This is a genomic window from Sphingomonas chungangi (assembly GCF_013778325.1).
GTDB lineage: Bacteria > Pseudomonadota > Alphaproteobacteria > Sphingomonadales > Sphingomonadaceae > Solisphingomonas > Solisphingomonas chungangi.
In genome coordinates this window covers 446,224-501,051 of sequence record NZ_JACEIB010000001.1, presented here as the reverse complement: position 1 = coordinate 501,051, position 54,828 = coordinate 446,224, and the positions used below count along the sequence as shown (strand labels likewise).

60 protein-coding genes (1 of these 60 only partly in view) are annotated in these 54,828 nt (G+C 67.2%); 24 read left to right on the top strand and 36 right to left on the bottom strand.

Annotation, left to right across the window (positions count from 1 at the left end; genetic code table 11):
- Positions 1-1,225 carry the 5' portion of a flagellar filament capping protein FliD gene (fliD, locus tag HZF05_RS02515; protein ID WP_343046819.1) on the bottom strand. The gene continues 332 nt to the left of window position 1, outside the view, so 1,225 of the gene's 1,557 nt are visible here — the first part of the coding sequence; the start codon lies at positions 1,223-1,225; its stop codon lies off the left edge, out of view.
- On the opposite strand from fliD, the gene HZF05_RS22250 reads away from it, so the two are divergent.
- Positions 1,158-1,466: a hypothetical protein gene (locus HZF05_RS22250; protein WP_343046820.1), complete on the top strand. Its 309-nt coding sequence runs from the start codon at positions 1,158-1,160 to the stop codon at positions 1,464-1,466. The two genes, fliD and HZF05_RS22250, sit on opposite strands and share 68 nt — an antisense overlap.
- Positions 1,467-1,618: 152 nt before the next feature.
- Here the strand turns inward: HZF05_RS22250 and HZF05_RS02510 are convergent, their stop codons facing one another.
- The 17 genes from HZF05_RS02510 to HZF05_RS02430 form a co-directional block, all read right to left on the bottom strand.
- Complete coding sequence (locus tag HZF05_RS02510) at positions 1,619-2,011, bottom strand: hypothetical protein (protein WP_160365031.1); 393 nt, start codon at positions 2,009-2,011, stop codon at positions 1,619-1,621.
- 68 nt (positions 2,012-2,079) lie between these two features.
- The gene (locus HZF05_RS02505; RefSeq protein ID WP_160365030.1) at positions 2,080-3,216 is read right to left on the bottom strand and encodes an EscU/YscU/HrcU family type III secretion system export apparatus switch protein; all 1,137 of its coding nucleotides are present in this window, start codon (positions 3,214-3,216) and stop codon (positions 2,080-2,082) included.
- Between the two features lies 1 nt (position 3,217).
- Entirely contained in the window at positions 3,218-4,006 is a 789-nt protein-coding gene (fliR, locus tag HZF05_RS02500) for a flagellar biosynthetic protein FliR (RefSeq protein WP_160365029.1), read from the bottom strand.
- A gap of 4 nt (positions 4,007-4,010) precedes the next feature.
- Positions 4,011-4,292 (bottom strand): flagellar biosynthesis protein FliQ, encoded by a 282-nt coding sequence (fliQ, locus tag HZF05_RS02495; RefSeq protein ID WP_160365028.1) that lies wholly within the window; start codon positions 4,290-4,292, stop codon positions 4,011-4,013.
- Positions 4,293-4,298: 6 nt separating this feature from the next.
- The gene (gene fliP, locus HZF05_RS02490; RefSeq protein ID WP_160365246.1) at positions 4,299-5,096 is read right to left on the bottom strand and encodes a flagellar type III secretion system pore protein FliP; all 798 of its coding nucleotides are present in this window, start codon (positions 5,094-5,096) and stop codon (positions 4,299-4,301) included.
- A gap of 33 nt (positions 5,097-5,129) precedes the next feature.
- Positions 5,130-5,426, bottom strand: coding sequence for a FliO/MopB family protein (locus HZF05_RS02485; protein WP_160365027.1), 297 nt, complete (start codon positions 5,424-5,426; stop codon positions 5,130-5,132).
- The gene (gene fliN / locus HZF05_RS02480) at positions 5,423-5,749 is read right to left on the bottom strand and encodes a flagellar motor switch protein FliN (RefSeq protein WP_160365026.1); all 327 of its coding nucleotides are present in this window, start codon (positions 5,747-5,749) and stop codon (positions 5,423-5,425) included. Before fliN ends, HZF05_RS02485 begins: the two co-directional genes overlap by 4 nt.
- A complete protein-coding gene (locus HZF05_RS02475) occupies positions 5,733-6,704 on the bottom strand; it encodes a FliM/FliN family flagellar motor switch protein (RefSeq protein ID WP_160365025.1) in 972 nt (323 codons plus the stop codon). The genes fliN and HZF05_RS02475 overlap by 17 nt, the downstream gene beginning before the upstream one ends.
- A gap of 29 nt (positions 6,705-6,733) precedes the next feature.
- The gene (locus HZF05_RS02470; protein WP_160365024.1) at positions 6,734-7,306 is read right to left on the bottom strand and encodes a flagellar basal body-associated FliL family protein; all 573 of its coding nucleotides are present in this window, start codon (positions 7,304-7,306) and stop codon (positions 6,734-6,736) included.
- A gap of 15 nt (positions 7,307-7,321) precedes the next feature.
- On the bottom strand, positions 7,322-8,635 hold the full coding sequence (locus tag HZF05_RS02465; RefSeq protein ID WP_160365023.1) for a flagellar hook-length control protein FliK: 1,314 nt from the start codon (positions 8,633-8,635) through the stop codon (positions 7,322-7,324).
- Between the two features lie 2 nt (positions 8,636-8,637).
- The gene (locus HZF05_RS02460; RefSeq protein WP_160365022.1) at positions 8,638-9,060 is read right to left on the bottom strand and encodes a hypothetical protein; all 423 of its coding nucleotides are present in this window, start codon (positions 9,058-9,060) and stop codon (positions 8,638-8,640) included.
- Positions 9,057-10,385 (bottom strand): FliI/YscN family ATPase, encoded by a 1,329-nt coding sequence (locus tag HZF05_RS02455; protein ID WP_181638773.1) that lies wholly within the window; start codon positions 10,383-10,385, stop codon positions 9,057-9,059. Before HZF05_RS02455 ends, HZF05_RS02460 begins: the two co-directional genes overlap by 4 nt.
- On the bottom strand, positions 10,382-11,047 hold the full coding sequence (locus tag HZF05_RS02450; protein WP_160365021.1) for a FliH/SctL family protein: 666 nt from the start codon (positions 11,045-11,047) through the stop codon (positions 10,382-10,384). Before HZF05_RS02450 ends, HZF05_RS02455 begins: the two co-directional genes overlap by 4 nt.
- Positions 11,040-12,071 (bottom strand): flagellar motor switch protein FliG, encoded by a 1,032-nt coding sequence (gene fliG, locus HZF05_RS02445; RefSeq protein ID WP_160365020.1) that lies wholly within the window; start codon positions 12,069-12,071, stop codon positions 11,040-11,042. Before fliG ends, HZF05_RS02450 begins: the two co-directional genes overlap by 8 nt.
- Positions 12,064-13,848, bottom strand: a complete 1,785-nt coding sequence (gene fliF / locus HZF05_RS02440) for a flagellar basal-body MS-ring/collar protein FliF (RefSeq protein WP_160365019.1) — start codon at positions 13,846-13,848, stop codon at positions 12,064-12,066. The genes fliG and fliF overlap by 8 nt, the downstream gene beginning before the upstream one ends.
- A gap of 1 nt (position 13,849) precedes the next feature.
- Complete coding sequence (gene fliE, locus HZF05_RS02435; RefSeq protein ID WP_160365018.1) at positions 13,850-14,221, bottom strand: flagellar hook-basal body complex protein FliE; 372 nt, start codon at positions 14,219-14,221, stop codon at positions 13,850-13,852.
- 10 nt (positions 14,222-14,231) lie between these two features.
- The gene (locus tag HZF05_RS02430) at positions 14,232-15,494 is read right to left on the bottom strand and encodes a sigma-54 interaction domain-containing protein (protein WP_160365017.1); all 1,263 of its coding nucleotides are present in this window, start codon (positions 15,492-15,494) and stop codon (positions 14,232-14,234) included.
- A 298-nt stretch (positions 15,495-15,792) separates the two neighbouring features.
- Between HZF05_RS02430 and HZF05_RS02425 the strand changes: the two genes are divergently transcribed.
- From HZF05_RS02425 to HZF05_RS02415, 3 genes are all read left to right on the top strand, one after another.
- Positions 15,793-16,617: a flagellin N-terminal helical domain-containing protein gene (locus HZF05_RS02425; protein WP_160365016.1), complete on the top strand. Its 825-nt coding sequence runs from the start codon at positions 15,793-15,795 to the stop codon at positions 16,615-16,617.
- A 210-nt stretch (positions 16,618-16,827) separates the two neighbouring features.
- Entirely contained in the window at positions 16,828-17,685 is an 858-nt protein-coding gene (locus HZF05_RS02420; protein WP_160365015.1) for a flagellin N-terminal helical domain-containing protein, read from the top strand.
- Positions 17,686-17,792: 107 nt separating this feature from the next.
- Complete coding sequence (locus HZF05_RS02415; RefSeq protein WP_160365014.1) at positions 17,793-18,581, top strand: hypothetical protein; 789 nt, start codon at positions 17,793-17,795, stop codon at positions 18,579-18,581.
- Here the strand turns inward: HZF05_RS02415 and HZF05_RS02410 are convergent.
- The 9 genes from HZF05_RS02410 to HZF05_RS02370 all read right to left on the bottom strand — a co-directional run bounded on the left by HZF05_RS02410 (position 18,560) and on the right by HZF05_RS02370 (position 25,330).
- Entirely contained in the window at positions 18,560-19,066 is a 507-nt protein-coding gene (locus tag HZF05_RS02410) for an Mpo1 family 2-hydroxy fatty acid dioxygenase (RefSeq protein WP_160365013.1), read from the bottom strand. The two genes, HZF05_RS02415 and HZF05_RS02410, sit on opposite strands and share 22 nt — an antisense overlap.
- Before the next feature lie 83 nt (positions 19,067-19,149).
- Entirely contained in the window at positions 19,150-19,851 is a 702-nt protein-coding gene (locus tag HZF05_RS02405; RefSeq protein WP_160365244.1) for a sigma-70 family RNA polymerase sigma factor, read from the bottom strand.
- A gap of 5 nt (positions 19,852-19,856) precedes the next feature.
- Positions 19,857-21,980 carry a flagellar biosynthesis protein FlhA gene (flhA, locus tag HZF05_RS02400; RefSeq protein ID WP_160365012.1) on the bottom strand — a complete coding sequence of 708 codons (2,124 nt, stop codon included), beginning with the start codon at positions 21,978-21,980 and terminating at the stop codon, positions 19,857-19,859.
- A gap of 6 nt (positions 21,981-21,986) precedes the next feature.
- Complete coding sequence (locus HZF05_RS02395; protein ID WP_160365011.1) at positions 21,987-22,880, bottom strand: transglycosylase SLT domain-containing protein; 894 nt, start codon at positions 22,878-22,880, stop codon at positions 21,987-21,989.
- Positions 22,881-22,891: 11 nt separating this feature from the next.
- Entirely contained in the window at positions 22,892-23,215 is a 324-nt protein-coding gene (locus HZF05_RS02390) for a hypothetical protein (protein ID WP_160365010.1), read from the bottom strand.
- On the bottom strand, positions 23,212-23,493 hold the full coding sequence (flgM, locus tag HZF05_RS02385; protein WP_160365009.1) for a flagellar biosynthesis anti-sigma factor FlgM: 282 nt from the start codon (positions 23,491-23,493) through the stop codon (positions 23,212-23,214). The genes HZF05_RS02390 and flgM overlap by 4 nt, the downstream gene beginning before the upstream one ends.
- Positions 23,494-23,505: 12 nt before the next feature.
- Positions 23,506-24,066 (bottom strand): flagellar basal body P-ring formation chaperone FlgA, encoded by a 561-nt coding sequence (gene flgA, locus HZF05_RS02380; RefSeq protein ID WP_160365008.1) that lies wholly within the window; start codon positions 24,064-24,066, stop codon positions 23,506-23,508.
- 83 nt (positions 24,067-24,149) lie between these two features.
- Positions 24,150-24,647 carry an OmpA family protein gene (locus tag HZF05_RS02375; RefSeq protein ID WP_160365007.1) on the bottom strand — a complete coding sequence of 166 codons (498 nt, stop codon included), beginning with the start codon at positions 24,645-24,647 and terminating at the stop codon, positions 24,150-24,152.
- Positions 24,647-25,330 carry a motility protein A gene (locus HZF05_RS02370; RefSeq protein ID WP_343046814.1) on the bottom strand — a complete coding sequence of 228 codons (684 nt, stop codon included), beginning with the start codon at positions 25,328-25,330 and terminating at the stop codon, positions 24,647-24,649. The genes HZF05_RS02375 and HZF05_RS02370 overlap by 1 nt, the downstream gene beginning before the upstream one ends.
- 235 nt (positions 25,331-25,565) lie before the next feature.
- Between HZF05_RS02370 and flgB the strand changes: the two genes are divergently transcribed.
- The 16 genes from flgB to HZF05_RS02290 all read left to right on the top strand — a co-directional run bounded on the left by flgB (position 25,566) and on the right by HZF05_RS02290 (position 39,720).
- Positions 25,566-25,928 (top strand): flagellar basal body rod protein FlgB, encoded by a 363-nt coding sequence (gene flgB, locus HZF05_RS02365; RefSeq protein ID WP_160365005.1) that lies wholly within the window; start codon positions 25,566-25,568, stop codon positions 25,926-25,928.
- Positions 25,928-26,332: a flagellar basal body rod protein FlgC gene (flgC, locus tag HZF05_RS02360; RefSeq protein WP_281367371.1), complete on the top strand. Its 405-nt coding sequence runs from the start codon at positions 25,928-25,930 to the stop codon at positions 26,330-26,332. Before flgB ends, flgC begins: the two co-directional genes overlap by 1 nt.
- Complete coding sequence (locus tag HZF05_RS02355; protein ID WP_160365004.1) at positions 26,329-27,018, top strand: flagellar hook assembly protein FlgD; 690 nt, start codon at positions 26,329-26,331, stop codon at positions 27,016-27,018. The genes flgC and HZF05_RS02355 overlap by 4 nt, the downstream gene beginning before the upstream one ends.
- Positions 27,019-27,044: 26 nt before the next feature.
- Complete coding sequence (locus HZF05_RS02350; RefSeq protein ID WP_160365003.1) at positions 27,045-28,331, top strand: flagellar hook protein FlgE; 1,287 nt, start codon at positions 27,045-27,047, stop codon at positions 28,329-28,331.
- Positions 28,332-28,359: 28 nt separating this feature from the next.
- Positions 28,360-29,109 (top strand): flagellar basal body rod protein FlgF, encoded by a 750-nt coding sequence (locus HZF05_RS02345; RefSeq protein ID WP_160365002.1) that lies wholly within the window; start codon positions 28,360-28,362, stop codon positions 29,107-29,109.
- Positions 29,110-29,168: 59 nt separating this feature from the next.
- A complete protein-coding gene (gene flgG, locus HZF05_RS02340; protein ID WP_160365001.1) occupies positions 29,169-29,957 on the top strand; it encodes a flagellar basal-body rod protein FlgG in 789 nt (262 codons plus the stop codon).
- A 20-nt stretch (positions 29,958-29,977) separates the two neighbouring features.
- Positions 29,978-30,661 carry a flagellar basal body L-ring protein FlgH gene (locus tag HZF05_RS02335; protein ID WP_160365000.1) on the top strand — a complete coding sequence of 228 codons (684 nt, stop codon included), beginning with the start codon at positions 29,978-29,980 and terminating at the stop codon, positions 30,659-30,661.
- A 12-nt stretch (positions 30,662-30,673) separates the two neighbouring features.
- Positions 30,674-31,768 carry a flagellar basal body P-ring protein FlgI gene (locus HZF05_RS02330; RefSeq protein WP_160364999.1) on the top strand — a complete coding sequence of 365 codons (1,095 nt, stop codon included), beginning with the start codon at positions 30,674-30,676 and terminating at the stop codon, positions 31,766-31,768.
- Positions 31,765-32,145 (top strand): rod-binding protein, encoded by a 381-nt coding sequence (locus HZF05_RS02325; RefSeq protein ID WP_160364998.1) that lies wholly within the window; start codon positions 31,765-31,767, stop codon positions 32,143-32,145. Before HZF05_RS02330 ends, HZF05_RS02325 begins: the two co-directional genes overlap by 4 nt.
- A complete protein-coding gene (gene flgK, locus HZF05_RS02320) occupies positions 32,142-33,485 on the top strand; it encodes a flagellar hook-associated protein FlgK (protein ID WP_160364997.1) in 1,344 nt (447 codons plus the stop codon). Before HZF05_RS02325 ends, flgK begins: the two co-directional genes overlap by 4 nt.
- Before the next feature lie 12 nt (positions 33,486-33,497).
- Positions 33,498-34,358, top strand: a complete 861-nt coding sequence (locus HZF05_RS02315) for a flagellin (protein WP_160364996.1) — start codon at positions 33,498-33,500, stop codon at positions 34,356-34,358.
- A 188-nt stretch (positions 34,359-34,546) separates the two neighbouring features.
- Positions 34,547-35,410, top strand: a complete 864-nt coding sequence (gene motA / locus HZF05_RS02310; protein ID WP_160364995.1) for a flagellar motor stator protein MotA — start codon at positions 34,547-34,549, stop codon at positions 35,408-35,410.
- Between the two features lie 3 nt (positions 35,411-35,413).
- The gene (locus HZF05_RS02305; protein WP_160364994.1) at positions 35,414-36,409 is read left to right on the top strand and encodes a flagellar motor protein MotB; all 996 of its coding nucleotides are present in this window, start codon (positions 35,414-35,416) and stop codon (positions 36,407-36,409) included.
- 80 nt (positions 36,410-36,489) lie between these two features.
- Complete coding sequence (locus HZF05_RS02300) at positions 36,490-37,053, top strand: hemerythrin domain-containing protein (RefSeq protein ID WP_160364993.1); 564 nt, start codon at positions 36,490-36,492, stop codon at positions 37,051-37,053.
- Between the two features lie 41 nt (positions 37,054-37,094).
- On the top strand, positions 37,095-37,943 hold the full coding sequence (locus tag HZF05_RS02295) for a D-amino-acid transaminase (RefSeq protein WP_160364992.1): 849 nt from the start codon (positions 37,095-37,097) through the stop codon (positions 37,941-37,943).
- Between the two features lie 61 nt (positions 37,944-38,004).
- Positions 38,005-39,720, top strand: coding sequence for a thiamine pyrophosphate-dependent enzyme (locus HZF05_RS02290; RefSeq protein ID WP_160364991.1), 1,716 nt, complete (start codon positions 38,005-38,007; stop codon positions 39,718-39,720).
- A 44-nt stretch (positions 39,721-39,764) separates the two neighbouring features.
- Here HZF05_RS02290 and HZF05_RS02285 read toward each other — a convergent pair whose 3' ends face one another.
- Positions 39,765-40,502 (bottom strand): dienelactone hydrolase family protein, encoded by a 738-nt coding sequence (locus tag HZF05_RS02285; protein ID WP_160364990.1) that lies wholly within the window; start codon positions 40,500-40,502, stop codon positions 39,765-39,767.
- Between the two features lie 58 nt (positions 40,503-40,560).
- The gene (locus HZF05_RS02280) at positions 40,561-42,201 is read right to left on the bottom strand and encodes an FMN-binding glutamate synthase family protein (protein WP_160364989.1); all 1,641 of its coding nucleotides are present in this window, start codon (positions 42,199-42,201) and stop codon (positions 40,561-40,563) included.
- 87 nt (positions 42,202-42,288) lie between these two features.
- Between HZF05_RS02280 and HZF05_RS02275 the strand changes: the two genes are divergently transcribed.
- The gene (locus tag HZF05_RS02275; protein WP_220129654.1) at positions 42,289-43,074 is read left to right on the top strand and encodes a DODA-type extradiol aromatic ring-opening family dioxygenase; all 786 of its coding nucleotides are present in this window, start codon (positions 42,289-42,291) and stop codon (positions 43,072-43,074) included.
- A 21-nt stretch (positions 43,075-43,095) separates the two neighbouring features.
- Positions 43,096-45,429 (top strand): GH92 family glycosyl hydrolase, encoded by a 2,334-nt coding sequence (locus tag HZF05_RS02270; RefSeq protein ID WP_160364987.1) that lies wholly within the window; start codon positions 43,096-43,098, stop codon positions 45,427-45,429.
- Positions 45,430-45,434: 5 nt separating this feature from the next.
- On the opposite strand, the gene HZF05_RS02265 is transcribed toward HZF05_RS02270, so the two are convergent.
- On the bottom strand, positions 45,435-46,010 hold the full coding sequence (locus HZF05_RS02265; protein ID WP_160364986.1) for a hypothetical protein: 576 nt from the start codon (positions 46,008-46,010) through the stop codon (positions 45,435-45,437).
- Positions 46,011-46,189: 179 nt separating this feature from the next.
- Between HZF05_RS02265 and HZF05_RS02260 the strand changes: the two genes are divergently transcribed.
- Positions 46,190-46,972 (top strand): SDR family NAD(P)-dependent oxidoreductase, encoded by a 783-nt coding sequence (locus HZF05_RS02260; RefSeq protein WP_160364985.1) that lies wholly within the window; start codon positions 46,190-46,192, stop codon positions 46,970-46,972.
- A 9-nt stretch (positions 46,973-46,981) separates the two neighbouring features.
- Here the strand turns inward: HZF05_RS02260 and HZF05_RS02255 are convergent, their stop codons facing one another.
- From HZF05_RS02255 to HZF05_RS21690, 3 genes are all read right to left on the bottom strand, one after another.
- On the bottom strand, positions 46,982-47,860 hold the full coding sequence (locus HZF05_RS02255; protein ID WP_160364984.1) for an RNA polymerase sigma factor SigJ: 879 nt from the start codon (positions 47,858-47,860) through the stop codon (positions 46,982-46,984).
- On the bottom strand, positions 47,847-48,311 hold the full coding sequence (locus tag HZF05_RS02250) for a carboxymuconolactone decarboxylase family protein (protein WP_160364983.1): 465 nt from the start codon (positions 48,309-48,311) through the stop codon (positions 47,847-47,849). Before HZF05_RS02250 ends, HZF05_RS02255 begins: the two co-directional genes overlap by 14 nt.
- A gap of 130 nt (positions 48,312-48,441) precedes the next feature.
- The gene (locus HZF05_RS21690; RefSeq protein ID WP_246331458.1) at positions 48,442-48,615 is read right to left on the bottom strand and encodes a hypothetical protein; all 174 of its coding nucleotides are present in this window, start codon (positions 48,613-48,615) and stop codon (positions 48,442-48,444) included.
- Between the two features lies 1 nt (position 48,616).
- On the opposite strand from HZF05_RS21690, the gene HZF05_RS02245 reads away from it, so the two are divergent.
- Entirely contained in the window at positions 48,617-49,114 is a 498-nt protein-coding gene (locus HZF05_RS02245; protein ID WP_343046813.1) for a cell wall hydrolase, read from the top strand.
- Between the two features lie 215 nt (positions 49,115-49,329).
- On the opposite strand, the gene HZF05_RS02240 is transcribed toward HZF05_RS02245, so the two are convergent.
- The 3 genes from HZF05_RS02240 to HZF05_RS02230 form a co-directional block, all read right to left on the bottom strand.
- Positions 49,330-51,348 (bottom strand): PAS domain-containing hybrid sensor histidine kinase/response regulator, encoded by a 2,019-nt coding sequence (locus tag HZF05_RS02240; protein ID WP_160364981.1) that lies wholly within the window; start codon positions 51,346-51,348, stop codon positions 49,330-49,332.
- Complete coding sequence (locus tag HZF05_RS02235) at positions 51,345-52,847, bottom strand: ATPase domain-containing protein (protein ID WP_160364980.1); 1,503 nt, start codon at positions 52,845-52,847, stop codon at positions 51,345-51,347. Before HZF05_RS02235 ends, HZF05_RS02240 begins: the two co-directional genes overlap by 4 nt.
- A gap of 147 nt (positions 52,848-52,994) precedes the next feature.
- Positions 52,995-54,794 carry an ATP-binding protein gene (locus HZF05_RS02230; RefSeq protein WP_160364979.1) on the bottom strand — a complete coding sequence of 600 codons (1,800 nt, stop codon included), beginning with the start codon at positions 54,792-54,794 and terminating at the stop codon, positions 52,995-52,997.
- Positions 54,795-54,828: the final 34 nt, after the last annotated feature.

Below are 54,828 nucleotides of genomic sequence, written 5' to 3'. Positions count from 1 at the left end.
GCCCGTCGGCGCCCTGGCCGGTGGCCGCGGTCAGGTTCCAGCTGGAGGCGGACATGGGGATGCCGTTGATCGAACCGGTCGCGTTGCCGCCGCCGGTGGCGGGGGTGAGGCCGGTAACCTGGAACACGCCCGACGCCGACGAGCCCGCCGCACTGGTGATCACCACCTTGCCGCTGCTGCTCGACTGCGAGGTGACGAACATCGCCTCGACGTCGTCGGGATATTTGGTCAGCATCGAAGACAGGGTCGAGCTGTCCACCGAGAGCGTACCGTCCTGCGCCGTCTTGACCCCGAGTTCGGCCAGCGTGCGGATCGAGCCCGATGCGTTGAGCGGCGTCGTGCTCAGCTGCGAAAGCTGGGTCTTGAGCTGGCGCAGCGCTGCGTTGCCGCGCAGCGGGCCGGCGGAGGCGGTGCCGCTGGATGCCGCCGTGTCCGTATTGATCTCGGAAAGCAGCTGGTTGTAGGCGGTGACGAAATCGTTGACCGCCTCGGTGATCGCGTCGTTCGGGCGCGTCGAACTCAGGTTGACGGTGCCGACCTTGCTCAGCGTCATCGAAACGCCGGGGATCACGTCGTTGAAGGTGTTGGAGCTGCGTGTGACGGTCACGCCGTCGACGGTGACGCTGGCATCCTGCGCGGCCTGCGTCCGGGTGAGGCCGCTGGACGCGGTGCCGTCGTAGGACAGAGCGGAGAGCGACTGGCCGCCGGTCGGCTGGGTTGCGGTCGAATCGTCGGCGGCAGCCAGCGTGAAGCTGTTGGCAGCGCCGCTCGTGCCCTTGAGCACCATCGTGGCGGTGCCGTCCGATCCGGTGATGATGCTGGCGGTGACGCCGGCGCCCGCCGAATTGATCGCCTGCGCAACACCGGAAAGCGTGTTGTTCGTGCTGTCGATATTGATCGCGACCGGCGAGCCCGTGCCCACGGTCAGCGTGAGGGTGCCGGTGTTGAACGCCTGCGTGGTGCTGTAGGTCGCCGACTTCACGGTCTGCGCCTGTGCCAGCGCGTTCACCGTCACCGATTGGTTGAGCGCGCCGACCGGCGTGCCCGCCACCGCCGACACCGTCATCACGCTGGTGTCGGACGAGACCGGCTGCGTCTGCAGCGTGCCGCCCTGGATCAGCGTGTTGAGCGACGACGAGAAGGTGTTGAGATCACTGGTGAGCGTTGCCACCGCGCTGATCTGCGCGGTGTTGGTCGCCTGCTTCGCGGTGATCGGATCTTCCAGCGAGGATTTCTGTGCCGCCGTCAGCTGGGTGACCAGCGAGCCCGTGTCGATGCTGGCACCGTTCGCGTTCAGGCTCGACAGGATCGTCGAGCCGATCGACGAATTGCTGCTGGACGACGAGGAGCTGCTGCTCGTCGTCGATGTCGTGGCGGCGGTGCTGGTGCTGCCCGTGGTCGAGCTCGTCGTCGTCATGGTCGTGTCCTCGGCTTCAAGGACGACCGTACCGGCCAAATCTTTATAGGCCGTTCACACCCGTTTACCATTTTTGTCGGATTGCGGTACCGGCCCGCTCCCCCACCCGGCCTCCCGATCTAGTATCATCCTGTCGGGAGGCTGGGTGGGGGAGCGGGCCGGTACCGCGAGAATGCGCTCTTCCACACACTCTCAAAAGATTCAGCCCAAAATCTGCCGGATGGCAGCCGCGTGAAGGTGCGCTTGCGCCGCCAGCGCAGCGCCACCGCCGGCACGGATCAGATCGGCGATGGCGACGGCGGAGACGGGCGCTTCGGGCGCTTCGACCAATGTCTCGTCGGCCTCGCCCTCGAAGCCGTGAAGCTCCTCGATCGTTTCCAGCGCAGCGCGGATGCGGACGCGGCCTTCTTCGAGAATTTCGTCATCGCGCGCCTCGTCGTCGAGCGGCAGCGGCTCGCCATTGGCGGCGCGGAGCGCATCGAGCCAGCGCAGGCGCCGGGTGCGGCCTTCGATCGTGCGACGGGCGTTGGCGCCGGCCGCGACGGCAACCGCCACCGCATCCGCCCTCGCCACCGCCGTCACCGCCTCGATCATGCGCTGCTCCCGGAGACGGAAAGCCTCCAAGCGCTAGAACGGCAGGATTTCGCTAACCTTAAATCGGCTCAGGCTTCGGGCCGGCCATTCTCGTCGAAGCGCGCCTCGCCCGGCACGTCGATATCGGGCTGGGTGCGCCCTTCCGCCATGGCGCGATCGATATTGAACACGAAGGCCAGCACCGTCGCCACCGCGACGTAGAGATCCTCGCGGATCAGCTGGCCGGATCGCGTGGTGAAGTAGATGGCGCGCGCCAGCTGCGGATAGCGCAGCATCGGCACGTCGAACTCCTCGGCCAGCGCGCGGATCGCGTCCGCCGTGGCGCCGCGCCCGCGTGCGACGACGATCGGTGCCGGATCCTGCCCCGGCCGGTAGCGCAAGGCGACGGCGAAATGGGTCGGATTGGTGAGCACCACGCTCGCCTCGGCCACCTGCGCGCGGGCCGAGCGGCGCGCCGTCTCCATCTGGCGGCGGCGGACGGCACCCTTCAATTCGGGCGAGCCCTCGGTCTGCTTGTGCTCTTCCTTCACCTCCTGCTTGGTCATGCGCAGGCGGGCGGTCCGGCGGATGATCTGCACCGGCACATCGACGCCGGCGATCAGCACCAGCCCCATCGCCATCACGATTACCGCATAGACGAAGGTGTGGCCGACATCGGCCATGTTGGAGACGATGTCGTTGCGCCCCATCGTGGTGATCATCGGCAGGCGCGATCGCAGCAGCCACCAGCCGATCGCCCCCATCACCGCGATCTTGGCGAGCGCCTTGACCAGCTCGACCAGCCCCTGCATCCCGAAGATGCGGGTGATGCCGGAGAACGGGTTGATGCGATCCGCCCGGAAGCCGATCGCGCCCCAGCGGAAGCCGAAGCTGCCGAGCATCGCCGGCGCACCGATCGCCGCCGCGATGGTGGCGAGGAACAGCAGCCCGATGGGCAGCGCAAGATGGGTCAGCTGCCCGAAGATCGACGGCGCAGGATCGAAATTCTCGACCTGATCGCGCCCGAAGCTCAGTGATCCGCGCAGCAGTTCGGCCAGCGCCTGCACCAGCAGCGGCCCGCCCAGCGCCAGCCAGCCGGCGCCGACGATCATCACCAGCGCACCGCCCAGTTCCTTGGACTGGAGGACATCGCCCTTCTCCGCGGATTCGCGCAGGCGCTTGGCCGATGGGGCTTCTGTCTTCTCGCCGCTGTCGCCTTCGGCCATCCTAGCCTCCTTTCGCGGAGGCGAGAGAACGCGCGAGGTCCAGCCCGCGTTCGATCGAGGTGGCGATGCCGTCGCCGATCGCAGGCGCCGCGATCGCCAACAGCACCACACCGGCGAGGATCGTGGCCGGCATGCCGACCGAGAACAGGTTCATGGCCGGCGCCGACCGCGCCAGCATCGCCATCACCACCTGCACGAGGATCAGCGCGAAGCCGACCGGCAGCGCGATGGCCATGCCCGCCGCGATCATGTCGCCGCCGAACATCACGACGTCGCGCATCTGCCCCTGCCCCAGCCACGCCTGCCCGGGCGGCAGCGAATGGTAGCTGTCGACGATGATCGTCGCGAGCATCAGGTGCCCGTTCATCGCCAGGAACAGGAAGGTGCCGAGGATCGAGAGGAACTGGCCGAGCGCGGTGGAGGAGGCGCCGGATTGCGGATCGACCATGTTGGCGAAGCCGATGCCCATGGCGTTGCCGATCACCTCGCCCGCCATCATCGCTGAGGCATAACCGAGCTGCACCGCGAAGCCGATCGCGAGCCCCGCGATGATCTCCCCCGCCACCAGCATGAAGCCCATCACGGTGACGAGGCCGGCGGCCGGAAGATCGAACGGCACCTGCTGGATCGCCGGGATGCCGACGGCGAGGCTGATGATCAGCCGCACCTGCACCGGAATATTTTGCGCCCCGAACACCGGCGCCGCGAGGAAGGCCGCGCCCGGCCGAATCATCGCGACGAGGAAGACCCAGAGCTGCGCTTCCAATCCGGCAAGTCCGGTCGGCAGCATCGCGCTATCTCAGTAGGTCTGGGATGCGGTGGAACATGTCCCGCGTGAAATCGGCGAGCAGGGTCAGGATCGCGCCGCCGAACAGAGCGAGGCAGATCGCGACGATGATCAGCTTGGGCACGAAGGCCAAAGTCTGTTCGTTGATCGATGTCGCCGCCTGGATCATGCCGAGCACGAGGCCCGCAACCAGCGCCGGGATCAGGATCGGCGCGCAGGCGAGCGCCAGCACCCACAGCGTCTGCTGCGCGACGCCGATGAAATAGTCGGTGCCGACGAGGGGTTCCATCCGCCGCTACCCGAAACTCTGGGCGAGGCTGCCCATCGTCAGCGCCCAGCCGTCGACCAGCACGAACAGCAGCAGCTTGAAAGGCATCGATATGATCGTCGGTGACAGCATCATCATGCCGAGCGACATCAGGGTGGTCGCCACAACCAGATCGATGATGAGAAACGGCAGGAAGATCAGGAAGCCGATCTGGAACGCCGTCTTGAGCTCCGAGGTCACATAGGCCGGCAGCAGGATGGTGAAGGGGATATCCTCCGCCTTGTCGAACTTGGGCGCGTGCGCGATGTCCGAGAAGAGCTGGAGGTCGGTCTTGCGGACCTGCCGGACCATGAAGACGTGGAGCGCGTCGCCCGATCGCTTGATCCCCTCCTCCAGCGGAATCTGGCCCTGCCCGTAGGGCGTGATCGCGGTCTGGTTCACCTGGTCGATCACCGGGCGCATGATGAAGAGCGTCAGGAACAGCGACAGGCCGACGAGCACCTGGTTGGGCGGCGTCTGCTGGAGGCCGAGCGCCTGGCGCAGGATCGACAGCACTATGATGATGCGGGTGAAGCTCGTCATCATGAGCAGCAGCGACGGCAGCACCGTCAGCAGGCTCATCAGCACGAGGATCTGGAGCGAGAGCGACAGCGGCTTGCCGTCGCCCGACACCTGGCCGAGCGCCTTGTTCAGCGCGGAGGCCTGCACCGCGCCGGGGCCGGGCGGGTTGACCGGGCCGGTGCCGGGCGCGGCGGCCTGCGCGAAGGCCGGGTGCGCCATCAGCAGGGCGATCAGCAATCCAGCGACCAGCAGCAGCGCCGGCATCACCCAGCCGCGCCGGATCGTCACGCCCGCCACCTAGGCATCCCCGTCATCGAGATATTGGGCGAAGCCATCGATCGGCGCCTCGCCCAGCACGTCCATCCGCCCGCGCGAGACGCCGACGAGGATGCGCTTGCCCTCGAATTCCACCACCGCGATGCGCCCGCCCGTCATGCCGACCGGCACGGCGTCGACAATGCGGACGAGGCGATCCTTCTGCCCGAGCGTCGACATGCCCGGCTGCAGCTTCCGCAGCAGCCAGAGCGTCCCTACCGCCATGCCGGCGACCAGCGCCAGCATCACGACGACGTTGAGCAGGTAGGTCCAGGTCATGCCCGACGTTCAAGGCCCGCGAGACGCGCCTCGGTGGCGATCACGTCGACCACGCGGATGCCGAAGCGGCCGTTGACCGTCACCACCTCGCCCTTCGCCACCAGCGTGCCGTTGACGAGGATGTCGAGCAGCTCGTTGGCCTGCCGGTCCAGCTCCACCACCGATCCCTCGTTGAGATCGAGCAGTTCGGACAACTTCAGCGAGGTGGAGCCCACCTCCACCGACAGACGCAGCGGGATATCCGCCAGCAGCCGGAAATTGCGGCCGGCGGCGCTGTTGGGATCGTCGATGCCCGGGAAGGGCGCATCACTCATGTCGCTCAATTCCTTTGCCCCCGGCCCTTTCGGCGGTTCCGATCGTTTCGATCTGGAACGCCGCGCGCCCTTCCTGCTCGCCGATCGTCCCTTCCGCAAGTCGTCTGTTGCCGACGATGAGCGGAACGCGCGGTGAAAGGGTGATCGGGATGACATCGCCGACCTTGAGCGCCATCAGTTCCTGCACCGAAAGCGTCGGCCGCGCGATCACCGAGCGGACTGGCAGCGAGACATTCTCCAGCGCGCGCGCCATGCGATAGCGGAACTCGCTGTCGACCGGCCCGGCCTCGGCATGGATCTTGGCGTGGAGCTGCGCCTCGTGCGCGCGCATCGCGGAAAGCGGGAAGACGAGATCGATCGTCGTCGCCCCCGGCCCGCCGCCGGCGATCGAGAAGCGCTGCACCACCACGGATTCGTCGCCGCGCACCAGGCTCGCATAGCCGCTGTTGGTCTCGCGCGAGGCGAGGCTGGGCTCCAGCGGCACGATCTCGTGCCACGTCTCCACCACCGCGCCGGTGATCGCATCAGTGAGACGGGAGAGCAGGCGTTCCTCGGCCGGCGTGAACTCGCGCTTACGCGATTGCGCGAAGGACGCGCCCGCGCCGGTGCCACCGTAGAAGGCATCGACCAGCCGCGTGACATATTCGGGCGCGATCGCGATCAGCATGCCGCCCTTCATCGGGCGCAGGCGATAGAGGCTGAGCGAGGTGAACTCCGGCAGTGCATCACGCCACGTCTCGAAGCGCGAGGTGAGTGAGGCTTCCGCCTCGACCTTGGGCTTCACCCGGACGAATGGCTCCATCACGTCGCGCAGGCGCCGCGCCAGCCTCTCGCCGATGCGATCGAGCCCCGCCAGCCGCGCGCCGGGGCGCAACGCCTCGCTGCCCAGCGCGAAGGGCTGGACCTCATGGCCCAGACCACTTCTCGCCTGTCCGTTACCGCCGGTTTCCGGCTCCTTCGCCACGCTCGCCCCTCATGCCAACCGCCACCACCTTACTGGATGATGAAGTTGGTGAAATAGACATCATCGATGCCGCCGTAACCCGTCTTTTGCACGAGCACCTTGTTCATCGCGTCCTTGAGCTTCGCCTGGAGCTGGGTCTTGCCCTCCGGGGTACCGAGCGCGAAGGCATCCTGATCGGCCAGCGTCTCCAGCACGGCCGATCGGATCGGCATCTCGTTGTCCTTGAAATTGTCGAGCACCTTGGCGTCGTAGAAGGTCGAAACGCCGAGCGAGATCTGCGCGATACCGTCGGTATCGCGCAGGTTCGACGTGAAGGGCTGGTCCATCGTGTAGTATGACGCCTTGTAGAGGCGCGGATCGGGCTGAAAGCTGCCGACCGCCTTGAACTCCACCGTCGGGTCCTCGCTCTGGCCGGGACGCAGCACCAGCTTGGGCGCGTTCGGATCGACCTTCGGACCCGCATGGGCGCCGCCGAGCCCCATTCCCGCCGCGACCATGCCGCCCGCGACGCCGCCGCCGACCAGCACGAGACCGCCGACCACCATGATGATCAGCTTCATCTTGCCCTTTTTCTTGGGCTTGGGCGCTGCGTCGTCACTCATCGTTCAAATCCCGTGTCATGCGTACATGCCGCCGGCGGGCGCGCTGCTGGAGGCAGGTTCCTCCGTGTCGGCAGACGCGGCCGGCTGGCTTTCGGAAGACTGGTTAATGGCAAATGGTTGAGAACGCGTTTGCGATTGCCGATTGGGGCTGCCCTCGCTGCCCGCTTGCGACGAAAAGCTAGTCTGGCCGCGCGGGTCATGGCGCGGATCGGGCTGGCTGCCGGTGTTCGACTGGCGCGAATCGGTGGAGACATCGACCTGCGCGCTGGCGATGTGGATGCCCTGCGCGCGCGCCTCGGCGATCAGCTGGGGCTTGGCATCGGCAAGCGCGGTGCGCGCGCCCTCGCTGCTGGCGGTGAGGGTGACGGCGGCGCCTTCGAGGCTGCGCGCGATCTCGACCTGCACCGCACCGAGATGTGTCGGCGCGGCCTCGAACCTGAGTGTCGAGGAGGGCGAGCCGGTCGCGGCGATGTCGCGGGAGAGACCGTCAAGCCAGGCGCCCTGCTTCGCCATGTCCAGCGCGCGATCGGCGCCACCGGCGGCAAGCTGCTGACCAGCGCTGGGCTGCGCGATCGCGGTCGGATCGGGCGCGGCGGAGGCCCGCTGGTGATCGGCGGCCGGCGTGACGGTGGTCGCGGTGGAGGAGTCGACCGCCGCAGTCTTGTCGGCGGCGGCTTCGGCCTTGCCCGATTTCTTCGCGGGCGCGGCCGGCTTCGCCTCCGGCTGCTGCGCGCTCGCGGGCACGACGCGCGCGGCGAGCAGCGAGGCAGTGGCGGGCAGCGGTCCGGCGGCAGTGGCCTCGGCCTGCGCGATAGGCGCTTCGGGGAGCGGCGCCGGCCTCGACTCGACGGTCGCGGCCTGCTGGGAGACCGACGCGAGTTGCTTCAGCGCATCCATCACCGGCGTGAGCTGCGCGGCGTCCACCGGCGTCTCTCGGGTGTCGACGGCGGTCGGATCGGTGTCGTCGGATTGCGCTACGGTCTTCGCGGTCGAGGCTGCAACAGTCCGAGGGGACGTCCCCTTATCGTCACTCTTCTTCCCGTCCGACGCCTTTCCATCCCGCACATTCGCAGCCGTCGCGGCAGGCTGGGCCGCTGGACCTGCAGTCGAGGCCGTGGCCTTGTCGTCCCGCGAATCGTCGCGATCCTCCTTGCGATCCTTGTCCTTGAGATCGGAGCGCTGGGTCTTCGCCGCGACCGGCTTGGCCGCCTTCTGCGCGACATCGGACATCGCCGAGACGAACGCCTTCCCCTTGTCAGACGTAGCGGCCTTGGGCGTCGCCGTATCGGTCGCCGGCGCGGGCGTGGCGGCGAAGGAAATGCCGGACATCATCATGCCTCCCCCACGAATCGCGGGGTCTTCATGCGTGCGTTGGCGCCGGCGCGTTTCTCGGCGAGCGCATCCTCGTCATGCTGGGCGCGATCGACGAGGCGCTCGGCGCTCTCCTGGCGGATGCGCGCGGCAATCCGCTCAGCCGCCTTGCTGTCCACCACCGAGCGCGCGCTGGCGATGGCATCGGCGAGGCCGAAACGCGCCAGATCGAGCCGGTGCGCGAGTTCGCCCCGCGCCGCCAAAGTCTCGGCGGAGGTGGAGCCCACGCCGCTGGTGAGCTGCAAGCGCAGGTCCAGCACCCGCGCGGCGCTCTGCTCCAGCGAGCCCAGCTGCATCTCGGCGGCGGCGGCGGCGGCGGCGGCCTGCATATGCTCGACACGGCGGACCCGCGCGATGCGCTCGCGGCGCTTGACGACGCTCATGCCCCGAACCTCTCGATCAGCTCAGCCGAGGCGAGCGGCAGTTCGAAGCGCTCCTTGGGCTTCTGCTTGAGGAAGCTCAGGATTTCCTGGCGGCGGGCGATCGCCTCGTCGATCGTGGGATCGGAGCCGGCCTTGTAGGCGCCCATCAGGATGAGGTCGCGATTCTCCTCGTAGACCGACCACAGCCGCCGGAAGGACGAGGCCGCCGCGCCATGCTCGTCGTCGACGATGTCGGCCATCACGCGGCTGAGCGAGCGGCCTACGTCGATCGCCGGGAACACGCCCTGCTCGGAGAGCGAGCGCGACAGGATGATGTGCCCGTCGACGATCGCGCGCGCGGTGTCGACGATCGGATCGTCGCCGTCGTCGCCGTCGGCCAGCACGGTGTAGAGCGCGGTGATCGAGCCTCCGCTGTGCGCGTCGGCGCCGGCGCGCTCGATCAGGCGGGGGATCATGCCGAGCGCGGAGGGCGGATAGCCCTTCATCGTCGGCGGCTCGCCGAGCGACAGGCCGAGTTCGCGCTGGGCGTGGGCGCAGCGGGTCAGCGAATCGATCAGCAGCAGCACGCGCTTGCCCTGCGCGCGGAAATATTCGGCGATGGCGGTGGCCCGCATCGCGGCGCGGATGCGCAGTACCGGCGGGTGATCGGCCGGGACCGCCACCACCACCGACTTCTCGCGCACGCCCGGCACCAGCTTGGTGGCGAGGAAGTCCGCGACCTCACGCGAGCGTTCGCCGATCAGGCCGACGACGATCACGTCGGCGTCGGCGCCCTGGATCATCTGGCCCATCAGCACCGACTTGCCGACGCCCGAACCCGCGCAGATCGCGATGCGCTGGCCGACGCCGGCGGTGAGCAGCGCGTTGATCGCGCGCACGCCCATGTCGAAACATTCGGTGACGCGCGCACGGTCGAGCGGGTTGGCGGGCTTGCCGGCGAGCGGCCAGGTGGCCGATGCGCCGACCGGGCCAAGCCCGTCGAGCGGATGGCCGGTGGCATCGACGATGCGGCCGAGCAGTTCGTAGCCGACCTCGGCGACACCGCCCTTGGCGTCGGGCTCGACGCGGCCGCCGTTGGAATGGGGGGCCTCGCCGTCGAGTGCCATCATCAGCGAGCGCTCGCCCTTGAAGCCGACGATCTCGGCGCGGGTGGCATGGCCGTCCGCGTCGATCACGCGCACCGAGGCGCCGACCGGGAGCGACAGGCCGGTCGCCTCCAGCATCTGCCCGTCATAGGCGACCAGCTTGCCGATGCGGCGCGGACCGGCATCGGGGATGTTGAGGCTGTTGAGCAGGTCCGCGGCGCGGTCTTCGAGCAGACTCATCGTGCGGCGGCGATCCGGTCGAGGGCGCTACGCAGGCGCTCGAGACGCAGGCCGGGGCCATCCTCGATCGCGCCGCCGGCGGTTTCGAGGCGCAGCTCGCCGGGCTGGAGCATCGCATCGGCCTCGGCATGGACGGGCAGCTCGGCGCCGTCGAGGCGGGCGAGATCGTCCGGGTTGAGCTTGAGCACGGCCGGCTTGGTCTCGTCGCCGATCAGGGCGGCGGCGGCCTGGGCGCGATCCATCAGCGTCTCGCGGCAGACGTCCACCTCGCCGACGACCTGATGCAGCAGCCGCTCGACAGTGGCGGCGATCATCACGCCGAGGCCCAAAGTCGGCTCGGCCTTGAGCGATTCGAGGTTGGAGGCGAGCACGCGCAACGCGACGCGCTCGTCATTGGCCTCGCGGCGGCCCGCCTCGATGCCGGCGGCGAAGCCCTGCGCCATCGCCTCGGCGCGGATCGCCTCGATGTCGATCGCGGGTTCCGGCTCGAACAACTCCTCGGGAACCTCGACGTCATTCTCGGCCGGGGTCTCGAACGCCTCGCGCAGCGCCGCACCCCACGCCACGAACGGTGCCGGACCCGACGCATTGGGCTTGGTCCAGACCGAGCAGCGCTCGGCATTGTCGAACGCCGACGGCATCTTCGCGAACGCCTTAGACATAATCCTCGCCCTTGCCCCCCAGGCTGATCGTGCCGGCCTGCGCGAGATTGCGCGCGATCGCCAGCACCTGCTTCTGCGCTTCCTGCACCTCGGCGAGGCGCATCGGCCCGCGCTCGGCCATCTCGTCCTGGATGGACTGGGCGGCGCGGCTCGACATGCAGCCGAACATCTTGTTGCGCAGGTTCGGGTCGCAACCCTTGAGCGCGACGATGAGGATATCGTTCTCGACACCGCGCAGCAGCGCGCCAAGATCCTTCTCGGTGAGCGCGTTCAGGTTGTCGAACACGAACATCTCGTCCTCGATCACGCGGGCCAGCGACTTGTCGAGCTTGGCGAGCTGGCGGATGACGCGTTGCTCGGTGGCGGTGCGGGTCGAATTGATGATCTGCGCCGCCTCGTTGGCGCCGCCGCGCTTGGGCGCCGAGCCCGACGAACCGGCCTTGTTGACCTGACGGAGCAGCAGGCGCTCGAGATCGTCCAGCGCCTCGGAGGAAACGGTGCCCATCGTCGCGACACGGTAGATCACGTCGGCCTGCACATCCTCGTCGAGCAGCTGGAGCACGTCGGCGGCCACGCCCGGCTCCAGATGGGCGAGGACGATCGCGGCGATCTGCGGATGCTCGCTCTCGATCAGCAGCGCGATCGTCTTGGCGTCCATCCACTTCAGCGAATCGAGCGAGGAGGAGCGCGTCGGCGGCGTGATGCGGGCGAGCATGTTCTCGGCTCGCTCGGCGCCCAGCGCGCGCTCCATCATGGTGCGGATCTGGCCGTCGGCGGCGAAGCCGATCGTGGTGCGCTCGCGGGCGCGGCCCACGAACGTGTCGAGTACTCCGTCCACCTCATCCTCGGAGACGTCGGCGACTTCGAACATCGCGGTGCCGAGCTGCTGCACCTCGTCCGGATCGAGCCGGCTCAGCACCTGCGCGGCCTCGTCCTCGGCGAGCAGCATGAGGAGGATGGCGGCCGCGCTGGAACCGGCGGGGCCGGCGTTCACGGCGGGGTTGGCGGGGGCGATCTCAGGCATTGGCGGGTTCGGCCTTGGGCATGTCGGCACGGATCAGGTCGCGGACGACGAGGGCGGCGCGGTCGGGATCCTGGCGAACGAAGCTGCGGATCAGCTCGGCGCGAGCGGCGTAGCCGGGGGCGGCCTCGATCATGTCGAGCGTGATCGGGGTGTTGCCGGAAACGGCGGCCTCGGCCTGCTGGTGGCTGATCTGCGCGGCAATCTCCTTGCCGACGGCAGCCCGCTCCTTGGACTTGTTGGCGATCTTCTGGTCGGCGACCACGGCGCGGCGCTTGAGCAGCGGGCGGCCGATGCCGAAGACGATGATCGCGGCGACGGCGAGCGCGGTCAGATTGCGGGCCATCGTCATCACCCAGCTCGCCTCGTACCATTTGGGCTGAGCGGCGGCGGCCATGTCGGCGGAGGTGAAGGTCTGCTGCGCGACCGAGACGATATCGCCACGGCCCTGATCGAAACCGACTGCGCCCTTCACCAGATCCTGGATCTGCTGCTGCTGCTGCTTGGTCAGCGGCTTGCCGCCGTCCGGTTGACGGATCGCGACGGCCACGGTCAGCCGGCGCACGGTGCCGACCTGGTTCTTGGTGACCGAGACCTGATGGCCGAGCTGATAGCTGCGGTTGTAGCTCTCGTTGGTCTTGCTCTGCGCGGCGGCGGACGCCTGGCCGGGCTGGGTGCCCGGAGCTTGCGGGCCGCCCGGTGTCTGGCCGCTGGCCGGCGTCGGCTGGCCGTTCGGGGTCGCTGCCGGCTTGGTCGGCGCGGGCGCGGTGTTTGAGATAGCGCCGGGGATGCCCTGCGCGTTATCCGGGTTGCCCTGCGGATCGTTGGTCCAGCTGCCCTGCTCGGTGGCGACCATTGCGCCGTCCTTGGGGTAGGTCTCGGTGGTGGACGCGGTATCGGTGAAGTCGAGGTCGGCATGGACCTCGGCCGTGAAGTTGCCGTCGCCGACGATCGGCGTCAGCAGCGCGGCGAGCGACTGGCGATAGCGATCCTCGACCTTCTGCTGGATCTGCACCTGGCGGTCGGTCGCGTCCTGATTGTCGCTGTTCTGCGCGGACAGGAGGCGGCCGGCCTGATCAACCACCGAGACGTCGTCCGGCGTCAGGCCGGCGACCGAGGAGGCGACGAGGTGGACGATCGCCTGCACCTGGCTGGCCGAGAGCGACTGGCCGTTGCGCAGCGTCAGCATCACCGAGGCCTGCGCCTTGTCGTCGTCGCGCAGGAAGACGCTCGGCGTGCCGTTGGCGATGTGGACCTTGGCGGCGGCGACGGCATCGATCGCCTCGATCGTGCGGGCGAGATCGAGCTCCTGCGCCTGCTGGAGGCGCGCACCCTCGACGGCGCGGCTGGCGCCCATCGGCAGATTGGAGATCAGCGTGTCGCCGTCGGGCGCCGACTTGGGCAGGCCCTGCTGGGCGAGCAGCATCTTCGCCTTGTAGTAGCTCTCCTCCGGCACGGTCAGGGCGCCGGTCGCGCTGTCGAGATTGTACTTGATGCCGGCGGTGTCGAGCGCCTGCACCACGGAGGCCTTGTCGGCATCGCCGAGGCCGTTGAACAGATCGCGCTGCGCGCCGGTGTGGAGCGTGGCCCAGGCGAGCGCGGCGGCGATCAGCACGCCGAGCAGGCCGAGCATCGGCATCGCCTTGGCGACCGCCGGCTGCCTGGCAAGGCCCGAGAGCTTGCCGAACGCATCGGAGTTGGCGAGGCCCGCCAGCGCCCCCGGCAGGCTGGTGCCGGTGGACGGGACGAGGGCGTTGGGGGTGGCTGCGATCTCGCTCATATTACACCGACATGCTCATGATGTCCTTGTAGGCGGACAGGAGTTTGTTGCGGACTTGCAGGGTGGCCTGGAAGCCGACGGAAGCCTTTTCGCGGGCCAGCATCACAGACGCGATGTCGGTGGTCTCGCCGCGCTCGTAGGCGACGGAGAGATCCTCGGCCTTCGACTGCGCGCCGTTGACCTGATCGAGGACGCCCTTCAGCGTCGCGCCGAAATCGGTGCCCGTCGTCGCCTGCGTGCCGGTGGTCGGTGCCGTGGCAGCGATATCGGTGATCGACTGCGGGCCGGAGGCCGCCGCCTTCTGCAGCGCCTGGTTCTGCTGGAGGATCTGGTTCCTCAGCGCCATCAGGCTGGAAGCGTTGATCGTGGTCATCGTCTATCCCTCAGGCGGCCTTGAGCCCGCGCATCTCGGCGAGCCGGTAGCGCAGGGTCCGTTCGGAAATGCCGAGCTTGGCGGCGGCGAGCAGGCGCCTGCCACCGGTCTCTTCCAGCGCGACGCGGATCGCTTCGATCTCGGACGCGCGGGCGACCTCGGCGAGGTTGCCGGCGACCGGAACGATCGACGGGACGATGGAAAGCTGGGGAGCAGCCTGCGCCATCACCTCGATGGCGAGATCGTCGGCCTCGATGCGGTCCCCCATGCGCAGCAGCAGCGCGCGCTGGATGACGTTGTCGAGCTCGCGGACGTTGCCGGGCCACTCGTGCGCCATCAGCCGGTCGAGCGCGTTGGCGGTCGGCCAGGCGACGCTCTCGCCCTCGCGGGTGTGGCGGAGGATCAGCGCCGCGGTAATCGCGCGGATGTCGAGGCGGCGGGCTTTCAGCGGCTTCAGCGCCAGCGGCATGACGTTGAGGCGCCAGTAGAGATCGGCGCGGAAGCGGCCTTCCTGCACCTCGATCGCCAGCTCGCGGTTGGCCGCCGCGATGATGCGGACGTCGACTTTCACCGGCTGGGTGGCGCCGACGGGGAGCACCTCACGCTCCTGCACGGCGCGCAGCAGCTTCGCCTGCAGCGCGAGCGGCATCTCGGCGATCTCGTCGAGGAAAAGAGTACCGCCGTCGGCGGCGCGAAACAGGCCTTCGGAGGCGCCGGCGGCACCGGTGAAGGCGCCCTTGGCGTGGCCGAACAGGATCGCTTCCAGCATCGTGTCGGGCAGCGCGGCGCAGTTGACGGCCACGAAGGGCTTGTCGATGCGCGGGCTGGACGCGTGAATGAAGCGGGCGATGCCCTCCTTGCCGGTGCCGGTCTCGCCGAGGACGAGCACGGTGGCGTCGGAGCCGGCGACCTTCTCGGCGAGCTTCAGGTAAATCGCGCTCTCCGGCTCGCCCACCGCCGGCCGCGCCTCGGGGCGGACCAGCTCGGCGAGCAGCGCCAGGCCGAACGCCATGTCCTCGAAGCCGAAGCGGATGCGCGCCGGCATGCCCTTCGACGAAAGGATAAGGGCCGGAGCGACATTTTCGCCGGTCTCGATCAGGATATCGCGGACGGTGGCGCGCGAAATCTCGTCGGCCGCCAGAATCCTTACCTCGTCGCGGGCCGGCTGGGCCGCCACGTCGACCGGGCGCACGGCGATGCCGACACCCGCCAACCAGGCGGAAATTGCCGGGTTTTGCTGGGCTGCACGGGCACTGATCCCAATCACGTTCATACTGGCTCCCCGCCGGTATCCACCGACCAGGGCAATTTCGCCGATCGTGGCAAACAAATGGTTAACGCGCGCAGGCACGCTCGTACGTGAGGCACGCGCGCGCCCGGCGGAATCCCGCCCGTACGACCCGCGAAGGCGCGCGTGGGGCGGTTTGGCGAGCGGGCATGGTTAACGCGACGTTGGTAAAAAACATCGGCGGCGCTCGCTAAATCTCGCCTGTCCCACGTCGTTACCCGGTTCGTAGCCGAGACGGTCATGCAGACCACCCCGGCTCATTGAGCGGGAAAAGGAATTCGACATGACCGTTATCGCATCCAACAGCGCCGCGCTGCGTGCCCAGAACGGCTCGCGCATGGCGAACAACGAGCTCCAGACGGCGATGGCCCGCCTGTCCTCGGGCAAGCGCATCAACTCGGCTTCGGACGACGCCGCGGGTCTCGCGATCAGCAACTCCATGCAGTCGCAGATCACCGGCATGAACCAGGCGATCAGCAACTCCAACGACGGCATCTCGCTGGCGCAGACCGCCGACGGCGCGCTGGACGAGGTGACCAACAACCTGCAGCGCATCCGCGAGCTGGCCGTGCAGTCGGCTTCGGGCACCTACAGCGACGACGACCGCACCAACATGCAGGCGGAAGTCACCCAGCTGCAGAACCAGATCACCAACATCATCGGTGACACCAAGTTCAACGGCACCGCGCTGTTCAGCAAGACCGCCGACGTGACCACCACGATCCAGACCGGTTCCGACAAGGGCCAGACCGTCGACATCGTGGTCGGCAAGCTGGACAAGGTCACCACCGCGCTGTCGCTGAAGGTCGACACGGCGGCCGACGCCAACCTGACGCTGGCGACGACCGGCGGCATCGACGATGCACTGAAGCAGGTCGACACGATCCGCGCCGGCCTCGGCGCTTCGGAGAGCCAGCTGAACTCGGTGGTCAACAACCTGACCAACAACGTCACCAACCTGACCGATGCCAAGTCGCGCATCTCCGATGCCGACTTCTCCGCCGAGACGACCAACCTCGCCAAGGCGCAGATCCTCAACCAGGCCGCCACCGCGATGCTCGCCCAGGCGAACCAGTCGCAGCAGGGCGTCCTCAAGCTTCTCCAGTAAGGACCTCGGTTCCTACTTGAGGCGATGGCCTCCGGCGCATTTGCTTCCCCGCGCCGGAGGCCATTTCTCTTTTTGGCGCAAGCACCTGGTTCGGAGAGAAAAATTCCGGCCAAAAACCTAAAGGTTTCGGGCTTTGCGCCGTTAATCATCATGTAGCCGAGGCGGTCATCGAAGGCCCTTCCGGCTCCAGAGCGGGAAAAGGAATTCGACATGACCGTTATCGCATCCAACAGCGCCGCGCTGCGTGCCCAGAACGGCTCGCGCATGGCGAACAACGAGCTCCAGACGGCGATGGCCCGCCTGTCCTCGGGCAAGCGCATCAACTCGGCCTCGGACGACGCCGCGGGTCTCGCGATCAGCAACTCCATGCAGTCGCAGATCACCGGCATGAACCAGGCGATCTCCAACGCCAATGACGGCATCAGCCTGGCCCAGACCGCCGACGGCGCGCTGGACGAGGTGACCAACATGGTCCAGCGCATCCGCGAGCTGGCCGTGCAGTCCGCCTCGGGCACTTACTCGGCCGACGACCGCACCAACATGCAGGCGGAAGTCACCCAGCTGAAGTCGCAGATCAGCTCGACGCTGACCGACACAAAGTTCAACGGCACCGCGCTGTTCGACACGACCAACGGCGGCGCCGGCACGAAGTTCACGATCCAGACCGGATCGAACAACGGCGAGACCGTCGACGTCAAGATCGGCAACCTCGACACCAGCAAGGCGACCGCCGTGCTGGCGGCCAACGCCACGGCGACCGCCGGCCAGATGGACGTGACCTCGGTGGCGAACGCCAACACCACGATCGACAGCGCCGATGCCTTCCTGAAGACGGTCAACACCGTCCGCGCCGGCCTCGGCGCTTCGGAGAGCCAGCTGAACTCTGTGGTCAACAACCTGACCAACAACGTCACCAACCTGACGGACGCCAAGTCCCGCATCGCCGATGCCGATTTCTCGGCCGAGACCACCAACCTCGCCAAGGCGCAGATCCTCAACCAGGCCGCCACCGCGATGCTCGCCCAGGCGAACCAGTCGCAGCAGGGCGTGCTCAAGCTCCTCCAGTAAGGACCTCACGGTTCTGACTTGAGGCTTTGGCCTCCGGCGCAACAGCTCCCCCGCGCCGGAGGCCATTTCTTCTTTCGACGCGCACGCTCCGACAGACAGGCAAGCCCATGAGCGACGGCAACCCCTCCCTCCCCGACTTCCCCGGCGACGAAGCCGACGAGGAACTGGTGTTCGACGATTTCGAGATGGTGGCTGCCGCCGAGGCCGCCCCGATCGAAGCGCCCGCGCCCGTTCTGGAGGTCGCGGAGCCGCAGCCCGAGCCGCGGCGTGTACCGCGCCGCGGCCGCAAGGCTGCGGGGGAGACACCGTCGACCGAGCACGTCGCCGAGATCGAAGCGCCTGCGCCATCCGAATCTGCCGAAGCCCCGGAACCGGCGGCCGAGGCGGAGGAGCCGGCCGGCGGGACATCCGCGCCTTTCCCGCCGCGGGAAACGGTGCCGGCCGGCTCCAACCCCCACAGGCTGCTGCTGGCGATCGTCTGCCTGGCGTTGTTCACCAGCCTGATCTCGCTGGGCGGCCTGATCGCGGTCAGCCGCACGCTGGCCCGTGCCGGGGTAGCGCGCGAGGAGGCCGTGGCAGAGCGCGATGCGCTGCGCCGGGTGCCGCAGCTCGTCCAGCATCTCGACGATGCGTCCGCCCGGCTGGATGCCGCGGCGAGCCGGCTTGCCGTCGCCTCACCCAACGGTGCACCGGCGTCGGTCGCCGACGTGCAGCACCAGCTCGACATGCTGCGCCTGGCGCTCGACCAGCGTCAGCCGGCCGGCGTGTCATCGCTCAACGACATGACGCGCAGCGGATTTTCGGAGATCGGCACGCGGCTCGATCGCATCCAGGCGAAGCTCGGCGTGCTGCCGAGCCACCCGCCGAAGCAGGATCAGGACGACGACGGCAACTGAGTGCGGGCGATCGCGTCGCGAACCTCGAGGCGCGCGCCCAGCACGAAGCCGATTTCCGCCACGACGAATAGCGGGCCTACGATCAGGCCACGAATGTCGTCGAGGAAAGCGGGCTTCCGGCCTTCATAATGATGGCCGAGGAACTGGATCGCCCAGCCGACCACGAACGCGCCGACACCCACCGTCAGCCATGTCGCGGTCGAGATGCCGGCGACGACCAGCCCGGCCCAGGCGCCAAGCGCAAGCAGCGCCGTCATCGCCAGCCCGAAGCGCAGGTCCAGCCGCAGGTAGAAGATCGCCGACAGAACGGAGAGCAGCATCGTCGGTGTCACCACCATGTGATCGCCGATCGCGACGATCGGCCGCGAGGCCAGCACATCCACCGCGAACACGATCAGCGGGATGCCGACCATGTGGGTCAGAACGTTGCGGTGATCGCGGTGATATTCGGCATAGTTGAAGAGATGCCGTTCGAGCGACGTCATATCCTTCCTCCGGCAGCGGATCGCCACCGATGGAATGATACGCCCGCTCGGGCCGGCCGACAAATGTCGGCCATGCCGCAACGTCAGCGGAAGTCGGCGAGCCGCCCGCGCAGCTTGTCGAGCGCGGACTTCTTGATCTGGCAGACGCGCGCGGCGCCGATATCCAGCACCTGCCCGATCTCCTCGAGGTTCAATTCCTCGACGAAATAGAGCTGGAGGACCATCGCCTCGCGCTCGGGCAGCTGGGCGATATGCTCGGCCAGCGCCTCGCCGAGCCGGCCGCGATCGAGCTGCTCGTCGGCGCCCTCCTCGACATCGGCGAACCACATCGACTGGTCCGAATAGACCTCGTCCAGTGATTCGTGGCGCACGCTCTCGGCGGCGTCGGCCATCTCGCGGAAGCTGGTGGCGTCGAGGCCCATCGCCTGCGCCATCTCGGCTTCAGAAGCCGCGCGGCCCAGCTTGCCTTCGATCTCGGCGCGGACCTTGGCGATCTCCTTGCGCTTGGCCATGCCGGAACGGCACTGGCTGGCGTGGCGGCGCAGGTGATCGATCATCGCGCCGCGCACGCGCATCCCCGCATAAGTGGAGAAAGCGTGGCCGCGATCCTCGTAGCCGTTCGCCGCCTCGACCAAAGCGACCATGCCGATCTGTACGAGGTCCTCGATGTCGATCGCGTTCGAGACGCGGCCATGGACGTGCCAGGCGATCTTGCGGACCAGCGGCATGTGCGCGCTGACCAGCGACGCCTGAGTCTGGCGCTGCGGTTTGCGGGCGTAGGTCATCATGTTCATCGCGCCATCTCCGGCTCACGATGGGTCACCTGCGGGGCCTGTCCGCCGACCACGGCGACCACCTCGACGGGCTTGCCGTCGGGGATTTCGAGGAAGGACAGCACCGGCGCGTCCGACAGATGCGGCTTGAGCAGGCGGGCGAGCGCACGGCGCGCGATCGGCGAGGTGACGATCGCGAAGCGACGCGCCTCGCCGACCATCGGCGCCACCGCCTCGGTGACCGCCTGGACGATGCGGCCGGCCAGCGCGGGCTCGATCGGATGCGCCGAGTTCGGGCCCGAGCGGACCGCCTGGGTGAGCAGGCTCTCCAGCCCGGCGTCGAGCGTCACGACCGGGAGCGGCATGCGCACCGGCACCATGGTCTGGACGATCAGCGCGCCGATGCGGCGGCGGACCTGCTCGACCAGCTGGACGGGATCGCTCTCGTCGCGCGCCGCGTCGGCCATGGCCTCGGCGATGCGGCGGAAGTCCTTGAGCGGCACGCCTTCCAGGAGCAGCGAGCGGCAGAGGTTGGCGATCTGCGAGAGACTGAGCGGCGCGGGCGTGATGCCCGCGACCAGCTGCGGCGCCTTCTCCTTGAGCTCGTCGAGCAGCTTCTGCGCCTCGTCCATGCCGAACAGATCGGCGGCGTGCGTCATGATCAGGTGGTTGAGGTGGGTCGCCAGCACGGTCGACGGATCGACCACGGTATAGCCCGCGATCACGGCCTCGCCGCGCTTGTCCGGGCTGATCCACACCGCGTCGAGCCCGAAGGTCGGGTCCTTGGCGGGGCGACCCTGCACGGTGGCGGCGAGATCGCCCGAATCGAGTGCGAGCAGATCGTTGGGGTGGCACTCGTCCTCACCCACCACGACACCGCCGACGGTGATGCGATAGGCGTTGGGGGCGAGGTTCATGTCGTCGCGGACGCGCACCAGCGGAATCACGAAGCCGAGCTCCTTGGAGAGCTGGCGGCGGATGCCGGTGATCCGCGCCATAAGCGGCGCGCCCTTGCGCTCGTCGACGAGGCTGACGAGGCCGTAACCGACCTCGAGGCCGAGCGGCGCGTCGTTGGAGACCTCGTTCCAGCCGATCGAGGCAGGGTTGGCGGGCGTGGCGGCGGGCGCCTTGGCGGCGACTTCCGCCTCGGCCTTCTTCAGCTGATCGGCGTTGCGCAGCTTCCAGGCGGCAAAACCGGCGAGCGCGGCGGCGGGCAGGAAGATGACGTGCGGCATGCCCGGCAGCACGCCGAGGATGGTGAGGATGCCGGCCACCGGCGTCCACGCCTTGGCCGAACCGAACTGCTGGGTGATCTGCCCGCCGAGATCGAGCGGCGAGTTGACGCGGGTGACGATCGAGGCCGCCGCGATCGACAGCAGCAGCGCCGGGATCTGCGCGACCAGCGCGTCGCCGATGGCGAGCTGGACGTAATTCTTGGCGGCATCGCCGATCGCCATCTTGTGGCTGACGACGCCCAGGATCAGGCCGCCGAGGATGTTGACGACGAGCACCAGCACACCGGCGACGGCATCACCCTTCACGAACTTCGACGAACCGTCCATAGAACCGTAGAAATCGGCCTCGGTGGCGACTTCCTGGCGGCGCAGCTTGGCCTGGTCCGGGGTCAGCAGGCCAGCGTTGAGATCGGCGTCGATCGCCATCTGCTTGCCGGGCATCGCATCGAGGGTGAAACGCGCCGAGACTTCCGACACGCGGCCTGCGCCCTTGGTGATCACCACCAGGTTGATGATCATGATAATCGCGAAGACGAAGATGCCGACGGCGTAGTTGCCGCCGATCAGGAAGCTGCCGAACGCCTCGATGACGTGGCCGGCGGCCGCATCGCCCTCATGCCCGTGCACCAGCACCACGCGGGTGGAGGCGACGTTGAGCGCGAGGCGCAGCAGGGTCGCGAACAGCAAAACGGTCGGGAAGGCGGAGAAATCGAGCGGCTTGGCGGCGTTCAGCGCCACCATCAGCACCGCGAGGCTGATGACGATGTTGGTGATGAAGCCGATATCCAGCATGAAGGCTGGCATCGGCACGACCATCAGCGCGACGAGCGTCAAAGCGGCGATCGGCAGGATCGCACCCTTCGTGGCATCCATCCAAACGCGCTTGTTCAAAGCAACGGTCGCCATCTGTCGTCAGACTCCGAGGGAAGCGAGCATGAGGTAGGCCAGCCGCGCGGTCTGCGGGCTGGGGGCCATCGCAGTGGCCGAATTGAGCTGGGTCGCGTCGGCGGTGGACACCGTCGTGCCCTCCGTCGTGCCGTTGAGCGCCGCGAGCTGCATGCGCGCGATGTCGGCGGCGGTGTCGGTCGGCTGGGTGGTCGTGGCCGATGCCATCTGCGTCGAGGTCGATCCGGCATCCGGCGTCGATTGCTCGAAGCGCGCGGCGAAGCGCTGATAGACCTGCTCCAGCGAACGGGCGTTGCCGGATTTGTCCCAGAACACCCACTTGTTGGCATGCGCCGCCGCCGGCATCACCGAGGCGGCCGAGGCGTCGGGGTTCGAATCCAGCGCTTTCAGGAAGCGTGCAGCGCCCGCCGGGCCGAGGAAGTGGGCCATGTAGAGATCGGTCGGCGTGGTCGCGCGGCCGAGCTTGGCCTGCAGGTAATCCTGATTGTCGGAAGCATATTCGCCCGCCATCGCCGCCGAAGTCTCGGGCGACTGGCGCAGCGCCATGATCTCCTGCTTGGTCGCCGCGTCGGACACGTAAAAATGGCCGTTCGATCCGCGCGTGATCGCGTTGGCGGCCCAGTTCAGGCCGTGCTCGGCGCCATGCTGCTTCATCGTGGCGAGCCAGGTCTGCTCGGTGAACTGGTAGAGGCCCGACGCGCTGGAGGTGGAGGCCTTGGCGTTCGGGTTCAGCCCACTCTCGATGCGCGCCTGGTGGTAGAGATAGTGGAAGTCCACGCCGGTCGAGGCCGAGGCGGAGGCGATCGCGTTCTGCACGCGGCCGCCGGTGGCCGACGCGGCGGTCGCGCTATCCAGCTCGCCCGCGAACGCGTTGTTGCCCCGGATGATGGTCAGCGTCATCGCGTGAGCCCTCAGTAGGCCATCCGGCCGGTGCGGCCGTAGGTCTGGGTCGCCTTGCCCTTGCCGGTCGCCGAAGCGAGGCGGCCGAGGCGGCGCGAGGTCATGTCGGCGAGCACGTTGACGCGGACGCGCGCGGCGTCGGTCAGCGCCATCGCCTCTTCGGCGAGCGCCTTGGCATCGTTGGAAACGAAGCGCGGCTTGAGCGCATGGATGCGAGTCAGCGCGTCCTGCACCGAGGCGGTGGCGCGGGCGATGCCCTCCACATCGTCGCCGTCGAGCGCGGCGATCAGCGCCTTCTGCTCGGCGATCAGGGCTTCCAGGGGAGCGGTGCTCACTGGTTTCCTCCCATGTCGGCCTTGATCATGGCCTTGGCGATCGCCTGCGGATCGGCCTTGTAGGTGCCGGCCTTGATCGCGGCCTTGAGCGCGGAGACGCGGTCTGTCTCGATCGGCGCACCCTCGGCGGCCATCTGCGCGACGGTGTTGGAGATCGATGCGCGATCCTCGGCGGCAGCGCCGGTGCGGGCGAGCTTTTGCGCGCCCTCGCCGCGCTGAGCGGAGGACGTGCCGATCGAGGAGATCGCGCTGCTGGTGCCGGTGACGGAATTGATCATGCTGCCAATCCCTCAGAAGGCCGACGCGCGAACGCGGCCGCTGTCTTCGACCATGCCGATGACGATCTGGCCCTTGTCGGCGGGCTTCACGCGGATACGGCCGCCGAGGCGCCCGTCTTCCTGCGCGACCGCCGCCGTGCTGACGGTGAAGCCGCCGTCGCCGGCGATGAGCTGGACGGGATCGCCGCGCTTGATCAGCGCCGGCGTCTGCGGCTGAACGGGCTGGTAGATCGCGGCGGGCGAAGTGTTACCGACGGCGGTGGCGTTGGCGACCGCCTGCGCGTTGGGCGACTTCACCAGCGGCACGCGGATGCGCCAGCCGAGCGATTCGCAGCGCAGCGCCACGGCGCCGAGTGCGGGGGGATCGATGGTGACGGTCTGTGGGCAGGGCTGCAGCTTCAGCCGGCGGTCGAGGTGCGTGACCGGTCCGCCGGGCTGGCCGACATCCGCATCCAAGGCGCCGATTACGCGGCCTTCCAGCTTGCCAAGATCTTCGAATCCCGCCGCGTCGGTCGCGGCCATGGCCGGCGTCCCCGCCATCAGCAGGATCAGGGCGAACCCCGTGCGTGTCATGAGCGATGCTCCCGTCATGGGCGCTCATAAGCAACGGATGTGCCAAAGATTTGGTTAACGCGTATTCACTCTAAAATTAAAGCTCACCCGCCTTTGGTCGTAACCGTGACCTTCACATGCTGGCCGGCCTGCCTCGAGGCGGGGCCGGTGCCGTCGATCGAAAGGTCGATCTTGCTCGTGTTCAGCCCGCCCTCGGCGATCGCGCGGGAGATGGCGGCGGTGCGGGCTGCGGCCAGCTCCCATCCATCGAAGCGGCGCGCGGCGGCGTCGCTGCCGAGGCTCTCGACGTGGACGATCGCGCCCTGCCCCGCCGCATCGTGGCCGATCGAGCGGAAGTGCGCGCGGGCACCCGGCAGCAGGATCGCTTCGCCCGGCTCGAACAGGGTAGCCGCCGTCTCGTCGTAGGTCTTGGGCGCGTCCGCTCCGAAAGCGGCGCGCAGGCCGGCGTTGAGCGCCGCCGGATCGCCGCGATGCGCCTGGACCAGCAGCAGGAAGCCGAGCAGTACCAGGCACAGGTCCGCGAAGCTCATCGCCCAGCGCGAGCCTCCGGTCGATCCTGTGGTGAGCGCCGGCAGGCGCATCAGGCGGCGGCGCGCAGCCGCGCCTCGATCCGCGCGACGCGGGTTTCGAGCGGGCCGCCCTGCTCCTCGCGCGCGATCTGGCCGAGGCGCTCCAGCGCTTCCTTCTGCCAAAGCAACTCGGACCGGGAGAGGCGCTCCAGCCGCGCCGCGATCGGGCCGGCGATGCAGTTGGCGACGATCACGCCGTAGAGGGTGGTGAGCAGCGCCAGCGCCATCCCCGGACCGATCTTCGCCGGATCGTCCATCGCGGAGAACATGCGGATCAAGCCCATGACGGTGCCGATCATGCCCATGGCGGGCGCGGCATCGGCGGCCGAGCGCCAGACAGCGTGGACGGCGGCGTGGCGCTCGGCGCGCGCCGAAAGCTCGGCCTCGCCCCAAGCCATGAAGGCTTGCGGATCGGGCGCGTCGGCGAGGCGGGCGGCGGCGCGCGACAGGAAGCGCTCGACGACCGGCGCGCGCTCGGCGGCGCCGATGCCGGATCGGGCGGCGCGTTCGGCGATGCGGTTGACGGCGACGCGGGCGGCCTGCGCCTCGGCGTCCGCGCGCGTGCGGAACAGCGGCCCCAGCGCTCCGGCCGCGCGGCCGAGATCGGAGCCGGTCGAGCGGACGGCGGCCACCACCGCCGAGCCGCCGAAGACCAGCGCGATCGCCACGGGATCGAGAAAGATCGCGCCGTCCACCTGCCGAAAACCCCCGCCACAGGCCGGCCGGCAAAGCGACCGGCAAAAATTTGCCGCCCACCGGCAAGGGCTTGCCGCCCCCGCGCGATAGTCCCCGAAACCCTGACCTTTTGCTCCCTCGGCCCGACTTGGCACGGCTGTTGCTAGAACGGCTGCGCACCCATCGGGGCCGACCCCTTCGAAACCAAGGACGGCAGCGGCGGGCAAAACTTTAGAGGCCAGAGGCACGATTTTTATGGGCAGCGACGACGCTCTCTTCGGCATCCACGGCACGGCGTTGCAGATCCGCTCGCAGCGCATGTCGATGCTGGCCTCCAACATCGCCAATGCGGCGACGCCGGGCTTCAAGGCCCGCGACATCGACTTCAACAAGGCGCTCGACGCCGCCACGGGGCAGCAGGCCGGCAGCGTCGACGACGCCGTGGAGGGCAACGTCGGCTACCGCGTGCCGGTCGAGAGCTCGCTGAACGGCAACACCGTCGAGCTGCCGGTCGAGCAGACCCAGTTCGCCGAGAATGCGGTCCAGTACAAGACCACGCTCCAGTTCCTGCAGGGCCGTGTCGACACGGTGATGCAGGCCCTGAAAGGAGATCAGTGATGAGCGCTCCCATGTCGGTGTTCGACATCGCCGGGCGGGCGATGTCCGCGCAGATCGTGCGCCTCAACACCGTCGCCTCGAACATGGCCAACGCCGGCACCGTCTCGGGCTCGGAAGCGACCGCCTACCGCGCGCTGAAGCCGGTTTTCCAGCAGGTTTCGGACGCTCCGGGCGTGTCGACCGTCAAGGTCTCCTCGGTCGTCCAGTCCAACACCCAGCCGACCAAGCGCCACGACCCCGACAATCCGCTGGCCGACAAGGACGGCAACGTCTGGGATGCCGGCGTCGATAGCGCCGCCGAGCTGGTCGATATGATCGAAACCCAGCGCCAGTACCAGAACAACGTCCAGGTCATGCAGACCGCCAAGCAGCTCACCCTCGACACCCTGAGGATCGAAAAATGACCGCCACCACCGACACTTCGAACTCCTATCTCAGCAGCCTGTACGGCACGTCGTCCTCCTCCTCGTCGTCCACCGCGGCGACGACGGGCAACTCGACGATCGACCAGGCCGGCTTCCTCAAGCTGCTCACCGCGCAGATGACGATGCAGGACCCGACCGCGCCGATGGATTCCAACACCATGGTGCAGCAGATGAGCCAGATGTCGGAGGTGCAGGGCATCACCGAGATGAACAGCTCGATGAAGTCGATGCTCGCCGAAATGCAGGGCAACCGCATCGGCGATGCCGCCAGCTGGATCGGCAAGGCGGCGCTCGTCTCCTCCTCCACCGCGCAGCCGCTCACCAACGGCGGCTATGCCGGCGAGATCACGCTGCCGTCCGACGCCACCAGCATGAACGTCAGCCTCGTCGATGGCTCGGGCAAGACCGTCTACACCCAGACGCTCTCCAACCAGAAGGCCGGCACGATCGACTTCGCCTGGGACGGCAAGCTTTCGGACGGCACGCAGGCAACCGGCCCCCTCTCCGTCGTCACCTCCGCCGCCAATGCGTCGGGCGCGGTCAATCCCACAGTCTCCACCTGGGCGACCATCACCGGCGTCAACTCGCCGGCCGGCGGCAGCTCGGCGCAGCTCACCACCACGCTGGGCACGATCAACCCCTCCGACGTCCTCAGCCTCTCCTGACCCCTTCCTCCTAGGAGCCCTTCACCATGACCAGCTTCTACACCTCGCTCTCCGGCCTCAACGCGGCTCAGACCGACCTCAACGTCACCGCGAACAACATCGCGAACGTCGGCACCAACGGCTTCAAGTCGTCGAGCGCGCAGTTCGCCGACGTGATCTCCTCGTCGCTCTACCAGTCGGGTGACTCGGTGGTCGGCCAGGGCGCACGCACCAAGAGCATCTCCCAGTCCTTCACCCAAGGCTCCGAGCAGACCACCGGCCAGAGCCTCGACCTGATGATCTCGGGCCAGGGCTTCTTCGTTACCCAGGCGCAAAGCACCGGCGGGCAGCTCAACTACACCCGTACCGGCAGCTTCCAGCTCGACCCCAAGACCGACAACGTGGTGGACGCCAGCGGCAACGCGCTGCAGGTCCTCCCGGTCGACCAACTCGGCAACGTCACCGCGACCGGCACCGGCGCGATGAAGACGCTGCACGTGCCGACCACCAACGGCAACCCGAAGGCGACCACCGATGTCGACCTGTCGATGACCTTCCCGACCGACGCGGCGACCCATGCCGACACCAGTTTCAACAAGAACGATCCGAGCACCTACAACGGCACGTCCTCGACGACCGTGTATGACTCGGCGGGCAACGCCATTCCGGCGACCGTCTATTACGAGCACACCCAGGCGCTGACGACCAACGCCGACGGCACCAAGACCGGCACGTCGCAGTGGGTGGCGCACACCTATGTCGGCGATCAGGAGGTCTTCCCCTCGGGCAGCACCACCGCGCCGACGCTGACCTTCGACACCACCGGCGCGCTCACCTCGCCGACCGGCGCCGTCACCTACGGTGCGGTGACGCCGACCGGCGCCTCGGCCCCGATGGCGGTCAGCTTCAATTACGGCACTGCCACGCAGGAGGGCAGCTTCGCGCTCCAGACGGTGACCTCCAGCCAGAACGGCAACACGATCGGCCAGCTCTCCGACCTCACCGTCGGCGACAACGGCCTCGTCACCGCCACCTATTCGGACGGTTCGCAGGTGAAGCTGGGCGCCGTCGCGCTCGCCAACTTCACCAACCCGAGCGGCCTGAAGCAGATGGGCAGCACCAACTGGCAGGCGACCGGCAACAGCGGCACCGCGCAGGTCGGCGCGGCCGGCGGCGACACCACCATCGCCCAGGGCGAACTGGAAATGTCGAACGTCGACCTCTCGGCCCAGTTGGTCAACCTGATCTCGGCGCAGCGCAACTTCCAGGCGAACGCCAAGGCGATCGATACCGACAAGCAGATGGTCGACTCCATCTTCCAGGTCATCAACTGATAGCGGCGCATTGTAAGGAAGTCCGACGATGGATCAGCTGATCTACACCTCGCTGTCCGCCATGCGGGCGCTGATGCAGAAGCAGGCGATCACGGCGAACAACCTCGCCAACGTCAATACGACCGGCTTCCGCAGCGACATGACCAATGCGCAGGCGGTGTACATGCCCTCCAACGGGGGCATCTCCGCCCGCGCGCAGGCCGCCGACAGCAAGGATTCGGCGGACATGGACGCCGGCGCCAATGTCGCCACCGGCCGCGATCTCGACGTCGCGATGGACGGCGACGCGCTGCTCGGCGTCCAGGCCACCGATGGCACCGAGGCCTATACCCGCCGTGGCGACCTGCAGGTGGCCGACAGCGGCCTGCTCACCACCGGCGACGGACTGCCGGTGATGGGGGACAGCGGCCCGATCACGTTGCCGCCCGCCGACAGCGTCCGCGTCGACAAAACCGGCGCGATCTGGATCGTGCCGCAGGGCGGCGATGCCAACCAGCCGCAGAAGATGGGGCAGCTCAAGCTCGTCTCCGCCAAGGGATCGAAGATCGAGAAGGGCGACGACGGCCTGTTCCACGTCGCCAACGGCGGCACGTTGCCCTCCGATCCCGACGCCCGCGTCACCTCGGGCACGCTCGAGGGATCGAACGTCTCAGTCACCAAGACGCTGACCGACATGATCGACGCCAGCCGCGCCTGGGAAACCCAGGTGAAGATGCTGGCCGGCGCCAAGGAGATGGACACCTCCACCGCGCAGCTGATGGACATGAACGGCCAATAAAACTGGCACGCTTGTTGCTTTGATATCCCCGATACCGCTTTACACAGGGATCTGATCCGATGACCACCGCCGCCCTCCATGTCGCCCGCACCGGCCTCGACGCTCAGCAGGAGCGTATGCAGGTCATCGCGAACAACATCGCGAACGTGAACACCACGGGCTTCAAGCGCGACCGCGCGAACTTCGAGACGCTGTCCTACCAGTATATCACCGCGCCGGGCGCCACCTCGTCGGGCGACGACAAATATACCCAGGGCACCGCGCTCGGCGGCGGCGTGAAGCTGGCCGGCACCTCGCGCTCGGACACGCAGGGTTCGATCAACCAGACCGGCAACGCGCTCGACGTCGCGATCCAGGGCTCGGGCTTCTTCCAGATCCAGCAGCCGGACGGCACCACCGCCTACACCCGCGACGGCAACTTCTCGGTCTCGGCCGAGGGCCAGATCGTGACGCAGGACGGCCGCCCGCTGGTTCCCAACATCCAGATCCCCGACGGCGCGACCAACATCACGATCGGCGCGGACGGCACCGTCTCGGCGACCACCGCCGGCAGCACCGCCTCCACCCAGCTCGGCAAGATCCAGCTGGCGAGCTTCGTCAATCCGTCGGGCCTGCAGGCGGTCGGCAACAACATGCTGATCGAAACGGATGCCTCGGGCAATCCGCAGCAGGGCGACGCCGGCACGGACGGTCGCGGCACGATCGAGCAGGGCTCGCTCGAAGCCTCGAACGTCAACGTCGTCGAGGAGCTGGTCGACATGATCGAGACGCAGCGCGCCTACGAGGTGAACTCGAAGATGATCAAGGCGACGGACGAGATGCTTCAGTTCGCCAACCAGAACATGTGATCGGACGGATAGCCCCCACGATGCTCCGCACCCTCGCTTTCTCTGCCAGCCTGTTCGGTCTCGCTGCGACGCTCGTCGCCGTCCCGGCCGACGCGCGCAAACAGAAGACGCAGCCGCAGGTCACCGATTTCGCGGCGACCATGCCGATCGCCCCGCCCGCCCCGCCGGCGGACGGCGCGATCTTCCACGCCTCCTACGGCTATGCGCCGCTGACTTCCGGCTCCCGCGCCGCGATGGTCGGCGATCTCGTCACCATCCAGCTGGTCGAGGCGACGCAGGCGCAGAAGAGCAATTCCGCCGACACCACCCGGACAAGCAGCATCGGCCTCACCCCGCCGACTACCGGCCCGCTCTCCTTCTTCTCGTCGACCGACGCGTCGATGGGCGGCAACGGGGCGTTCAAGGGCAAGGGCGACGCGGCGCAATCCAACGCGCTGACCGGCAACATCACCGTCACCATCGCACAGGTGCTGCCCAACAACGTCTACATGATCCGCGGCGAGAAGCACCTGACGCTCAACCGCGGCGACGAGGTCATCCAGATCTCCGGTCTGATCCGCGCTGCGGACATCGACTCGCAGAACACCGTGCTCTCCACCCGCGTGGCGAACGCGCAGATCAATTACACCGGCAAGGGCGAGATCGCGCGCGCCAGCACCCAGGGCTGGCTCGGTCGCTTCTTCTCGCGCGTCAGCCCCTTTTAGAGGACCCGAGACGTGAAGCGCCTTCTCCTCCTCGCCCTCGCCGCCATCGGACTGGTGTCTGCGCCCGCCCACGCCGACCGGATCAAGGATCTCGGCCAGTGGCAGGGCCTGCGCACCAACCAGCTGACCGGCTACGGCGTCGTCGTCGGCCTGTCCGGCACGGGCGACGATAGCCTCGAATACACCACCTACGCGATGAAGGGCGTCGCCTCGCGCTTCGGCCTGCAGATCCCGCCGGGTATCATCCCCGCCAACAAGAATGCGGCGGCCGTGATGATCACCGCCGATCTGCCCGCCTTCGCCAAGCCGGGCCAGGTGCTCGACATCACCGTCTCGGCGCTGGGCAAGGCCAAGAGCCTTCGGGGCGGTACGCTGATCATGGCGCCGATGTACGGCGCCGACGGCCAGGTCTATGCGATGGCGCAGGGCAATCTCGCGGTCGGCGGTCTCGGCGCGACGGCGGCGGACGGCTCGAACGTCATCGTCAACGTGCCCACCGCCGGCCGCATACCGAACGGGGCCACGGTCGAAAAGTCGGTCGATGCCGGTTTCGCCACTTCGCCCACGATCAACTTTAACCTCGGCGAAGCGGACCTGACGACGGTCCAGCGCGTCGCCGCCGCGATCAACGCCGTGATGGGGCCCGGCCATGCCGAGGCGATCGACGCCACCACCGTGGCGATCCAGGCGCCCCCGGGTGCCGAGAGCCGCACCGCGCTGATGGCGCGGCTGGAGGATATCGAGGTCGATCCGGCCGACGCCGCCGCCCGCGTGGTCGTCAATGCCCGGACGGGAACGGTCGTCATCAACGGTGCGGTCCGCATCGCGCCGGCGGCCGTCAGTCACGGAAAGCTCACGGTGAAGGTGGACGAAAAGCCCCAGGTCTCGCAGCCCGCGCCCTTCTCGCAGGGCCAGACGGCGGTCGTCCCCAACAGTGCGATCTCGGTCGACGAGAAGTCGTCGCCGATGTTCCTGACCGGCGGCTCCAGCCTGTCGGACATCGTCAAGGCGGTGAATGCCATCGGTGCCTCGCCAGCCGACCTCGTCGCCATCCTCGAGGCGCTGAAGCAGGCCGGCGCCATGAAAGCGGACTTGATCATCCTATGATCCAGGCACTCCCCAAACTCGCCACCGCCGCCACGACCGACAAGGTCAGCACGGACAAGGCCAAGCTGAAGACGGCTGCGCAGCAGTTCGAGGCGGTCTTCCTGCGCCAGATGATCGGCACGATGCGGCAGGCCAGCCTCGGCGACGGCATGTTCGACAGCGAGGCGACCCAGCAGTTCCAGGACATGGCGGACAGCAAGACCGCAGATGCCATGTCGCAGAAGGGCGTGCTGCACCTCGCCGACCTGCTGGAGAAGCAGCTCGGCGCCACCGTCGCCAAGCAGGCCGGTGCGCCAGCGGCTGCGGCAACGGCTATCGCCAAGCCCGACATCACCAGCCTCGCCACCGCGAAGGTGGCTACCGGAGCGCCGTCATGAGCGACCTTCTCGGCATCGGCGCATCGGGCGTCCGCTCGTATCAGACCGCTTTGTCGGCGATCGGCCAGAACGTGTCGAACGCCGATACCGCAGGCTATACGCGGCGCACCGTCACGCTGACCGAGAATGTCGCAGGCGGCACCGGCCTCGGTTCGTCGAACTCGATCCAGTTCAACGGCGTGCAGAGCGCTTCGGTGCAGCGCGCCTGGAACGACTATCAGGCGCAAGCCGCCCGCTCCGCCGCCGGCGATGCGGGCAGCGCGGATGCCGTCTATACCTGGCTCTCCAATGCGGAAACCGCGCTCAACGACACCGCCAACGGCGTCGGCCAGAGCGCGACCGCCTTCTTCTCGGCGGGCACCGCGCTCGCCGGCGATCCGAACAGCACCGCCAACCGGCAAAGCTTCCTCTCGACGCTCGGCCAGACGGCGACCGCGTTCAACACCACCGCCACCTCGCTCGCCAGCGTGTCGAGCGGGATCGCGACCGATGCGACCACGACGGTCCAGTCCATCAATTCGACGCTGGACCAGATCGACAAGCTCAACCTCCAGCTGAAGTCGACCCAGGCCGGTTCCTCGCAGGCGGCCGACCTCGCCGACCAGCGCGACGGCCTGCTCGACACGCTGTCGAGCAATGTCGGCATCAACGTCTCGATCGGCGACAACGGCGTTGCGACGGTGACGCTTGCGAACAGCGGCCAGCCGCTCACCGCCTCGACCGGCACCAGCGGAACGCGCTTCGCGATCACGTCGAGCGCCAACGGCGCGCTGGCGCTGCAGGCGATCCAGAACGGCGCATCGACCTCGGTCACTAATCCGGGCGGCAAGCTGGGCGGCCTGATCCAGAGCGCGTCCACCGTCGCCGATCGCCGTACCCAGCTCGACAAGATGGCGTCCGACTTCACGGCGGCCGTCAACGCCTGGCAGGCGCAGGGGCAGACCTCGTCCGGTACGGCCGGCGGCGCGCTCCTCTCCGGCACCACCGCCGCGACGATCAAGGTGACGACCAGCGACACCAGCACGATCGCCAGCGCGACGTCGAGCGCGTCGAACGGCAACCTGCTGACCCTCTCCAGCCTGCAAGGCTCGACCGGCCTTGAGCAGACCTGGAGCAGCATGGTGACGGTGCAGGGCCAGACGGTCGCGTCGGCCAAGTCGGCCGACACCGCCGCCTCCTCGGTCGCCTCCTCGACGATGGACGCGCGCAACGCCACCAGCGGCGTCGATCTCAACACCGAGGCGGCAGAACTCATCCGCTACCAGCAGGCCTATAGCGGCGCGGCCAAGGTCATCCAGACCGCGCAGCAGACCATGCAATCCATCCTCGATCTGTTCTGAGGCTAGGGACCGATGCTCAACACCAGCTATTCGCTCACCTCATCGATCAAGAACCAGCAGGCGCTGGAGAACCAGATCTCGGACCTGAACTACGACATCTCGTCGGAGGTGAAGGTTCACGTCGCATCGGATGATCCGGCGGCGCAGGCGCAGATCGCGCAGATCGGCCGCCAGCAGTCCGCCAACGCGGTCTATACGAGCAACGTCACCAACGCGCAGGCGACCACCTCGCTGGTCGATACCAGCCTGTCGAGCATCCAGACCTCGGTGCAGCGCGCCAAGGAACTGATGCTGAGCGCGTCGAACGGCACCCTGTCCGCCGACCAGCGCACCGCCGCCATCACCGAGCTGCAGGGCATCCAGCAGAGCCTGCAGACCGCATCGCAGGCGACCGATTCGTCGGGCAACGCACTCTATGCGAAGGGTTCGCCGACGCAGATCCCGATCGGCAACGGCGTGACCATCGCAGCGGGCGAAAGCTATGACGACGTGTTCGGCTCGGTCTCGCTCAGCAGCGGCGGCACCCAGAGCCTCGACACGATCCTGGGCAACGCCATCTCGTCATTGCAGGGCGACAGCAGCGGCACGCTCAACCAGACCGCTGTCAACAACGCGATGAACGCGCTGGACGACGCCTCCACCCACATCTCCAACGCGCAGTCCGATCTCGGCGTGCGCGAAACGCGACTGAACAACGCCGCGGACGATCTCGCGAACGACAAGACCAACCTCACCACCTCGCGCTCCGCGTTGGAGAGCACGGACGTCACCGAAGCCTACACCCAGATGCAGCAGAAGATGACGATCCTGAACGCGGCGCAATCGATGCTGGCGCAGATCAGCAAGACCTCGTTGTTCGACAAGCTGAGCTGAAACGGGCGACCGAAGTCGTGAGGCCGGGTCCGCGCAGGTGGCCCCGGCCTCGTCGTTTTCGGCCCAATTAGACCAACCGCCACATGAAAAATCACGGTTACGACGCCGCTAACTTCACCTTTCGTTTGCACCTTGGAGGGTAGGACGAAGGGGAACCGCCACGTGCATTAACAGGGGTCCGTCAGAAAATGTTCGCAGCGATCGGCCTCGTCGTCCTTCTCGGCATGGTGTTCGGCGGCTTCGCCTTCACCGGCGGCGACCTGAAGCCCGTGATGGAATCGATCCCGCACGAGATGATCATCATCGGCGGCGCCGCGATCGGCGCGATCGTCGCGGGCAACTCGATGAAGGAGCTCAAGCAGTTCGGCGGCGGCTTCGCCAAGATCTTCAAGGGCCCGAAGTACAAGAAGCAGGACTTCCTCGACACCATCTTCCTCACTTCGACGCTGATGAAGATGCTGCGCACCGATGGCCCGGTGGCGGTCGAACCCCATATCGAGGATCCAAAGTCCTCGACGGTGTTCGCCAACTATCCGAAGCTTCTCAAGGATTCGACGCTCGTCCACCTGATCTGCGACACGCTGCGCCTGGTCGTGGTGTCGTCCGGCACGCTCGACCCGCACGCGGTCGAGGAGGTGATGGACAACAGCCTCAAGACCCACCACCACGACGACATCCGCCCCGCCGACATGCTCCAGTCGCTGGCCGACGCGCTCCCGGCACTCGGCATCGTCGCGGCCGTCCTCGGCGTGGTGAAGACGATGGGCTCGATCGACAAGCCGCCGGCGATCCTCGGCGCGATGATCGGCTCGGCCCTCGTCGGTACGTTCATGGGCGTGCTGCTCGCCTACGGCATCGTCGCGCCCTTCGGCAATCGCTGCCGCCAGGTGATCGAGAGCGACGCGTCGATCTATCATGTGGTGAAGCAGATCATCATCGCCTCGCTCCACGGCCATCCGCTGCCGCTGGTGATCGAGGCGGCGCGCTCCAGCATCAGCCATTCCAACCAGCCCGCCTTCGCGGACGTGTTCGACGGCATGAGGGGCCGCTAAGCCATGGCCAGCGCCGCCAAGCGCGGCCGGAACGAGCCGGTCGAGCCGCCAAAGATCGTCATCGTCAAGAAGATCGTCGGCGAAGGCCATGGCGGCCATCACGGCGGCGCGTGGAAGGTCGCCTATGCCGACTTCGTGACGGCGATGATGGCCTTCTTCCTGCTTCTGTGGATTCTCGGCGCCACGACCGAGAAGCAGCGCAAGGGCATCGCCGACTATTTCTCGCCCACTCTCGTCGAGATGCGCGAGAAGTCGGCCGGCTCGAACGGGCCGTTCGGCGGCGATTCGATCATCTCCAAGGATCACTACGCGCACCGCGCCTCGCAGACCGGCTCCAAGTCGATCACCGTGCCCAAGGATGCGTCCGGCGGCGCCAAGGAAGGCGCGGCCGCGATCCGATCGCGCGATCGCGTGCGCTTCCAGATGCTCAAGCAGAAGCTCCAGCAGCAGATGAAGGCCAACAAGGCCACCAACAATCTCGACCAGCATGTCCGCTTCACGGAGACACCCGAGGGCCTGCGCATCGACATCGTCGACGGCGCCGACTTCTCGATGTTCGCGCTCGGCTCCGATCAGCTGGTATCGCGGGCGCAGCAGCTGATCGCCGAGGTCTCGCAGACCATCGCGACCGTGCCCAACGGCGTGATCGTGCGCGGCCATACCGACGGCCTGCCCTATGCGGCGGGTCGGCAGGTGAACAACTGGACGCTCTCCTCCGCGCGCGCCGAGGCGACCCGCAAGGCGCTGTCGCTGGGCGGCGTCGGCAACGACCGTTTCCTGCGCATCGAGGGCGTGGCCGATCGCGAGCCCTATCAGGGCGCCGCCGACGCCTACGACCCGCGCAACCGCCGCATGTCGATCACGCTCGCCTGGACCGACGGCGGTGCGGACGAAGGCGAGGTGAAGGCGATGCAGGCGCAGATCGGCGGCGGCGCGAGCAGCGGTGGCGCGAACGATCCCGGCCCCGAGGACCAGCCGCGCGGCTTCATCGCGCATTGATCGCCTGCGGCTCCAGGCCGTAACGATAGGAACGTCGCCGCCGGCGCTCCGTTTGACTCCCGAACCGAGGGAGACTCAACATGGGCAAGTATGCCAAGCGCAATGACGAGGGCGATCATCGCATCCTGAAGGACGATCCGGAGGCGATCGCGCTCCTGAAGGACGAGCATCACAAATTCCGCGAGCTGTTCGACAAGGCCGAGGATGCCGAGGGCGAGGCATTGGTTCCGATCGCCCGAGAGCTCTGCCTGCGCCTCGCCGTCCACATGACGATAGAGGAGGAACTGCTCTACCCCGCCGTGAAGGACCTCGGCGACGAGGAAAAGGACGAGGTCGACGAGGGCATCGTCGAGCATGCGTCGGGCAAGGCGCTCTGCGCGGAGATCGAGCAGCTCGACGGCACCGAGGAGCTGTTCAAATCCAAGGTCCATGTATTGGGCGAGGAGACCGTCCACCATATCGACGAGGAGGACGAGGAGCTGTTCGAGACCGCCAAGCAGGCGGCCAAGGATGGCAAGGTCGATCTCGACGCGCTGGGGCGCAAGATGCGCGACAGGCAGGCGGAATTGTACCAGCAGGTGGAAGAAACCGGGGAGACGGGCGTCACGCACGAAGCCGAGGTGGAAGAGGTGCCCAGCGTCTAGCCTCTCGCCAAGTCGCCGCTGCTTCGGCATAGGCGGCGGCCATGGCACGCATCGCTTACGTCAACGGCAGCTTCCTTCCCCTCCACGAGGCGAATGTCTCGATTCTCGATCGCGGCTTCCTGTTCGCTGACGGCATCTACGAGGTGACTGCCGTTCTCGACGGCAGGCTGGTCGATACGCCGCGCCATATGGCGCGCCTGGATCGCTCGGCACGCGAGATCGGCATGCGGCTGGCCGAAACACCCGAGCGGATCGAGGCGATCGAAAAGGAGCTGGTCGAGCGCAATCGGCTGACCGAAGGCGTGGTCTATCTGCAGGCGACGCGCGGTGCCGAGGATCGCGACTTCCTTCCCTCCCCCGATCTCGCGCCGACGCTGGTGATGTTCACCCAGGAAAAGGTGCTGGTCGACAGTCCGGCCGCGCGCACCGGCATCGGCGTCGCGACCGTGCCGGACATTCGCTGGGGCCGCCGCGACATCAAGAGCGTGATGCTGCTCGCGCAGGTGCTCGCCAAGCAGGAAGCGGCACGCAAGGGCGCGCAGGATGCGTGGCTGGTCACCGACGAGGGCATGGTGACGGAAGGCGCCTCCTCCACCGCGTGGATCCTGACGTATGACGGCAAGCTCGTCACCCGCGACAAGTCCCATGTCACGCTACCCGGCTGCACAGGCGACGCGCTGGCCGATCTCGTCGGCGAACTGGGGCTGACGATCGATTTCCGTCCTTTCTCGGTCGAGGAAGCGCTGGACGCGAAGGAAGCGTTCAACAGCGCCGCCGGATCGCTGATCCTGCCGATCGTCTCGATCGACGGTCGTCCGATCGGCGACGGCAGGCCCGGCCCCGTCACCACCCGCCTGCGCGAACTCTATATCGAGCACGCCCGCCGCTGACGTCGGAACGGGAGCGCGCCCGGAGGGTTTCGGTTCCGAAACTTTCGCCAAGGAGCCTCCCATGTCCCAGACCGTCGCCGAAGTCATCGTCGAGACTCTGGAGCAGGCGGGGGTCAAGCGCTGCTACGGCGTGCCGGGCGACACGCTGAACCACGTCACGGATGCGATCCGTGACAGTTCGATCCGCTGGGTCCATGTCCGGCATGAAGAAGCGGGCGGCTTTGCGGCCGGTGCCGACGCCATGCTCACCGGCGAGCTGGCGGCATGCGCCGGATCGTGCGGGCCGGGCAGCCTGCACTTCATCAACGGCCTGACCGAAAGCCATCGCAACCGCGCGCCGGTGGTGCTGATTGCCAGCCAGATCGTGCGCGACGAACTCGGTTTCGATTTCCCGCAGGAGATCGACTTCAACGCGATCTATTCCTCGGTCAGCGTCTTCTGCGAGGAGATCCGCACGCCAGCGCAGGCCCGTCGCAAGACGGCGATGGCTGCGCAGGCAGCGTTGGCGAAGCGCGGTGTCGCGGTGCTGATCGTGCCGGCCGACGTTTCTGCAGCGTCTGCGCCCGAAGAGCCAGCCTTCGCCGTCCACCGCGCACAACCCATCACGGTGCCGTCCGACAAGGAGCTGGATCGCATCGCCACCGCGCTCAACCAGGGCGGCAAGATCGCGATCTACGGCGGATCGGGCTGCCATGCGGCCCACGATCAGGTGATCGCGCTGGCCGAGCGGCTAGGCGCCCCGGTCGCCCACACATCGCGCGCCAAGGATTTCCTCGAGCCGGTCAACCCGTTCGACGTCGGCATGACCGGCATTTTCGGGATCGAGAGCGGCTATCACGCGCTCAGGGAGTGCGACACGCTGCTGCTGCTCGGCTGCGATTTCGCGTGGCGGCAATTCTATCCCGAGAAGGCGACGATCATCCAGATCGACATAGACGGCACCCATCTCGGCCGCCGCCACCCGATCGACATCGGCGCCGTGGGAGACGTGGCGCCGACCCTCGACGCGCTACTGCCGCGCATCCGGATGAAGGACGGGCGCGCCTTCCTCGACGAATGCCTGGAGCATCGCAAGAAGGCGCTGGCGCGGCAGGAAAAGCGCGCCGTCTCGGGCAAGGGTGGCGCGATCCATCCGCAATATCTGACCGAGACGATATCCCGCCTCGCCGCCCCCGATGCGGTCTATACGGCGGACGGCGGATCACCCATGGTTTGGTGCCTGCGCCACATCGCCGCGACAGGAACGAACCGGACCGTGATCTCGCTCACCCACGGCACGATGGCGAACGCCATGCCGCAGGCGCTGGGCGCCAAGGCCGCCTTCCCAGACCGGCAGGTGATCGCGCTCTCCGGTGACGGCGGGCTGGCGATGATGCTCGGCGACCTGCTGACAGCGGTGCAGGAGAAACTGCCGATCAAGGTCTGCGTGTTCGACAATTCGTCGCTGGGCTTCGTCGAGCTGGAGCAGAAGGTGGAAGGCCTGATCGAGACCTATACCGACCTCCACAACCCCGATTTCGCGCGGGTGGCGGAGGCAATGGGCTTCTGGGGCCGTCGCGTCGTGCAGGGCGACGATGTCGAGGCGGCGGTGCGCGACTGGCTCGCCACGCCGGGGCCGGCGCTGCTCGACGTCGTCGTGGACAAGAACGAGCTCGTAATGCCGCCGAAGATCGAGGCGAGCCAGGTGTTCGGCATGTCGCTCTACGGTGCGAAGGCGGTGCTCGGCGGCAAGGCCAAGGACGTGTTCGGCCTGATCAAGGAGAATCTGCTGAACTGACCGCATCGGTTCCTCCCCCCCTTGAAGGGGGGGGAGGATCGGAACTAGCCCAAGGTCCGCTCGAACAGATCGAGCATTTCCTTCCAGCCGCGCTCAGCCGCCGCCTCGTCGTAGACCGGGAAATCGGGCTTCATCCAGCCGTGCAGCGCGCCTTCGTAGATTTCGGCGCGGTAGGTGACGCCGGCCTCGTCGAGCGCCTGCTTCAGCCGCTCGTGCTGCTCGACCGGATAATGATCATCCTTGTCAGCGCCCGCAATATAGAGTTCGGCCTTGATCTTGGGCACAGACAGATGCGGGCTGTCCGGCTCGTCGGTGGCGAGGCGGCCGCCATGGAAGCTCGCCACCGCGACGATCCGATCGGGGTAGGTCGCCGCCGAGACGACCGCCATCCCGCCGCCCATGCAAAAGCCCACGGTGCCCGTATGCGCCTTCGCGTCGCCGCGGGCCGCGAGATATTCGAGGAGGTAGCCGGTGTCCTTCGCCGCCTTTTCGGGGTTGGTCGTGGCTAACAGCGGGGCGATATATTTCATGAAATCGCCGCTCGCGATCATCTCCTTCGGGGTCGGCAGGCTGTAGGGCCCGGCGCGATAGAAGAGGTCCGGTACCACCGCGAGATAGCCGTTCTCGGCGAGCCGGCGCCCGATATCGATCAGCGTCGGGCGGATGCCGCCAGCATCCATGTAGATGATCACCACCGGCCAGGGGCCCTCGCCCTCCGGCGTCAGGATATGGGTCGGGCAATCGCCGTCGGCGGTGCGGATCGAGACCTCTTCATACGCCATCGTCTTACTCCTGCGCTCAACCCCTCGCGCCCTCCGGTGGCGGGCCGACGGGCTATCGTCAAGCCGGCTCGCGGCGGCGGAAGCTGTCCGGGTCGGCGGAATCCCACCAGCGGCGCAGCGTATCGTGACGGGTGCCGGCCACCAGTTCGCCATCCTCCACGAAGGGGTAGATCTCGCTCATCTGCTTCATCTCGGCGACGTTGACGCGCTGGCGCAGATGATTGGGGCGGAAGTCGCTCGGCGAATCGAGGCCCGCCGCGACGACGATCTCGTGCAGCGCGTTGATCGTCGACTTGTGGAAGCGCGCCACCCGCTCGGCCTTTTCGGGCACGACGAGGCCGCGCTGGCGGGCAGGTGATTGCGTCGCGACGCCCGTCGGGCAGAGATCGGTGTGGCACTTCATCGACTGCACGCAGCCCAGCGAGAACATGAAGGCGCGCGCCGCGTTGCACCAGTCGGCGCCCAGCGCCGCGTTCATCGCGATCGCCGCACCCGACGTCACCTTGCCCGAGGCGGCAAGCCGAACCTGCCCCTTGAGCCCTGCGCCGACCAGCGCATTGCGCGCGATGATCAGGCCCTCGCGCAATGGCATGCCGACGCGATCGGAGAGCTCTTCGGGCGCGGCGCCGGTGCCCCCCTCGGCACCGTCGATGACGATGAAGTCGAGACGGATGCCGGTCGCCAGCATCGCCTTCATCACCGCCATCAGCTCGTGCGGGAAGCCGACGCACAGCTTGATGCCGACCGGCTTGCCGCCGGACAGATCGCGCATCTTCGCGGCGAACTCCAGCAGCTCCTTGGGCGTCGAGAAGGCCGAGTGCCCAGCGGGCGAGAGGCAATCCTTGCCCTCCTCGATATCGCGCGTATCGGCGATTTCCCTGGTCACCTTGGGGCCGGGCAACAGACCGCCATGGCCGGGCTTGGCGCCTTGGCTCAGCTTGATCTCGGTCATCTTCACCTGATCGAGCTGCGCCTTGTCGCGGAAATGCTCGGCATCGAAATGGCCGTCCTTGGTGCGACAGCCGAAATAGCCGGAGCCCAGCTCCCACACGATGTCGCCGCCATGCTTGCGGTGATAGGGGGAAAGGCTGCCTTCGCCGGTATCGTGGTAGAAGCCCCCGATCTTGGCGCCCAGGTTCAGGGCCTCGATCGCATTGGCGCCGAGCGATCCGAAGCTCATCGCCGAGATGTTGAGGCGGGACGCGGAATAGGGCTTGGAACATTGGTCAGAGCCCACCGTCACGCGCATATCCTTGGGCGCGGCGGCATTCGGCATCATCGAGTGGGCCAGCCACTCATATTCGCCCGAATAGACGTCCAGCTCGGTGCCAAAAGGATGCGCGTCCACATCGCCCTTGGCACGAGCATAGACCAGCGAGCGGTCGTCGATGCTGAACGGGCGGCCCTCCAGATTGCTCTCGACCACGTAGGCACGCAGAAACGGACGCAGCCATTCGAAGAACCAGCGGATGTGCGCGGAGGCCGGGTAGTTGCGGCGCAGGCTGTGCTCGGTCTGGCCGAGATCGATCAGCGCCACGACCAGCAGCGGCAGGGTCACTACCAGACCCCAGATCACATGCGGATGATGGCGGGAGATCAGCACCACCGCGATCGTCGCGGCGATGCTGCCCCAGAGGACGAGATTGCGCTCGAACCCGCTATCGGTGAACAGCGCCGCGCCGATATTCGCCCGAGCCATCCTCTTGCCTCCCTGTTTCGGCGCAGCCTAGCGCGCCGCGGCCCCCCACACCATATGGGCCGCAGATCGTTGCGTTATGGAGACGAAATGCGCCAGCCCAGCCTTTATATCCCGCACGGCGGCGGCCCCTGCTTCTTCATGGACGATCCGCGCGGGACATGGACGGGCATGGAGGCCTTCCTGCGCGACCTGCCGAAGTTGCTGCCGGAGCGGCCGAAAGCGATCCTGATCTGCTCCGGCCACTGGGAGACGGAAGGCTTCGCCTTCACCGGCGGCGCGCAGCCGGAGCTGATCTTCGATTATTACGGCTTCCCGCCGCATACCTACGAGCTGACCTACCCCGCGCCCGGTGATCCGGTGCTGGCGGCCAAGGCGACCGGCCTGCTGAACGCGGCGGGGGCACCCGCCAGCCTCGATGTCACGCGGGGCATAGATCACGGCGTGTTCGTGCCGCTCAAGGTAGCGTTTCCGGATGCCGATATCCCGGTGGTCGAGATGTCGACCGACCTGCGCCTCGACCCAGCCGAGCATCTCGCCGCCGGGCGTGCGCTCGCGCCGCTGCGCGACGACGGCGTGCTGATCGTCGGCGCTGGCATGAGCTTCCATAATATGCGCGGCTATGGGCGGACGTCCTCGACGGAACCGTCGCGCCAGTTCGATGCGTGGCTGGGCGAGGCCGCGACCGCCGAGCCGGCTGCGCGCGCCGGGGCGCTGGCGCGCTGGGCCGACGCCCCCTCGGGCCGTTTCTCGCATCCGCGCGAGGAGCATCTGCTGCCGCTGATGGTCGCGGCCGGGGCGAGCGAGGCGCCCGGCGAGCGTATCTTCAACGAGCTGGTGATGGAGACGGCGATCTCGGGCTTCCGCTTCGCCTGACGCGGTGCTGTAAGGGCGGGCATGTCGCTTGTCCGCCCCCTCGCCTCCGCCCTCGCTTTGATCCTTGCCGCGCCGGCGCTCGCCTCGCCGGGCTATGACGCGGTCGATCCGATGATCGGCACCAGCGGCGGAGGCCACACCTATCCGGGCGCATCTGCCCCCTTCGGCATGGTGCAGCTTTCGCCGGACACGGACACGAGCTGCGTGATCCGCGCCTGCTACGCGCACGCGGCAGGCTACCAATATAATGACCCCACGATTCAGGGGTTCAGCTTCACGCATTTCTCCGGTGCGGGGCATTCGGATCTCGGCGATTTCCTGATCGCGCCCGTCTCGGGCGACGCGGCGCCGCTGGAACCCGGCGATCCCGGGAAACCCGGCAGCGGCTACCGCTCGACCTTCTCGCATGCCAGCGAGAAGGCCCACCCCGGATATTATGCCGTCAATCTCGACAGCCAGAAGGTGATGGCCGAATTGACCGCCGGCACCCGCATCGGCGTCGCGCGCTTCACATTCGCGAATTGGCAGGCGCGGCAGGGTCTGGTGCTCGATCTGCGCAGCTCGCTCTACAATTATCCGGGCAAGACGATCTGGTCCTCCATACGCCTGCGGCCAGATGGAACCGTCACCGGCTGCCGTCAGACACGCGGCTGGGCGCCCGACCGCATCCTGTGCTTCGCGATGCGTTTCAACCTGACCATCGACAGCCATAGCTTCGTGAACACCGAAACCGATATTCCCTATAAGGGCTTTCAGGGACCTGGGCGCGACACCGATGATGTCGCGCAGCGTGAAGGCCGCGCGATCGTGGCCCGCTTCGAATTCGGCCTGGCCAACGATTTCTCCCACACCACGCACCCGCTGGAAGTGAAGGTGGGTATCTCATCGGTCGACGAAGCCGGCGCGATCGCCAATCTGGACAGCGAGCCGGGCAGTTTCGACGACATCTACAGCAAGACCAAAGCGTCATGGGAAGACGCGCTCAACGCTGTCGATCTCGATGCCCCGGCGGCGATGAAGACCAGCCTCTACACCGCGCTCTACCACAGCCTCCTCGCCCCCTCGGTCGCGAGCGATGTGGACGGGCGCTACCGCGGCACCGACAATCAGGTGCACGAGGCGAAAGACTTCACCTTCCGATCGACCTTCTCGCTGTGGGATACGTTCCGCGCCGAGCATCCCCTGCTCACCATCATCCAGCCGGAGCGGACCAACGCCGACTTCATCCGCTCGCTGGTGGAAAGTCAGAAGCAGAGTCCGTTCGGCATTCTCCCGGTCTGGCAATTTCAGGGGCGTGAGACGTGGTGCATGATCGGCTACCACGCCGTCCCCATCATCGCCGACGCCTACCTTAAGGGCATCAAGGGCTTCGATGCGGACGAGGCGCTGCACGCCATGGTCGCGAGCGCCACCTACGGCCCCTATGGCGACCTCGCCGATTATATGAAGCTCGGCTACGTGCCTATCGATAAGGAGCCTGAAGCCGCCTCCAAGACGGTCGAATACGCCTATGACGACTGGACCATCGCGCAGATGGCAAAGGCCATGGGCAACGCCAACATAGCCGCTACCTTCGCCAAGCGCGCCGCCAACTGGCGCAACGGCTTCGATCCGAAGACCGGCTGGGTCCGCGCCCGCCTTTCGACCGGCCAATTTCGCGAGCCGTTCGATCCCGTCTCGATCAAATACGGCTCCGATTACACCGAGGGCAATGCGTGGCAGTATAGCTGGTTCATGCCGCAGGACGAAGGCGGCCTGATCCGTGCGCTCGGCGGCGACGCGAAGACCGTCGCCAAGCTCGACGCGATGTTCGGCTACGACAACAGCAAGCTCGATTATTCAAACTCCGAGGACATTGCCGGCTTGATCGGCCAATACATCCACGGCAACGAGCCAAGCCATTCGGTCTCCTATCTCTATTCTTATGCCGGCCAGCCGTGGCGCACGCAGGAGCGGCTGAAGCAGATCGTCGACAGCCAGTACAAACCGACGCCCGACGGCCTCGTCGGCAACGACGATCTCGGCCAGATGTCGGCCTGGCTGCTGTTCACCGGGCTCGGCTTCTACCCGGTGACGCCGGGCAGCCTGCAATATGTGATCGGGCGGCCGTTCGTGGACCATGCCACGCTCAACCTGCCGGACGGCAAGCGCTTCGCTATCTTGACCGAAGGGCTTGGCGACGACCATCCCTATGTCGCAAAGGTGCTGCTGAACGGAAAGCCGCTGGACAAGGGCTACATCACCCACGCCCAGATCGAAGCGGGCGGCGAGCTGCGCTTCGTGATGTCGGCAACACCGAACAAGACGTGGGCGACCGCGAAGGCAGCCCGGCCCTATTCGATGACGGCCTATTAATCCCGTCAGCCGATCGCCTGCGCCGTGTAATCCCACAACGCGATCGCCATCAACGCCATGATCAGCAGCTTGTGCAGCCACTCGCGCCGCGACACGATCATGACGATATCGAAGGCCAGCGGGAGCATGTTCCCCCACCATTGCTCGATGAAGGTCGTCACCGTCGCGCCTGGGGAGGTGGTGCGCGGCGCCATGAATATGAAGATGGTGATGAAGATCGCGCTGCTCAGCAGCCAGAAGTAGCGGGCCACCTTCCAGTAATAGTCGCGAAGATCGATGCCGCCTTCGGGCACCTCGTCCGGAAACACGGCCGCCGCCATCAGGAACTGGAGGGTCAGGAGCGCGACATCGGGCAGGAAGGCACCGATCGAGACTTCCGTGGCTTGCGTGTAAAGACTGTAGGCGTTCCACCAGATCTCGATCAGGTTGAGCAGCTGGAGCACGGCCAGAACCGGCACCGGCCAGAACCATCGCACCCTGGGGCCAGCGATCATCAGCCGGTGGAAGCTGCTCAGCAAATCGGTGATGGCCATGCCGATGATGATGCTGACCAGTACGAGAATATGCCCGGACGGCCCCATCCCAATGCCCCTTTTCGATGCCCCGTGATGTTTCTAGCGGCGCATCTTCGCCAGTCCAGCCGATCGGCCCAGCTCCGCTTTGGGTGCCCCAAGCAAAATCAGCCATCGCGTCGCTTGCTCCGGCGCGGATGCACCCTACCTCCCGCCCGTAACGATCCCCGCACATGCAGGAGCCCCGAATGGATCTGAAACTCGCCGGCAAGACCGCCATCGTCACCGGATCGACGGCCGGCATCGGCCTCGCCATCGCCGAGCGGCTCGCCGCCGAGGGTGTGGAGGTCACCATCACTGGTCGCAGCCAAGCCAAGCTGGACGCCGCTGCCGAGCAGGTCGGCAAGTCGGGCAAGGTCAATCCGGTGCTGGCTGATCCCGCGACAACCGAGGGCGCGGCCGCGCTGATCGCCGCCGTTCCGGAGACCGACATCCTCGTCAACAATCTCGGCATCTACGAAGCAAAGGCCTTTACCGACATCAGCGATGCCGACTGGCATCACCTGTTCGAGGTGAACGTGGTTTCCGGCGCGCGCCTCGCCCGCCACTATTTCCCGAAGATGCTGGCGAAGGATTGGGGTCGGATCATCTTCATCTCGTCCGAAAGCAGCCTCGTCATCCCCGAGGAGATGATCCACTACGGCATGACCAAGACGGCGCAGCTCGCCATCGCGCGCGGCCTCGCGGCGCAGACCAAGGGCACCGGCGTGACGGTCAATTCGGTGATGCCGGGGCCGACCCGGTCCGAGGGCATTATCGATTTCGTGAAGAGCGTGCTGCCGGATGCGAAATCCGACGCGGAGGCCGAGGAGCAGTTCTTCGAGAAGATCCGCCCGCTCTCGCTGATCCGCCGCTTCATCGAGGCGGACGAGATCGGCGCGATGACCGCCTTCCTTGCCAGCCCGCTGGCCGCCGCCACCAACGGCGCCGCGATCCGCGCCGAGGGCGGAATCGTTCCGACGATCGCCTGATCCGCGCCGTCATCCTCCCCCGACGAGCTGCGCGACATGACGCAGCTTGTCGGGGTTGCGGGTGATGTAGATGCCAGCGATGCGGCCGTTGCGTATGTCGAGCGCGGTGGTCTGGAGCAATTCGCCGCGATCGATGCTGACATAGCCGGGCAAGCCGTCGATCGTAGCCAGGCGCAGCATTTGCGGCCGGAACGCGTGCTTGCGCGCGAGACCGGCGAACAGGCGGAGCATCTTGGCGAGGCCCCGGATCGGATTGTGGAAGGCGAGCACCTTTCCGCCGCCATCCGAATAGAGGACGACATCCTCTGCCAGCATCGATCGCAAGCCCGCCACGTCGCCATCGCGCGCGGCGGCGAAGAAGGCCCGCGTGATCCGCTCCGCTTCGGCCTGCTCGACCGTGTAGCGGGGCTTCGCGTCCTGCACGTGCCTGCGCGCGCGGGACGCCAGCTGGCGCACCGCCGCCGCATCGCGCTCGAGCGTGCCGGCGACATCGTTCAGCGCGACGCCGAACACGTCGTGGAGCAGGAAGGCCGCGCGCTCCAGCGGCGACAGACGCTCCAGCGCCAGCATCAGGGTGAGCGTGATGTCGTCGGCCTGATCCTCGTCATCCTCGGTCGATCCGACCAGCGGATCGGGCAACCATGCACCGACATAGGTCTCGCGCCGCACGCGGGCCGATCGCATCCGATCGAGGCACAATCGCGTCACGATGCGGGTGAGATAGGCCGATGGCTGGTCCACCGATTCCTCGACCCGCGACCAGCGCAGCCAGGCATCCTGCACCACGTCCTCGGCCTCGGCGAACGATCCCGTCATGCGATAGGCGAGGCGCAGCAACCGCTGCCGCTGCGTCTCGAACACCGTGGACGTCGCGTCAGGCGACTTCACGGGCGCGCTCGACCGGATGATCGGCGCGCAGGCCGATCGCCAGCCGGTTCCAGGCGTTGATCGCCCCGATCATCAGGGTCAGCTGCACCTGCTCCGCATCGCTGAACTCCGCCTTCAGCACTTCGTAATCGGCATCCGGCGCGTGCGTGTCGGCGATGCGGGTGAGCGCCTCGGTCCACGCCAGCGCGGCGCGCTCGCGAGAGGTGTAGAGCGACGACTCGTGCCACGCGTTCAGCATGTAGAGCCGCATCTCGCTCTCGCCCATCTTGCGCATATCGGTCGTGTGCATGTGGATGCAGAACGCACAGCCATTGATCTGCGAGGCGCGCAGCTTGACCAGTTCCTGGATGGTCTTCTCGATGCCGCTGTCGGCGAAGCTCTTCTCCAGGTCCATCATCGCCTTGATGCCGGCCGGAGCGAGACTGTAATAGTTGCGAACGCGCTGGGTCATCGCAAATCTCCCGAGGCGTGCACCATGCACGCATACCGACAGGACGAGACAGGCGAAGCCGGTGTGACATGGCTCGCGAAAAAATTCGAGAGAGGGTCAAACGCCGCCTCGCGCGCAGGCCCGCCGGCCGCTAACGCGCGGCGATGGCGCGAGGCGGGACGAGGCGGAGGAGGACGATCACCCGGCGGCGCTGGTCGCCCAGCCCGCTGGCGATGCTGGCGTTCGCCAGCGTCGCGATCCTGATCGGGTCGATTGCCTTCTGGCTCGCACATCCGCCGAAACCAGCGCCCCGACCGAAGTTCACGATGGACGAAGCTCGCGCCTACAACGCCCGCATCCCCTTCGTCTCCGGACCGCTGACGCCCGCCGCCCCCTTCCACTTCCACGGCACGCCGGCCGCGCGCGAGCAGGCGGTCCTGTGCCTCGCCACCGCCGCGCTCTACGAGGCGGGCGACGATCCTCGCGGGCAGGCCGCCGTGATCCAGGTGGTGCTCAACCGCGTGCGGGTGCCGGGCTTCCCCAAGACGGTGTGCGGCGTGGTCTATCAGGGATCGGGTCTGACGACCGGCTGCCAATTCTCCTTCACCTGCGACGGATCGGTGGCGCGGCGACCCGAGCATGCCGGCTGGGAGGCCGCCCGTCTGGAGGCGCGGCGCGCGCTCAGTGGCCACGTCTTTCGTGCGGTCGGCACCGCGACTCACTACCATGCCGACTGGATGGTGCCTTACTGGATCGGCTCGCTCGACAAGATCGCCAAGGTGAAGAGCCACATCTTCTATCGCCCCAAGGCGCCGGCATCCTGATCGCGGAGCAAGCCTGCGCAGGCCCATCATTCAATCAATGGCGATCGGGTTGGCCCTCCTGAGCAACGGCAACACATGGCCGAAATCCTCGCCCGATCAGCTCGGTTGCGGGATTTCGCATCCTGAAAAGAATGTCTGCGGCGTTTGAGGGATTTTCGCGTATCGAGGCGCGGGAGCGATCCCCCGTCGCCTCGGGCATGCCGGCGGCCGTCACCTCAGTCGGCCGACATGCGATTCTCCGCTGACGGCACCATTTCCAGTTCGATGGCGCGAGCCAGCTCGTCCATGTGGAAAGGCTTCGCCAGCCTCGCGACATCGCGCCCTCGATCATCGGCCAGGTCCGCGAAACCGGTGATCATGAGGACGGGCAGGTCGCGGCGCAGTCTGCGCGCCTCCCGCGCGAGATCGAGTCCGCTCATGGACGGCATGAGGTAGTCGGTCACGAGAATATCGAATGCCTGCGAACGGAGCGCGCCGAGCGCGGCCGCGCCGGAACCAGCCTGAACGATCTCGTGCCCCATGTCGGCCAGCATCTCCGCCGTCCCGCTACGGACAAGCTCCTCGTCATCGACGAGCAGTATTTTCAGCGTCCGGCCGTCGCGCTGCCAATTGTCGGGCGGAATCGTCGGCGCCACTGCCTCGGCGGTCGCCGCAGGAAGCCAAAGCCTTGCCGTGGTTCCGGCCCCGAGCACGCTTTCCAGAACGAGAGCCCCGCCGGACTGGGCGGCCAATCCGTGCACCATCGAAAGCCCGAGGCCGGTTCCCTTGCCGATCCCCTTCGTCGAGTAAAAGGGCTCGACCGCTCGGGCGAGCGTCGCCGCGTCCATGCCCGCGCCGGTGTCGGTAACGCGGATGAGCGCGTATGGGCCGGGAATCAGGCCGGGCTGTTCCGAGCCGATATCGATCCGCGAGGTTTCGATCGTCAACTTTCCGCCTTCGGGCATGGCATCGCGGGCGTTGACGGCAAGGTTGAGGAGGGCCAGCTCCAGCTGGTTGGGATCGACCAAGGCGGCCGCCGGCGCTTCTTCGATCCGAACCTCAAGGCGGATGGTTGGCCCGATCGATCGCTGGATGAGATCGACCATGCCATCCACCAACGCGGTGACATCGACCGGCCGCGCTTCGAGATTCTGCCTGCGCGCGAAGGCCAGCAGGCGCGCGACCAGCGTCCGGGCGCGCTCCGATGCCTGCAGCGCGCCATCCAGAAGCCTCTGGGTCCGAAGGTCGTCGGTCTTGCGGCGAACCAGGTCGAGGGTGCCGACAATCGGGGTCAGCAGGTTGTTGAAATCGTGGGCAACCCCGCCCGTCAGCTGGCCCAGCGTCTCCAGCTTCTGCGCCTCGTGGAGTTGCGCCGTCATCGCCTCATGCTCGCGGGTGCGCCGTTCCACGCGATCCTCAAGCTCGGCGGCGAAGTTGCGCAGTGTCTCTTCGGACGCCTTGCGATCGGTAATGTCCTGGCTGACGCCGACCAGGCGATGCCGCCGCCCCGCCTTATCCTCCTCGGTCCGGCCGCGGACCTGGACCCAGTGCTGGCTTCCGTCGGGCCAGATGCAGCGATATTCGACGTCGTAGTCGACGCCGGTCGCGAGCGTGCGGCCGACCGCATCCTGCATGGCTCCGAGATCGTCCGGGTGGACGGTGGAGATGAGATCCTCATAGCGGAACGGCTCATCCGGCCGGCGTCCGAAATTTTCCTTGCAATGGTCGGACGCATCCAGCGTCATGGTCGTCACGTCGAGCGCCCAGGCTCCGAGCCGCCCGGCCGCCAGCGCGATCCTAAGCTGTTGCTCGCGGTCGCGGATCGTCTGGAGCCGCGTGCGCGCCTCATATTGACGACGACGGCCGCGCAGCGCGGCGGTGGCGATGCTGATGAGCGTCGTCGGATGAAATGGCCGCTCGAGAAACGTGACGTTGCCAAGAAGCTCCAGATGGCGGCCAGCCGCCGGATTGCGCTCGATGCTGCCGCCCCGCTCCGTCAGAAGGATGAAAGGGAAATCCGACCATTCCTCCTGTTCGCCGATGAAGGCGTCCAGCCCCCGCAGGTCGACACGATGGAAGGCCTCGTCAGTAACCAGCGCGAAACCGGCCCCGCCGCGCGCGGTCTGCACCAGTTCGCCGATGCCGGTGACGATGAGGCTATCCATACCGCCGTCGCGCAGCATCGCCGCCGCGAGCGCGGCATCCCGCCCTCGCGGCGCGAGGATGATCGCGCGCTCGGACCAATTCGTGTTCATTCGCCGCCGGGTGCGGATGAAGAAAGATTGAAGAGATCGGGCGGCCCGATCAGCGTGGGCACGCCACGCAGCACGCCCTGGAACTTCACCAGCGGCTCGCCCAGCGTGATGCCCCGGCTGTCGATCCGGAACTCGCGGATCGTGTCCTCATGCGCGCCGGTCCGCTTCTTGACGATGGAGATGGCCCGTCGCACCCGGCCGGCCGCCTCGAAATAGCGCAGCAGCACCACGGTATCGGCCAGATAGGTGACGTCGACCGGCGCCTTCATGTCCCCGACGAGGCCATGCTGGGCGACCGTCAGGAAGGTCGTGGCGCCCTGCCGGTTCAGATACTGGAGCAGCTCGTGCATGTGCAGGATGAGCGCCGTCTCCTCCGGCATCGCCGCCTGATATCCATTCAGGCTGTCGATCACGACGGTGCGCGCGCCGTATTTCTCGACGCAGCGGCGGACCCGCTCGGAGAATTCGCCAGGTGAAAGCTCGGCCGCGTCCACCTGCTCGATCGCCAGCTTGCCGCCGTCGACCATCGCCTGCAGATCGACGCCCAGCCCCTTGGCCCGGCGAAACAGAAGGCCCAGCTCCTCGTCGAAGACGAACATCGCGGCTTTGTCGCCGCGGTCGATCGCTCCCTTGATGAAGGTCAGCGCGAACAGCGATTTGCCGGTGCCGGCGGGGCCGAGGATCAGGGCGCTCGATCCCCGGTCGAAGCCGCCGCCGAGCAGCGCGTTCAGCTCGGAGCTCTCCGTCGCCACGATGCTGCGATCGAAATCGGTCTTGTGCTCCAACGAGACGAGGCGCGGGAAGGCCCGCACGCCGCCGGTGTCGATCACGAAATCGTGATAGCCGCCCCGGTAGCGCTGCCCGCGATACTTGATGACGCGCAGCCGGCGACGCTCCGCGCCATAATCGGGCGAGAGCTCCTCCAGCCGGATGACGCCGTGCGCGACGCTGTGCACCGTCTTGTCCAGCGCCTCCGCCGTCAGATCGTCGAGCATCAGCACGGTCGCGCCCTGCCGGGCGAAATACTGTTTGAGCGCGAGGATCTGGCGCCGGTAGCGCAACGAGCTCTGGGCCAGCAGACGGATTTCCGAGAGGCTGTCGAGAACGACCCGGTCCGGCCTGATCCGTTCGTAGGCCTCGAAGATGCGCTTGGTGGTCTCGCCCAGTTCGAGATCCGAGGAGTAGAGCAGGCTCTGCTGCTGCTGCTCGTCGAGCAGGCTTTCGGGCGGGATCAGCTCGAAGATGGCGAAATTGCCGGGCAACTCCCAGCCGTGCGAGGTGATGCTTTCGCGGAGCTCCTCCTCGGTTTCGGACAGGGTGATGTAGAGGCATTGCTCACCCCGGCTCGCGCCTTCCAGCAGGAACTGCGTCGCGATCGTGGTTTTGCCGGTGCCGGGACTGCCTTCGAGCAGATAGACCCGGCTGCGGGTCAGGCCGCCGGCGAGAACGGCGTCGAGGCCTTCGATGCCGGTGGCGGCCTTGGGCATTCGTTCGGCCATTCAAGCTCCTTTATGAGTACCGCCGGACGCTGATGGCGTACACAGAAGCGGCACGCCGGGATCTTCCCAGCCGACGCCCCGTCCTACCCCTCATGTGTCGATAAATAAACCGAAACGGCTGGAGCGGCAGTGGCTCCGCACCATCGCCTATCGGCCTCGAGACTGTCGGGCATCACGAAGGACACGCGACAGTTCGTCGACCGAATACGGCTTGTGCAGCAGCGCGAATCCGTGACGCGCATCGTCGGCCAGCACATGGCTGTAGCCGCTGGTGAGCACGACGGTCAGCTCCGGCCAGCGCCTGCGGACCTGCCGGCCGAGTTCGACGCCGTCCATTCCCGGCATGATGACGTCGGAGAACACGATGTCGATCAGATCGTGCTCGCGCTCAAGGATGACGATGGCCTCGCGGGCGTTCGCGGCGCGGCGGGTCATGAAACCCATATCGCCCAGCAGGTGGGAGGCGAACTCGCCGACCTGATCATTGTCCTCGACGATGAGGATGCTGGCCTCGGCGGCGGCGAACTTCTCGATCGGCAAGAGCGCGTCGACGGCGTTCGGCGCCTTGGTGCGGGGAAGATAGAGGCTGAATGTCGTCCCCTCGCCGAGCCGGCTGTCGACATCGATCTCGCCACCGGATTGCTTGGTGAAGCCATAGACCTGGCTGAGCCCCAGCCCCGTGCCCTTGCCGACTTCCTTCGTGGTGAAGAACGGCTCGAAGATGCGTTCGAGCTGATCGGAGGCCATTCCCGATCCGGTATCGGTCACGGACACCTTGACGAAGTCGCCCTTCGCCGCAGCATGGCCGCGTCGCGCGGGAACCGAGCCGGCCGCCTCGATCGCGATCGTGATGCGCCCCTCGCCGTTCATGGCATCGCGGGCATTCACTGCCATGTTGACGAGCGCGGTCTCGAACTGGCTCGCATCGACCTCGACGAAGCAGGACGCGCAGATCGGATCGACGACGAGGTCGACGCGCGAACCGACGACGGTGCGCAGCATGTCCGCGACGGAGCCGACCTTCGTCGCCGCGTTGAACACCTCCGGCTTGAGCGCCTGGCGGCGCGCGAAGGCGAGCAGCTGGCTGGTCAGCTTGGCGGCCCGATCAGCGGTCTCGGCGATCGCATCGATATATTTCTTCTGCTTGTCGCGCGGCAGTTCGCGGCGCGAGAGAAGCTCGGCGGAAGACCGGATGATCGTCAGCAGATTGTTGAAATCGTGGGCGACGCCGCCGGTCAGCTGACCGATCGCCTCCATCTTCTGCAGCTGGCGGACCTGATCCTCCGACGCCATCAGTTCCCGCGATCGCTCCTCGACGCGGACCTCCAGCGTCTCGTTGAGCTGCCGCAGCGTCTCTTCGGCGATGGTGCGATCCAGAATGTCAGCCGCCTGCCGCGCCACGATGTCGAGCATCCTGAGGTCGCGGTCGGACGGTTCGTGCGGCTCGCTCCAATGGTTCGAGATCATGCCGAGCAGCTTGCCGCTTCGGGAGAGCAAGGGCGTGGTCTGGGCCGAGCGGATGCCGGCGCTGCGGAAGGCGGCGAGGTCCGGCGTGCCCGCGATCTCGTCCCATTCCTCGAAATCGGGGACGATCGCCCGCTGGCCGAACTTCAGCGCCAACGTGCAGCTGCTGAAGGCCCGGGGGCTGACCCATTGCCAGAAGCCGACGGCCTCGGGCGGCAGGCCGCGATGCGCCAGCAGCTGAAGCTCCCCGCCATGGCCCGACGGATCGTCGGCGGGGCAGAGCAGCTGCATCGTCCCGAACTGCGATCCCGTGATCGCGACGGCCGCTTCGACGATCTTGCCGTAGAGCTCGAAGCGATCCTGCTCGTTGATGAGCGCGACGCTGATCCGGTGCAGCAGATCGATGTCGGAGAGCTCGCCGGCCGACGCATCGTCAAGGTTGCCGAACGGCAGCACCTGAGGACGGTGTGGCGAACTGGTCATGTCGGAATTCCCCTGGCGATGCGAGGCCGGATGG

What these genes read in the sequence shown, in the direction of transcription:
- HZF05_RS02510 (WP_160365031.1), bottom strand. Translation starts at nt 2,011, where the DNA reads ATGATCGAGGCGGTGACGGCGGTGGCGAGGGCGGATGCGGTGGCGGTT.
- HZF05_RS02505 (WP_160365030.1), bottom strand. Translation starts at nt 3,216, where the DNA reads ATGGCCGAAGGCGACAGCGGCGAGAAGACAGAAGCCCCATCGGCCAAG.
- fliR (WP_160365029.1), bottom strand. Translation starts at nt 4,006, where the DNA reads ATGCTGCCGACCGGACTTGCCGGATTGGAAGCGCAGCTCTGGGTCTTC.
- fliQ (WP_160365028.1), bottom strand. Translation starts at nt 4,292, where the DNA reads ATGGAACCCCTCGTCGGCACCGACTATTTCATCGGCGTCGCGCAGCAG.
- fliP (WP_160365246.1), bottom strand. Translation starts at nt 5,096, where the DNA reads ATGCCGGCGCTGCTGCTGGTCGCTGGATTGCTGATCGCCCTGCTGATG.
- HZF05_RS02485 (WP_160365027.1), bottom strand. Translation starts at nt 5,426, where the DNA reads ATGACCTGGACCTACCTGCTCAACGTCGTCGTGATGCTGGCGCTGGTC.
- HZF05_RS02470 (WP_160365024.1), bottom strand. Translation starts at nt 7,306, where the DNA reads ATGAGTGACGACGCAGCGCCCAAGCCCAAGAAAAAGGGCAAGATGAAG.
- HZF05_RS02465 (WP_160365023.1), bottom strand. Translation starts at nt 8,635, where the DNA reads ATGTCCGGCATTTCCTTCGCCGCCACGCCCGCGCCGGCGACCGATACG.
- HZF05_RS02460 (WP_160365022.1), bottom strand. Translation starts at nt 9,060, where the DNA reads ATGAGCGTCGTCAAGCGCCGCGAGCGCATCGCGCGGGTCCGCCGTGTC.
- HZF05_RS02455 (WP_181638773.1), bottom strand. Translation starts at nt 10,385, where the DNA reads ATGAGTCTGCTCGAAGACCGCGCCGCGGACCTGCTCAACAGCCTCAAC.
- HZF05_RS02450 (WP_160365021.1), bottom strand. Translation starts at nt 11,047, where the DNA reads ATGTCTAAGGCGTTCGCGAAGATGCCGTCGGCGTTCGACAATGCCGAG.
- fliG (WP_160365020.1), bottom strand. Translation starts at nt 12,071, where the DNA reads ATGCCTGAGATCGCCCCCGCCAACCCCGCCGTGAACGCCGGCCCCGCC.
- fliF (WP_160365019.1), bottom strand. Translation starts at nt 13,848, where the DNA reads ATGAGCGAGATCGCAGCCACCCCCAACGCCCTCGTCCCGTCCACCGGC.
- fliE (WP_160365018.1), bottom strand. Translation starts at nt 14,221, where the DNA reads ATGACCACGATCAACGCTTCCAGCCTGATGGCGCTGAGGAACCAGATC.
- HZF05_RS02430 (WP_160365017.1), bottom strand. Translation starts at nt 15,494, where the DNA reads ATGAACGTGATTGGGATCAGTGCCCGTGCAGCCCAGCAAAACCCGGCA.
- HZF05_RS02425 (WP_160365016.1), top strand. Translation starts at nt 15,793, where the DNA reads ATGACCGTTATCGCATCCAACAGCGCCGCGCTGCGTGCCCAGAACGGC.
- HZF05_RS02420 (WP_160365015.1), top strand. Translation starts at nt 16,828, where the DNA reads ATGACCGTTATCGCATCCAACAGCGCCGCGCTGCGTGCCCAGAACGGC.
- HZF05_RS02415 (WP_160365014.1), top strand. Translation starts at nt 17,793, where the DNA reads ATGAGCGACGGCAACCCCTCCCTCCCCGACTTCCCCGGCGACGAAGCC.
- HZF05_RS02410 (WP_160365013.1), bottom strand. Translation starts at nt 19,066, where the DNA reads ATGACGTCGCTCGAACGGCATCTCTTCAACTATGCCGAATATCACCGC.
- HZF05_RS02405 (WP_160365244.1), bottom strand. Translation starts at nt 19,851, where the DNA reads ATGACCTACGCCCGCAAACCGCAGCGCCAGACTCAGGCGTCGCTGGTC.
- flhA (WP_160365012.1), bottom strand. Translation starts at nt 21,980, where the DNA reads ATGGCGACCGTTGCTTTGAACAAGCGCGTTTGGATGGATGCCACGAAG.
- HZF05_RS02395 (WP_160365011.1), bottom strand. Translation starts at nt 22,880, where the DNA reads ATGACGCTGACCATCATCCGGGGCAACAACGCGTTCGCGGGCGAGCTG.
- flgM (WP_160365009.1), bottom strand. Translation starts at nt 23,493, where the DNA reads ATGATCAATTCCGTCACCGGCACCAGCAGCGCGATCTCCTCGATCGGC.
- flgA (WP_160365008.1), bottom strand. Translation starts at nt 24,066, where the DNA reads ATGACACGCACGGGGTTCGCCCTGATCCTGCTGATGGCGGGGACGCCG.
- HZF05_RS02375 (WP_160365007.1), bottom strand. Translation starts at nt 24,647, where the DNA reads ATGCGCCTGCCGGCGCTCACCACAGGATCGACCGGAGGCTCGCGCTGG.
- flgB (WP_160365005.1), top strand. Translation starts at nt 25,566, where the DNA reads ATGGGCAGCGACGACGCTCTCTTCGGCATCCACGGCACGGCGTTGCAG.
- flgC (WP_281367371.1), top strand. Translation starts at nt 25,928, where the DNA reads ATGAGCGCTCCCATGTCGGTGTTCGACATCGCCGGGCGGGCGATGTCC.
- HZF05_RS02355 (WP_160365004.1), top strand. Translation starts at nt 26,329, where the DNA reads ATGACCGCCACCACCGACACTTCGAACTCCTATCTCAGCAGCCTGTAC.
- HZF05_RS02350 (WP_160365003.1), top strand. Translation starts at nt 27,045, where the DNA reads ATGACCAGCTTCTACACCTCGCTCTCCGGCCTCAACGCGGCTCAGACC.
- HZF05_RS02345 (WP_160365002.1), top strand. Translation starts at nt 28,360, where the DNA reads ATGGATCAGCTGATCTACACCTCGCTGTCCGCCATGCGGGCGCTGATG.
- flgG (WP_160365001.1), top strand. Translation starts at nt 29,169, where the DNA reads ATGACCACCGCCGCCCTCCATGTCGCCCGCACCGGCCTCGACGCTCAG.
- HZF05_RS02335 (WP_160365000.1), top strand. Translation starts at nt 29,978, where the DNA reads ATGCTCCGCACCCTCGCTTTCTCTGCCAGCCTGTTCGGTCTCGCTGCG.
- HZF05_RS02325 (WP_160364998.1), top strand. Translation starts at nt 31,765, where the DNA reads ATGATCCAGGCACTCCCCAAACTCGCCACCGCCGCCACGACCGACAAG.
- flgK (WP_160364997.1), top strand. Translation starts at nt 32,142, where the DNA reads ATGAGCGACCTTCTCGGCATCGGCGCATCGGGCGTCCGCTCGTATCAG.
- HZF05_RS02315 (WP_160364996.1), top strand. Translation starts at nt 33,498, where the DNA reads ATGCTCAACACCAGCTATTCGCTCACCTCATCGATCAAGAACCAGCAG.
- motA (WP_160364995.1), top strand. Translation starts at nt 34,547, where the DNA reads ATGTTCGCAGCGATCGGCCTCGTCGTCCTTCTCGGCATGGTGTTCGGC.
- HZF05_RS02305 (WP_160364994.1), top strand. Translation starts at nt 35,414, where the DNA reads ATGGCCAGCGCCGCCAAGCGCGGCCGGAACGAGCCGGTCGAGCCGCCA.
- HZF05_RS02300 (WP_160364993.1), top strand. Translation starts at nt 36,490, where the DNA reads ATGGGCAAGTATGCCAAGCGCAATGACGAGGGCGATCATCGCATCCTG.
- HZF05_RS02295 (WP_160364992.1), top strand. Translation starts at nt 37,095, where the DNA reads ATGGCACGCATCGCTTACGTCAACGGCAGCTTCCTTCCCCTCCACGAG.
- HZF05_RS02290 (WP_160364991.1), top strand. Translation starts at nt 38,005, where the DNA reads ATGTCCCAGACCGTCGCCGAAGTCATCGTCGAGACTCTGGAGCAGGCG.
- HZF05_RS02285 (WP_160364990.1), bottom strand. Translation starts at nt 40,502, where the DNA reads ATGGCGTATGAAGAGGTCTCGATCCGCACCGCCGACGGCGATTGCCCG.
- HZF05_RS02280 (WP_160364989.1), bottom strand. Translation starts at nt 42,201, where the DNA reads ATGGCTCGGGCGAATATCGGCGCGGCGCTGTTCACCGATAGCGGGTTC.
- HZF05_RS02275 (WP_220129654.1), top strand. Translation starts at nt 42,289, where the DNA reads ATGCGCCAGCCCAGCCTTTATATCCCGCACGGCGGCGGCCCCTGCTTC.
- HZF05_RS02270 (WP_160364987.1), top strand. Translation starts at nt 43,096, where the DNA reads ATGTCGCTTGTCCGCCCCCTCGCCTCCGCCCTCGCTTTGATCCTTGCC.
- HZF05_RS02265 (WP_160364986.1), bottom strand. Translation starts at nt 46,010, where the DNA reads ATGGGGCCGTCCGGGCATATTCTCGTACTGGTCAGCATCATCATCGGC.
- HZF05_RS02260 (WP_160364985.1), top strand. Translation starts at nt 46,190, where the DNA reads ATGGATCTGAAACTCGCCGGCAAGACCGCCATCGTCACCGGATCGACG.
- HZF05_RS02250 (WP_160364983.1), bottom strand. Translation starts at nt 48,311, where the DNA reads ATGACCCAGCGCGTTCGCAACTATTACAGTCTCGCTCCGGCCGGCATC.
- HZF05_RS02245 (WP_343046813.1), top strand. Translation starts at nt 48,617, where the DNA reads ATGGACGAAGCTCGCGCCTACAACGCCCGCATCCCCTTCGTCTCCGGA.
- HZF05_RS02240 (WP_160364981.1), bottom strand. Translation starts at nt 51,348, where the DNA reads ATGAACACGAATTGGTCCGAGCGCGCGATCATCCTCGCGCCGCGAGGG.
- HZF05_RS02235 (WP_160364980.1), bottom strand. Translation starts at nt 52,847, where the DNA reads ATGGCCGAACGAATGCCCAAGGCCGCCACCGGCATCGAAGGCCTCGAC.
- HZF05_RS02230 (WP_160364979.1), bottom strand. Translation starts at nt 54,794, where the DNA reads ATGACCAGTTCGCCACACCGTCCTCAGGTGCTGCCGTTCGGCAACCTT.